Source organism: Streptomyces sp. NRRL S-37 (assembly GCF_000721605.1).
Lineage (GTDB): Bacteria > Actinomycetota > Actinomycetes > Streptomycetales > Streptomycetaceae > Streptomyces.
This window is the reverse complement of the sequence record NZ_JOIZ01000008.1, coordinates 113,740-169,140: the sequence shown is the minus strand read 5'-3', so window position 1 is coordinate 169,140 and position 55,401 is coordinate 113,740. Positions and strand designations below refer to the sequence as shown.

Genomic DNA, 55,401 nt, shown 5'->3' with positions numbered 1-55,401 from the left:
GCCGGCCACAGGGTCCTCCTGCTCGACCGGGCGACCTTCCCCAGCGACACCATGTCCACCCACTACGTGCACCAGCCCGCCATCGCCCGGCTCGCCCGGTGGGGCCTGCTCGACCGGCTCGCCGCTACCGGCTGCCCGCCGCTCGACGTGGCCCGCTGGACGCTCCAGGACGTCAGCATCACCGGTTGCGCACCGGCCGTCGACGGGATCAGGACCGCCTACGGTCCCCGCCGCTACGTACTCGACCACCTCCTGGTGAACGCCGCCACGGAGGCGGGCGCCGAGCTGCGCGAACGCGCCAACGTCACCGGTCTTGTGCGGGACGGCGACCGGGTCACCGGTGTGCGCGTCAAGGGCGCGGACGGCCGGGAGACCACCGAGCGGGCCCGTGTGGTGATCGGCGCCGACGGCATCGACTCGCTGGTCGCCCGGGAGGCGGGCGCCCGCAGGTACGAGGAGGCCCCCACCCTCAACTGCCTCTACTACACGTACTGGAACGGCCTCAAGGCCGACTACGAGGTCTACGTCCGTGACCGGCGCGCCATCGGGGTGGTGCCCACGCACGACGACAACGTCATGATCGGCATCCAGTGGCCGCGCGCCATGTTCGACAGCGTGCGCGGCGACATCGAGAGCTCCTACATGCAGGCCCTGGAGGACACCGCTCCCGAACTCGCCCAGCGCGTACGGGAGTCGGAGCGGGCGGCCCGGTTCACCGGCACCGGCCGGCTGCCGAACTTCTTCCGCCGGGCTTCCGGGACGGGCTGGGCGCTGGTCGGGGACTCCGGCTTCCACAAGGACCCCGTGGGCGCCTTCGGCATCAGCGACGCGCTCCGGCACGCCGACCTCCTGGCCGGGCTGCTCAACCCCGCGCTCGGCGGCGAACGCCCAGTCGACGAGGCGCTCGCGGACTTCGCCGAGCAGCGCGACGAGGACGCCATGCCCGAGTACTTCTTCAACCTCCAGGCGGCCCAGCTCGAGCCGATGCCGGAGCTGCTGAACGTCCTGCGGGTGATCCAGGACGACCAGGACCAGATCGACCGCTTCTTCGGCCTCATCGCCGGCAGCTACACCTGGGACGTCTTCTTCACCCCCGACCTCATCGAGCGCGCCGCGGCCCTCACCGCCCAGGACACCTGACCACCGCGTCCGTCGTACCGCACCCACGATCAGCAGAGAGGCAGACACCACGATGACCCAGACGCCAGGACGGCGGATCCGGCAGCTCTTCGAGGAAATCTACAACAAGCACGACTTCGACCGTGCGCCGGAGTTCTTCGCCCCCGGCTACGTCAACCACCAGCCGGGCGCGGCCCCCGGTGTGGAGGGCCTGCAGACCTGGGCCACCACCATGCTCACCCTGGTGCCCGACCTCAGCTGCACCATCGAACAGCTGGTGGAGCAGAACGACCGGGTCCTGGTGTACGTCCGGTGGCGCGGGACCATCGGCGGGACCGAGCAGGAGCTGTCCCAGCAGACCGCCAACCTCTACCGGCTGAGCGACGGCCGGATCACCGAGCACTGGAGCGTGTTCGACTACTCCTCCCTCACCCGGCTCGGCATGACACCGCCCGACCAGACCACTCAGGCCACCGGCGAGCCCGACTGGAACGCCGGCCCCGCCGAGCAGGCCAACATGCGGCTGGTGCAGCGGGTGTGGGACGAGCTGATGCACCGGCACCTGCTGGAGAAGGCCGACGACTACTATCGGCAGGACTACGTCCAGCACAACCCGTTCGCGGCGCGGTCGGGAAGCGGTCTGCGGGGCATGAAGGAATTCTTCGCCGGGCTGTTCCGGCTCGCGCCCGACCTGGTCGGCGACATCACCCAGATGATCGTCCAGGACGACCTGGTGGGCATCTTCTGCGTCTGGCACGGACACGAGGCCGCCTCGGGCGAGGAGGTGCGCCTGCACACCTCCGACCTGCTGCGCATCGAGGACGGACTGATCGCCGAGCACTGGGACGTCATGGACTACGCCGCCGTCGCCCGGTTCGGCGTCTCCGCCGAGGGCTGAGCCGGGGAACCGGACACCACGTGCCGGAGGGGAAGACCGGGACCGGTCTTCCCCTCCGGCACGTGCGGACCGCGGCGGACGGCGCCCGCCCGGTCCCCGCAGCACACCACGGCCGGTGCCGGATCCCGTCCCCTGCCGGACCGCCCACCCCCTCCCGGGCGGGCGGTGCGGCGCGGGGCCGCCGACCGCGGGCACCCGTGCCGCGGGCCGCGTCGGGGATCCGGTGGGGGCCTACCCGGCGGGGAACACGGTCACCGGCAGCCGGGCCAGCCGGCGCTGCATGAACAGGGGGAGCCACTCGGGCGCGTCGATGGTCTCCGAGACCAGCCGGACGGGCCAGTGGGCCAGCGCCTCCAGCAGCAGGGTGCCCTGCTGCTTGGCGAGCGCGGCGCCCAGGCAGTAGTGCAGGCCGTGGCCGAGCGCGAGGTGCCGTGCGCCGGGCCGGGTGATGTCGAAACGGTCCGGGTCCTCGTAGACCGCCGGGTCCCGGTTGGCGGCGCCGATGAAGGTGAGGACGCGTACGTCCGCCGGCAGGGTCCGGCCGCCGATCTCCACCTCCTCGGCGGTCCAGCGCCCGCCCCCCGCGGTGGCCAGCTGCAGCGGACTCTCGTGACGCAGGACCTCCTCGGTGGCCGCGGCCGCCAGCTCCGGGTGTTCGCGCAGCAGGGCCAACTGGCCGGGGTGGCGCAGGAAGGACAGGAACGCGCTCGCGGTGAACGCGACCAGCGTCTCGTGGCCCGAGATGAACACCAGCGCGGCGTTGGCGTGCAGCTCGCTGCGGCTCATCGAGCCCTGCCGGTGCGCCCCCACCAGGGACGAGAAGAGGTCCTCGCCCGGGTTCTCGCCACGCACCCGGGCCAGATGGGCGAAGTAGTCGTCGAACGCCGCGTAGGCCTCCACGGCGCTGTCGATCGAGGCCGGGGCAGCCGGTATGTCGGCGGCCGGCGACATGGCCTGCCCCCAGTCGCGGAGCTTGGGCAGGTCCGCCCGGGGGATGCCCAGCAGATCGCCGATGGCCTGGAGCGACACCGGGAAGGCCAGTTCGTCCACGACCTCCAGGTGGCCGCGGCGCAGGGCGTCCGCGAGGATCCCGTCGGCCAGCCGGCGCGCGTCGGCGAGGACCCCGCCCAGCCGAGGCGAGGCGAAGGGGCGCCGGGTCAGGTTGCGCAGCCGGGTGTGGTCGGGCGGGTCGGTGAACAGCAGGGTCCGGCTCATGGACCGCAGCGACTCGGGCACCACGGTGGCCATCAGCTCGGCCACCGGGTCGGGCGGCTGCAGACGCATCCGGGGGTCGGCGAGCACCGCGGTGGCGTCCGCGTGACTGCTCACCACGTACGAGTCCAGGTAGTCCCAGTGCACGGGGCCGCCCAGGGCCCTGATCCGCTCGTACTCCGGGTACGGGTCGGCCCGGAAGGCGTCGTTGTACGGGTCGAAGTCCTCCAGCGTGGGCACCTCGCCGGACACGGTGTCCTCCGTGGGCTGATGGGTCATCGGATTCCCTTCGTGCCGTTCAGCTCCGCCAGGGCGTCGGCGGGCAGCCGCCCGAGCATCGCCAGCAGGTTGTCGGGGGCGAAGAACTCCTCCCCGGGCACCGAACCCGCGATCATCCCGAAGAACCGGTCGGCGTCCTCCTGGTGCGCGGCGACGACCCGGACCAGCTGCCGGGTCATCGGGTCCAGGTCGAAGCCGGCCGCCTCGCAGGTGAACTCGTAGATCAGCTCGGAGGCGGCGTTGCGGGTCCGCTCGTAGCCCGCGAGCGCGGACTCCCACTCCTCGGTGCCCGACCACACCCGGTCGACGGCGTCGGCGAGCAGTTCCGCGTCCCGCCAGGCGTCCGAGATGCCCTGCCCGGTGAGCGGGTCCTTGTGGTAGCCGGCGTCGCCCACGAGGGCCCAGCCGGGGCCGTACGGCTTTCGGTAGAAGTTGCCCAGGTCGGCGGTGCCGCGGAACCGGCCGACGCGCTCCGCGCCGTCGGCCAGCTCGCGCGCGAGCGCGGGCGCCGCCTCGGCGATGGCCTTGTGGTAGTGGCCCTCGATGTCGGTGCGGTAGGTGGAGAAGAACGAGTGCGGGCGCGCCACCTGGATGAGACAGACGTCGTCGTGGGTCGGGATCACCCCGATCTGCTTGTCCCCCATGAGGTACACCTCGTTGAGGTGACGGCGCCGCGGCGGCAGACCGCGCCAGTAGGCGTAGTAGACGACCGTCAGCGGCGGCCGCTCGTGGTACTTCTCGGGGCCCGTCTCCCGGGCCACCAGCGAATTGCGGCCGTCGGCGCCCACCACCAGCGCGGCGCGCGCGGTGTGTTCCTGGCCGCGGCAGTGGTAGCGCACCCCCTCCACGCGCCCGGCTTCGTCCCGGAGCAGGGAGCGCACGGTGCACCGCTCGCGCACCTCGGCCCCCGCCTCCCGGGCCGCGTCCACGAGCAGCGCGTCGAGCACGGTACGGCGCGGGGCGAGTGCCATCGCGACACCCTCGTACGGGGGAGCGAACCCCCGGACCGACAGGTCGTCGCCGAACCACCAGACCGCCTCGGTGATCGGCGGGCAGCCGGTCGCGGTCAGCCGGTCGAGGAGACCCCAGCGCCGCAGCCGGGCGAGGCCGCTCGGCTGGACGTAGTGCGTCGAGACGGTGTCCTTGGGGAACGCCGCACGGTCCAGGACCAGCACGCGGTACCCCTTGCGGGCCAGCAGCATCGCCAGTGGCGATCCCGCGCAGCGGGCACCGACGACTATCACGTCGTACATATGACCTCCGCGTGCGTGCGGGGCGGCCGGCGGACGCCGGTGCCCCGCACAGCAAAGCCACGCGGCCGGAAGTCCGGAAGGCCTGGGGGAGGTGCCCACTCGGGCAGCGCCTTCGGCCCGGTGTCCCGGACGCTCCCCGGCGGCGCCCGATCCACCGCCCTGACGGCCCTGTCACCGCCCGCGGCCGCCCGGCAGCCTGAGGGCCGTCCGAGACACCGGTCCCACCGACACAGGAGCGTGGCGATGCCCCTGGACACCCGCAGGTTCGAAGAGATCAAGGAAGCGGCCGGACGCCGCAAGGAGGAGGAGGTCCTCGACTTCGCCCGGCAGCAGACCGGCGGCATCGCCGGACTGCTCGACGACGTCTTCGGGAACATGCCCGAGGCGTTCCGGGCCGACCGGGCCAAGGGGCAGGAAGCGGCCTTCCAGTACCTGATCAACACACCCGACGGGGTCTTCGAGTACTTCGTCGAGATCGAGGGCGGCAGCTGCCGCACCGGCCGGGGGCGCACGGAGTCCCCCAAGCTGACCACCACCGTGGGGCTGCCGACCTTCCTCAAGCTGCTCACCGGCCGCCTCAACGGAATGCAGGCGTTCCTCGGAGGCAAGGTCAAACTCGCCGGCAACACCCTCTACGCCGCCAAGTTCGAGCACTGGTTCGAGCGTCCCGCCTGAGCAGACAGCTCCGCCACCGCCCTGGAGATGCCCCGTGAAGTTCGGTATCGCACTGCCCACCGTCGGTCCGCCGGGCCGCCGCCGCTACCTCCTCGACGTGGCGACGGCCGCCGACCGGATGGGGTTCGACTCCGTCTGGGTCAGTAGTCACGTCGCCCTGCCGCGGACCCGTCGGAGCACCTGCCTCTACCCGCGCGCCAAGACCGCCAACGCCTACAACTGGGGTGTGGCCTGGCTCGAGCCCGTCGCCGTGATGGGCGTGGTCGCCGGCGTCACCGAACGCGTGCGCATCGGCACTCACGTCATGGCGCTGCCCTACCGCAACCCCGTCATCCTCGCCTCCGAACTGGCCTCGCTCGACCAGCTCTCCCTGGGCCGCACCGTGCTCGGCGCCGGGATCGGCTGGATGGACGAGGAGTTCAGGACCGTCGGGGTCCCGCGCAGCCAGCGGGGCGCCCGCACCGACGAGGCCATCGAGGTGATGCGTACCCTGTGGTCGGCCCGTCACCCCACCTCCTTCCACGGCCGGTTCACCAACTTCGAGGACATGTGGCTCGCCTCCCGGCCGCACAGCAGGACCGGGCCGCCCGTGTACGTGGGTGGCAACACCGAGGCGGCCCTGCGCCGCGTGGCCAGGCTCGGCGACGGCTGGCTCGCGCACGAGCTGTACCCGGACGAGATCACGGCCGCCCGCGCCACGCTCGACCGGCTCGCCACCGAAGCGGGACGCGATCCCGCAGACGTCGAGACAACCGTGCGCCGCGCCCTGGTGCCGCCCTTCGAGGTCATGGACTTCATGTCCGACCGGGTCAGCATCACCGGCACCGCGGAACAGGTCGTGGAGGAGATCGACGCCTACCGCCGCGCCGGGGTGCAGCTGATGGTCCTGGACCTGTCCATGCGGCCCGCAGAGATCGTCGAAACCATGGAGTGGCTGGTCAAGGACGTCCTCGTCCGGCTGTGACCGGATCACGCCGCTTCGCGTCCACCCCACCGACCCTGGAGAGCAGATGACCATGCCGGACAACACCGTCGCCAGCCGCGAGGCGCGCAAGGAGAAGATCAAGGAGATCGTCTGCAGGATCCTGGAGATCGATCCCGCGGAACTCACCGGCACCAGCCTGTTCAAGGAGGAGCACGACGCCGACTCGCTGCGGGCGATCGAGATCCTGGCCGCCCTGGAACGCGAGTTCGGTATCACCATCGAGCAGGACGAACTCAGCCGCATGGTCAACCTCGACGGCGTGGAGTCGGTGGTGGACCAGGCACTGCCGGCGCGGTGACCCCCGTGACGACGAACAGGCTGCCCGAGGGCGGGCTGGGGTCGCGGCGGGTGGTGGTCACCGGGCTGGGCACGGTGACCAGCATCGGCATCGGCGTCGGGGAGTTCCTGGCCGGGCTGCGCGAGGGGCGCAACGGCGCGCGGCCCATCACCGCCTTCGACACCGAGGGGTTCGCCCACGCCAACGGCTGCGAGGTCGTGGGCTTCGACCCCGATGAGTGGATCACCCACACGTCCGCCGAGAACCTGGGCCGCGCCGCCCAGTTCTCCACGGCGGCGGCGGTCATGGCGGCCCGTGACTCGGGGATGGACCTTGCCGAACTGCGCTCCCGCCGGTCCCTGGTGTGCATCGGCACCACCGACGGCGAGTCGGCCGACCTGGACCGGCTGGTGGCCGCCGAGCTCGCCGACGGGCCCGAGCACCTCGACGCGACCGTCGCCCGCCGCACCTCCGCCGGCCGGCTCTCCTCCGCGGTGGTCGCCGAACTGGGCCTGACCGACGTCGAGGCCACCACCCTCGCCACCGCCTGCGCGGCCGGCAACTACGCCATCGGCTACGGGCTCGACGCGCTGCGCGGCGGCGACGTCGACGTCGCCCTGGTCGGCGGAGCGGACGCGATGTGCCGCAAGACCTTCACCGGCTTCTACCGGCTCGGCACCATCGCCCCCGAGGCCTGCCAGCCGTTCGACCGGGGCCGCAAGGGCATCCTGACCGGCGAGGGAGCGGGCGTCCTCCTGCTGGAGACGCTGGAGTCCGCGCTCGCCCGCGGCGCCCGGATCTACTGCGAGGTGCTCGGCTACGGCCTCAACTGCGACGCCCACCACCCGGTCGCCCCCGACCGCGACAGCATCGCCCGGTGCATCGAACTCGCCCACGCCAACGCCCGCGTCAAGCCCGGGGAGATCGACTTCATCTCGGCGCACGGCACCGGCACCAGGGCCAACGACGTCACCGAGGCCGCCGCGATCCGTCGGGTGTTCGGCGAGCGGCCGCCGAGCACCATCTCCATCAAGGCGATGATCGGGCACACCATGGGCGCGGCCAGTTCCCTGGCCTCCGCCGCCTGCGCCCTGGCCATCGCCGAAGGCTTCATCCCACCCACCATCAACCACGTCGAAACCGACCCCGAGTGCGGGCTCGACTGCGTCCCCAACGTGCCGCGCGAGGCGGACCTGCGCGTCGTGCAGAACAACGCCCTCGCGTTCGGCGGCAACAACGCCGTGCTGATCCTCGGCAAGTACACCGAGGCGGAGCCGACGCTCGCGGGGGAGGCCCGATGAGCGCGCTGATCACCGGCATGGGCGCGAACAGCAGCGTCGGCGCGGACCGGGAGGCCACCTTCGACGCACTGTGCGCCGGCCGCACCGGGCTGGCGCCGCTGCGCGGCTTCGACCCGGCCGGGTTCCGGGCCCGTAACGCCTACGAGATCGACGACCGGCCCGCACCCGGCGCGGACCGCCCGCTGCGGCCCACCGGATGGCTCCTGGACGCCGTGGCCGAGGCGCTGGCCGACGCCGGGATGAGCGAGGACCTGACGGGCGTGCCGGTGGTGATCGGCACCACCCTGCGGGAGCTGCGCTCCGTCGAGCTGAACTGGTGCGACGGCACCCCCTTCGACCCGGCCGACCTCCATTTCGGCACCGCCCTGCGGCGCCGCTTCCACGCCGACCGCACCTACACCGTCGCCAACGCCTGTGCCGCCTCCCTGTACGCGCTCGGCATGGCCGTCGACCTGATGGACCTCGGCGAGGCGGACACGGTGGTGGTGGCCGGCGCGGACACCATCACCGAGAGCACCTACGGCATGCTCGACCGTGTCTACCACCGGGCGCCCGACGCGGTGCGCCCCTTCGACCGCGGCCGGCTGGGCATGCTCCAGGGGGACGGCGCCGCCGCGGTGGTGCTGCGCCGCACCGCGCCGCCCGGAGCCCGGATCCACGCCCGGGTCAGGGGGGTCGGCGTCAACTGCGACGCCCACCACCCCTCCGCCCCCGACGCGCAGAGCATCGGCCGGGTCATGCGCGACGCCCACGCCAGGGCCGGGGTGAAGCCCGCCGACATCGACCTCGTCATGCTGCACGGAACGGGAACCCCGCACAACGACGTCGCCGAGGCACAGGCGCTCGTCGAGGTCTACGCCGGCGTGGAGACCACTCCGCGGATGACCGCGATCAAGTCGATGATCGGGCACACCGCCGGTGCCTCGGGGCTGCACAGCCTGATCACCGCGGTGCAGTCCCTCGCATCCGGCAGGGTGCCGCCCACCCTCGGCCTCACCGATCCGATCGAGGAGATGGCCGGCTTCCGGCTGGGGTCTGAACCGGTGGCCGACCCCGAACTCGCCCTGGCCCAGATCGACTCCTTCGGCTTCGGCGGCCTCAACGCCGTGGCCGTCGTGGAGAAGGTGGCGTAGATGCGGGCAGCGGAATCGACGGTGCGCACCGACGTGCTGATCAGCGGGCTGGGAACCGCGCTCGCGGGAGTGCCGGGACCGGACGCCCTGCTGGACCCGCCGGGCGACGGGCCCGCCACCGATCCGGTGGACGCGCTGCGGGGGCCCGGCCTGCGGTACAAGGACAGGGCCACCAAACTGGCCCTGTGTGCCGCGCGGGACGCCCTCGCCGACGCCGGGCTGCTCGGCCCCGACGGGGACCTCACCGTGGACGGGGACGACTTCGGCGTGGTGGTCAGCAGCAACTGGGGCAACGTCGACACCGTCTGCGACGCCTCGGCCACCATCAGGCGCGGCACGTACAAGGCGACCAGTCCCATGCTGCTGCCCAACACAGCCAGCAACGTGACCGCCTCCTGGGTCGCCATCACCCACGGCCTGCGCGGCGCCAACGTCACCCTGTGCAACGGCCCCACCTCCGGGCTCGACGCCGTGCACTGGGCCCACACCCTCGTCGCGGTCCGGCGGCTGCGGCGGGTCCTGGTCATCGGCGTCGAGCCGGCCAACGAGCCGGTGCGGCACCTGGTCGGCGACGCCGGGCCGGTGTTCGACGGCGCGGTCGCCTTCGTCGCCGAGGCCGCCGACGCGGTCCGGACCCGCGGTGGCACCCCGCTCGCCCGCATCGGCCGCTACGCACGCGCGGGCGACCTGCCCCGCGCCCTCGCCGGCGCACGTGACGGCGAGAGCGCACCGCCCGACGCGTGGTGGCTGCCCGAGCGCCCCCTGTCCCCCGCGGTCCCGGACACGACGCGCCCGGCCGGTGTTCCCGCCCACGACCTGAGCGCACGGTACGGCCGCTGCTCGGGCGCGCTCGGGGTCCTGCAGTGCGTAGCTGCCACCGCCGCACTCGCGCGTGCCTCGGGCAGTTCGATGCTCGCCGCCGCGGGACAGGGGCTCCGCGACGGCGGCCCCGGCGAGGACGACGCCGCTGCCGCGCTCGTCCTGCACCGGGTGCCGGGGCCGTCCGGGGGAGCCGCGTCATGAGCGCACTGCGGGTGACCCTGCTGCACGGCCTCGCGGGCAGCACACGTCTGTGGGACCGCTGCCGCGCCGAGGCGCCCGAGGGCGTCCGGATGACCGCGGCCGACGTCGACTGGCCGTTCGACGGCACGGCATGCCCCGGCCTCCCCGGCGACCCCGCCCGGCTCGTCGGTCACGTGGTGCGCGACACCCGTGCCCAGGTCGTGGTGGCGCACTCGTTCGCCGCCAATGCCTTGCTCGAACACCTCGCCTCCCCGGACGCGTCGCCGCTGCGCGCCGCGGTGCTCGTCTCCCCCTTCTACCGGCCGCACCCGCGGGACTTCGACTGGGAGACGATCTCCTACTACTTCAACCGGTTCCACCTGATCCTCGAAGAGGGACTGCGCGTGTCCGCGGGCGGTCGGCTCGACCCCGGGGTCCGGCACGCCATGGCGCTGCGCGTGCGGGAGACCATCGGCCCGTACGGCTGGATGGACTTCTTCGGGGCCTACCTGCGCACCCCCGCGCTGCCGCTGCACCGCGTACGGCTGCCCGTCCTGGTCGTCACCGGCCGGGACGACCGCGCCGCCCCCGAGTCCGACGCGCGGAACCTGGCCCGCGTCCTGCCCGCGGCCCGGCTCGAGGTGCTCCCGTCGTGCGGGCACTTCCCGATGGCCGAGCGGACCCGGTCCTTCACCCGGCTGCTCGGTGACTTCCTCACCGCACTGCCCGCCCCGCCCGACCGCTCCGCCGGCGCCCCGCCGGCCGACGCCCCGCTGGAGATGACGTGACCAAGGCACCCGTGTCCACCGCCCGTCCGCTGCCGGCGTCCGTGGACGCCCTGGAGCGCCCCACGACCGTGCGCCTGCGGCCACGCTACGAGGGCTCCAACATCTGTACCTGGATCGGTTTCAAGCACGTCAACTACCTCGTCGAGGAGGCCGTCCTCGAGCACCTGCGGCGCAGCGGCTGGGCCGCCGGGATGCTGTACGAGGACTTCGGGCTGTGCGTCGACATCGTGAGCATCGAGGCCGCGATCCTCTCCGCCACGCACATCGACGACGTCGTCGGCGCGCGGGTCGTCGCCGAGGGCCGGCCCGTCGACGGGGAGATCGCCCTGACGGTCGGACTCGACGTCGAGGGACCCTCGACGCCGCTCAAGACGGTGTCCGCCAAGGTCCGGGTGGCGCTGCGGCACGACCCGCGGGGAGGCGGTGCCGCACCGGTGCCCCAGGTGCTGGAGCCGTTCACCGTCAAGGAGATCGACCGTGCCTCACTCGCCCGTGTACCGGTCGCCTCCGCCCCGCCGGCCACCGTCGAGGACGGTGACGCGCTGCTCGCCGCGCTGACCCGGGACGCCAACGCCTACGGCTGGAAGTGGCGCGTCCCGTACTTCTACTGCCACTTCACCGAGCGTCTGCAGATGTCCGGCTACCTGCGCCTGATGGAGGAGGCCGTCGACCTCTTCCTGGCCGATCGCGGCATCTCCATCAAGAGGCTGCTGGACGAGCGGAACTGGATCCCGGTGGTGCCGAAGAATTCGGTCGCCATGCTTGCCGAGGCCCGCATGGAGGAGGACATCTACACCGTCCTCACCGTCGAGGACGTGTTCAAACGGCTCATCTACACCGCCCGGATGGACTGCTACGTCCTGCGTGACGGCATCCCCGTGCACACCGCGACCGGACGCATCACCCACGGCTACGCGGTCATCGAGAACCGGAGGGACTGGAGTCTGGTGGAGTTCGACGACCACATGATCCAGCGGCTCAACGGGCAGCACGGCTGATGGACCCCGTTCTGGTCACCGGAGTCGGTGCCGTGACGTGCCACGGCACCGGAGTGCCCGCGCTGCGGGACGCCATGACCCGGGCCGGGGCCAGGCAGCCCGACAAGGTGCCCGACCCGTGGGCGCGCATGGAGCTGCCCCTGATGTACCTGGTGCCGGAGCCCGCCCTCGGCGAGGACGCGGGCGACGGCCCCGGACGCGCCGCCTCCTTCGCCGTCCGCGCGGCACGCGAGGCCCTCGCCGGCGCGGGCCTGGACCCCGGGGAACTGCGTCCGGGGCGGACCGCGGTGGTGCTCGGGACCTGCATGGGCGCCCTCGGTGACCGGGAACGGGACCACGAACCGGCCGCGGCGGGCCCCTCGGACGCCCCGGTCGCGGCGCACGGCTGGCGGCCCGACTTCGACGTGTCCTCGCGGCTCGCCGCCGAACTCGGCGTCACCGGACCCGCGAGCAGCGCCAGCAACGCCTGCGCCGCCAGTGGCTTCGCGCTCGCCACCGCCGCGGACATGATTCGCTGTGGCGAGGCCGACGTCGTCGTCGCCGGAGGCGCCGACGCCTACTCCCGCATCGCGCTCGCCAACTTCAACCGTCTCGGCGCTGTCGATGCCGAGGGCTGCCGGCCGTTCGCCGCCGACCGGGCGGGCACCGTCTTCGGCGAGGGCGCGGGCATCGTGGTGCTCGAGTCGGCGGCGCACGCACGGGCCCGCGGCGCCCGGCCGCTCGCCGAGGTCGGCGAGTCCGGCTGGAGCTGCGACGCCGGCCACCCCACCGCGCCGGAGGAGAGCGGCGAGCAGATCGTCCGCGCGCTGGGCGACGCCCTGGACCGCACCGCCGTCGCGCCCGGCGAGGTCGGCTGCGTGATCCCGCACGGCACCGGCACCCGGCTGAACGACCGGGTGGAGAGCGCCGCCCTGCGCGAGGTGTTCACGCGAGCGCCGGCCCTGCCCCCGCTGTACAGCCTCAAGGCGCTCGTCGGACACACCGGCGGGGCCGCCGCCGGTCTCGCCACCGTCGCCGCCACCCTGATCGTCGGACGCGGCAGCGTCCCGCCCAACGTGCCCGTCGGCGCGCCGGACCCCCACTGCGACGTGCCGCTGCCCGCCGTCGAGACCCCGCTCACCGGCACGGCCGTGCTGGTCAACGCATACGCCTTCGGCGGCAACAACATCTCCCTGGTGGTAAGGGAGGCGGCGACGTGCTGACACCGCACCGTCACGGCCGCGACGTCGTGGTCACCGGCGTGGCCGCCGTCGTCCCGGACCGCGACGCGCCGCCCGGCGCCTGGTTCGACGCCGACGCCGAACTCGGCCCGCGCGGCCACAAGTACCTCCCGCAGGGGGCCCGGTACCTGCTCGCCGCGGGCCGGCGCGCCCTGCGCTCCGCCACGACGCCCGAGGGGGTGCCCCCGGAGCGCCGCGGACTCGTCGTCGGCACCAACCACGGACTGGCGCCGCTGTTCCGGGACATGGACCGCACGGTCGTCGACACCGGGGCCGAGCGGCTGCGTCCCGCGCTCGCCCCCTACTTCGCCGTCAACGTGCTCGCCGGACGGCTCGCCGCCGAACAGTCCTTCAAGGGTTTCAGCTGCACCCTCACCACCTCCGGTGTCGCCGGCGTCGAGGCGCTGCAGACGGCCGTCCGGGCACTGCGCCTCGGCCGTGCCGACCTGGTGGTCGTCGCCGCCGTCGAGGACCGGGCCGTTCCGGCGGCGGGACCACCCCCCGAGGAGGGCGCCGTGGCGCTGATCCTGGAGCCGCGGGACGCGGCGGAGCGCCGGGGCGCTCCGGTGCGCGGCACGCTGCGTGCCGCCAGCACCTTCGTGCCGCCGGGCGCCGACGCCCCCGGCGGAGCGCTCGGTCCCGCCGTCGACGGCCTGCTGAGCGCGGTGCGGTCCGGGCCGTCCGCGCCGGTCCACGCGGTGCTCGACGCCTCACCCCGGGGCCGGGCCGTCGCCGCGCTGCTGGGCGCTCCCGCCCGGCGGTCCGCCGCGCGGGCCGGGTGCCTCGCACCGCTGTTGGGCGCGGTGGAGCCGTTCACCGCCGGCGGCGGGCGGCGGGTCGTCGTCACCGCGTCGGCCCCCGGACACCTCGCCGCCGTACACGTCCTCGCCGCCGGACTCCGGCCCATCCCGTCAGGAGGCTCAGATGCGGAACCGATTGCGTGACCGCTGGTGCCTGGTGCTCGGAGCGTCGAGCGGCATGGGCCGGGCAACCGCCCTCGCCCTCGCCGAGCAGGGCGCCCACATCGCCGGAGTGCACTTCGACCGTGCCGAAGGCGCCCAGGCTGCCAGGGAACTGGAGTGCACCCTGCGTGCCCGGGGCGTGCGGGCACACCTGTTCAACGTCAACGCGGCGTCCGACCGCGGCCGGGCCCGCCTGGTGCCCGCCCTCGCCGAACTCACCGGCGGCGAGGCGCTGCGCACCGTCATGCACTCCCTGGCCTTCGGCAGCCTGGTGCCGTTCCTGCCCACCGACGACACCAAGCAGGCACTCACCCGCGCCCAGCTGGAGATGACGCTCGACGTGATGGCCCACAGCCTCGTCTACTGGACGCAGGACCTGCTGGCCGCGGGGCTCGTCGCCGAGGGCACCCGGATCCTCGCGATGACCAGCGCCGGCACCAGCCAGGTCCTGCCGAGCTACGGCGCGGTCTCCGCGGCCAAGGCCGCCCTGGAGTCCCACGTCCGCCAGCTCGCCTGCGAACTCGCCCCGCACGGCGTCGCGGTCAACGCCCTGCGCGCGGGTGTGACCATCACCCCCTCGCTGCTGCGCATCCCCGGGCACGAGGAGTTCGTCGGCGAGTCGGCGGCGGGCAACCCGCACGGCCGGCTCACCACACCCGAGGACGTCGCGGAGGCGGTCGTCCTGCTGTCGAACGCCCCGTCGTCATGGCTGACGGGCAACACCATCGGCGTGGACGGCGCGGAACTCGCCGCCGCCGGCGCCACCTGGAGCCGACGGGAGACGACCCGATGACCACCACCGCGCCGGAAACCGGCACCCGGGCCACCGCGCCCGGCGCCACCACCGTGATCTCCGAATGGTCGGTCCTCTCCCCGTACGGGATCGGCGCCGAACCGTTCGCCGAGGGCGTCTCGGCCCGCCGCCCCGTCGTGCCGCGGCTCAACCGGGACGTGTGGCAGGGGCCGGACGACGCCTGCCTGGTGCCCGGCTTCGACATCGTCGGGCTGCTCGGCAGCCGGGGCACCCGCACCATGGACCGGCTCACCGGCCTCACCGTCGCCACCCTCGGCACCCTCCTGGAACCCGACGGCAGCCGCCGCCGGCTCGACGAGCCGGAACACGTCGGCCTCGTCCTCGGCACCGGATCCGGCAGCGTGCAGAGCACGATGGACTTCACCCGCGACGCGCTGACCGGCGCCAAGCCCTTCTACGTCGATCCGGCCCTGTTCCCCAACACCGTGATGAACCGCGCCGCCGGGCAGAGCGCCATCTGGTACGGCCTGAAGGGCCCCAACGCCACCCTGGCGGGCGGCCCGCTCACCGGCCTCCAGGCCCTGCGCTACGCCACCCGGCTGCGCGAACGCGGCTACAGCAGGACGGTGCTGTGCGGCGCCGTCGAGGAGTACTCCGAGCAGCGCGCCTGGCTGGCCTGGCACACGCGCGGTGAGGAGCGCCGCCGGACGCCGCTCGCCGAGGCGTGCGCCATGTTCCTGCTGGAGGACGCCGACACCGCCCGGGACGCCGGCCGCACCCCGCGCGCCGACATCCTCGCCGTCCGCTTCGCCGCCGGCCCGCAGGGGACCCGGCCGGCCCTGGAGCGGTGCGTGCGCGGCGCCCTCGAAGCGGCCGGCACGGCACCCCACGAGGTCGCCTTCGCCGCGCCCTCGGGCCGCACCACGCCGCCCCCGGGCGCCTGCCCCATGGGCTTCGGACAGCAGGCCCGGGCCGACGACGTCGAGACGGTGGAGACCACCGTGCTCGGCGACGTGCTCGACGGCACGGACGCCGAGTTCGTCGGGGTGCGCGAATTGCTCGGCGACGCGTCCGCGGCCTCGGCGGGGGTCCAGCTCGCCGCGGTGCTCGCCGCCGCGGCCCACCGCCCCCGGCCCGGCGCCGCCGCCGTGGTGACCTCCGTCGATGACGACGGACTCGTCGCCTGCCTCGTCCTGCGGCTGCGGTGACCGGCAGCCCCCGTCCTGTACGCCACCCGAACCGGTAGGGAAAGGAACGCCATGGCAGAAGAGACCCGTACCGCCCTGGACAAGGAGCGGCTGCGCGGCCTGCTCGCCGAGATCCTGGACGTGGACGTCTCGCAGATCTCCGACCGGGCGCGCTTCGTCGACGACCTCGGGGTGGACTCGCTGATGGCCCTGGAGATCACCGTACGGCTGGAAGCGGAGTTCCCCGTCAAACTGGCCGAGGAGGAGCTGACGCGGCTCGCCACCCTCGACGACACCTACGCGCTGCTCGACGCCAAGCTGCGGGCCGCCTCATGACCGCGCCGCCCGTCTCCGTGCCCGGCTCACTGCTGGGCATGGACCCCCGGTCGGTCACCCGCGACGGGGCCACGGTGACCGCACACGCCACCGTCGACCCCGGACACGAGGTGTTCCCCGGACACTATCCGGGCTTCCCCGTACTGCCCGGCGTCTGCCTCATCGAGTACGCGGACCGCAGCATCCTCCTGGACCAGCGCCGGTTCGGCCGCGACCTGGAGCTGACCGGCGTGGAGCGCTGCCGCTTCCGGGACCCGGTGTTCCCCGGTGACGAGCTGACCCTGCGCGTCGAGTACTCCGGCGAGGGCGACGGGGAGCTGCGCAGCGACGTGGTGGTCAGCACCGGCCGCGGGCGCGCCGCCGAACTGCGGCTCGTGCACCGTGCGGCGGGAACCGGAGCGGCCGGATGAGCGACTGGGCCGCCGACGCCGACGCCGTCACCCGGATCATCCCGCACCGCCATCCCGTCCTGCTGGTCGACCGCGTCACGGAGATCGACCCGGGGCGCACCCTGACCGCGCTCAAGGCGGTCACCGTGGGCGAACCCTGCTACCGCAGGGTCCCCGCCCACGGCGGCCCCGCCCGCTTCCGCTACCCGCGTCCGCTGCTCGTGGAGTCCTGGGCCCAGGCGGCGGTGCTCCTCGCCGTCTGGGACACCCCCAACCCCGACGTGACCACCGGAAAGGTCGAACTCGCCGGCGCCATCGACCGGATCGCCTTCCGGCGCCAGGTGTTCCCCGGCGACCTGCTGGAGCACCGGGTGCGGGTGGTCCGGGCGGTCGGGGACACCACGATCCTCGCCGGTGAGACCCGGTGCGACGGAGACCTCGTGGCCGAGATCGGCCACTTCATCGTCGCGCTGCGCCCCCTGGCCTCCGTCTTACCACCGCTCGCCTCCGGCCGCACCGGCCACTGAGACCCGTCGACCCCGTGATTTTCCGAGGAGATCCCGCCATGTCAGCACCGGACCGTCTCGTCGCCCTGGTCAGCGGCGGATCACGGGGCATAGGCCGCGCCGTCGTGCAGCGGCTCGCCGAGACAGGCCACGACGTGGCGTTCTGCTACCGCGGCCGGAACGACGCCGCGGAGGAGACCGCGGAGGCGGCCGGCAAGACCGGGGCCCGCGTGCTGCCCGTCCGGGCGGACGTCACCGACCCCGAAGCCGTCCGTGCCCTCGTCGCCGCCACCGAGAAGGAACTCGGCCCGATCACCACCGTCGTCGGCTGTGCCGGCATCATCCGCGACAAGCCCCTGCTGACGATGGGCGAGGACGACTGGCGGGAGGTCGTCGACACCAACCTCAACGGAACCTACAACGTCTGCCGCGCCGTCGCCTTCCCGCTGATGAAGCGCCGGGCGGGCAGCATCGTCACCCTGTCGTCCGTCAGCGGTCTGCACGGCAACGTGGGGCAGGCCAACTACGCCGCCACCAAGGCGGGGATCATCGGCTTCACCAAGTCCCTCGCCAAGGAACTCGGGCGGCACGGCATCCGCGCCAACGTGGTGGCCCCCGGCTTCATCTCCACCGACATGACCGCCGCGCTGTCCGAGAGCACCGCCGAGAGCATGCGCGCACGCATCGCGCTCGGCCGCTTCGGCGGCCCCGAGGAGGTGGCCGACCTGGTGGCCTTCCTGGTGTCCGAGCGGGCCGCTTACATCACCGGTCAGGTGTTCGCCGTCGACGGCGGCATCTCCCTGTGAACCGGGCGGCCCAGGCCGCCCCTCCCGGCGCCGCGTCCCGGCCCCGGTACCCGACCCCCGATCCCGCACAGCCCCGGAAGGCGAGGGCGATGACCACGAGGAAGATCTTCTACTTTTCCCTGCGCAGCCCCTATTCCTGGCTGGCCCACCGGGAGCTGACGCGGCGTCACCCCGAGATCGCGGCCGCTCTGGAGTGGGTGCCCTACTGGGAACCCGACGCGCGCAGCGAACGGCTCCTGGCCGAGACCGGCGACGTCTTCGTGTACACGGCCATGTCACGCCCCAAGCACTTCTACATCCTCGCCGACGTGCGCAGGCTCGCCACCGCCCGCGGGCTGGAGATCACCTGGCCGGTGGACCGCGACCCGGTGTGGGAGGTCCCCCACCTCGCCTACCTCGCCGCCCGGGCGCACGGTCGCGGCGCCGAGTTCGCGGACCGCGTCTACCGCGCCCGCTGGCTGGAGGGCAGGGACATCTGCGACCCCGACACCATGGCCGCCGTCGGCAAGGAGATGGGCCTCGACCCCGGCGAACTCGCGGGTGCCGCCGACGACCCCGCACTGCGCGAGGAGGGCGCCGGGGCCCTGCGCCGCGCCGTCCACGACGGCGTGTTCGGGGTGCCGTACTTCATCAACGGCCACGACAAGTACTGGGGCCTGGACCGCCTCGACGCCTTCCTCGGCACCCTCGGCGGCCACGGGACGGACGACGGCACGCCGGCGGCCGGGGAGGCGCTTCCCGAACCGGCGCCCGGCGCGCGCGGAGGAGGTGACCTCGATCATGGCGGGGGGTGCGGCTGACACGACGGCGCGTATGCGCACCGCCGGTTCCACGGCCGAGGCCGGAGGATGGGTCTTCGGCTGGCACCGGCGCGGCACTGGCGACGGCGACCCGGTCGTCCTGCTGCACGGGCTGCTCACCGACAGCCGGGTGTGGGAGCCCGTCACGGCGGGGCTGGCCGCCACCCGGACGACCCTCGCCGTCGACGCGCCCGGCCATGGCCTGGCGCCGCCACGCACGTCTCCGTACACCCTGGAGGAGGAGGTCGACAGGCTCGCGGACGCCTACCGCGGCGCCATGGGGGAGCGTCCCGCCGTGTGGGTGGGCCACTCCATGGGCGGGATGAAGTGCTGGCGCATGGCCCTGCGGCACCCCGCGCTCGTTTCCGCCCTCGTCCTGGTGGACACCCGCCCCGACGAGGAACCGGAGAACACCAGACGTCCCTTCGAGGCGATGGTGGAGGCCGTGCTGGCGGACGGCATGAGCCCCGACCTCGCGTCCATGGTCGCCCGCCTCAACTTCCGCCGCGACTTCCTCACCAGCGACACCGCGCGGTTCTGGACCGAGCACTTCACCACCCTCACCGGCGACCGCATCGAGCACGCCTGCCACTCCGTCTACCAGCGCGGCGACATCACCGGCCGGCTGTCCGAGGTGAACGTCCCGGTGCTCGTGGTCCACGGCGCCGACGATGTTCCCATCCGGCTGCCCGTCGTGCGTGAGTACACCGCGCGCATGCCCGGCGCGAGGCTGGTGGTGCTGCCCGCCACCGGTCACACCCCGCCGCTCGAACGTCCCGCCGAATTTCTCGGCGTCATCCGCGAGTTCCTCGGAGATCCGCTCGTTTCCCCCCGTCCCCCGGCCGCCCAGGAGACCCCGTGACCACCCAGCGACCCGAGGTCCGTGAGACCGTCACCACCCCCAGGCCGCGCGACGTCCGGCTGCCGGACGGCGCGGGCACCCTCCTCCTGATCACCCTCGACAACGGACTCCCGCCGCTCGGTCCCGCCATGCGGCCCACCACCTTCGGTCCCGAGGGCCTCGACCTGCTGGACGCCGTGCTCGACGAGGCGGCGGTCCGGGCCCGGAGGGGGGAGATCGCCGGGGTCGCGGTCACCGGCACCGCGTTCATGTTCAGCACCGGCGCGGACCTCGCCCTCGCGGCCGGCGTCACCGACCGCGAGGAGGCGGTGCGTACTCTGCGCCGCGGCCACCAGGTCTTCCGCCGCCTCGGCGACCTGCCGGTGCCGAGCTTCGCGTTCCTCAACGGCGTCACGATCGGGGGCGGCCTCGAACTCGCCCTGCACTGCGGCTACCGCACGCTCTCGCGCGGGGCCCCCGCCGTCGCCCTGCCCGAGTGCTCGCTCGGCCTCGTCCCGGCGTGGGGCGGTGTCTGGCTGGCCCCGCGGCTGCTCGGTCCCGACAGGGCCGTCACCCTGATGCTCGAACACCCGCTCTCCGCCCGCCGCATGCTCTCCGCCACCGAGGCCCACGCCCTCGGCCTGGCCGACGTCCTGCTGGAGCCCTCCAGGTTCCTCGACCGCTCGCTCGCCTGGGCCGCCGACGTCCTGCGCGGGCGGCACACGGTGACCCGGCCCGCGCCCGAAGGCTTCGCCGACCAGTGGGACGACGCGCTGACCCGCGCCGCCGACCTGGTCGAGACCCGCACGCACGGCGTCGTCCCCGCCCCTCGCCGCACCCTGGAACTGCTGGAACTCAGCAGGACGGCCACCCGCGACGAGGTGCTCACCGCCGCCGAACAGACCGCCGCCGACCTGTTCGGCACCACCGAGTTCCGCTCCAGCCTCTACGCCTTCCAGCTCACCCAGAAACACGCCGAGACGCACCCCGGGCGCCCCGACCCCCGCCGGGCCCGGCCGGTGCGGAGCGTGGGAGTGGTCGGTGACGGCGAGCACGGCCTGCGGCTCGCGGCCCTGCTACTGGAGAAGCTGCGCGTACCGGTCGCCGTGTGCGTCCCCGACCCGGCCGCCCGCGATGCCGCGACCGGCGAACTGCGCCGCCTCCTCGACGAAGCCGCGGCCTCCGGCCGCATCCCGGCGGCGGACGCCGAACGGTGCGCCGGGCTCATCGGCGGCGGCACCGCGGTGGACGTCGTCGCGGACGCCGACGCCGTCGTCGCGGCCCTGCCCGGGGGACGGCCCGATGAGGACGACGCCGTGCTGCGGCAGGCCGAGGGCATCGTGTCCGAGGACTGCGTCCTCCTCGTCACCGGAGGCCGCACGGTCGCCGACGTGGCGGCCGGGCTCAAGAACCCCGGCCGGGTGGTGGGTCTCGCCCTGCCCACCGCCGGCTCCGGCGCCGTGGAACTGACCCGCGCGGGGGCCACCGACACCGCGTACGCCACGGCGGGCACACTCGCCGCCCGGCTGGGCCTGCCCTGCCTGCCCGTCGGCGACCACCCGGGGTCCGTGGCGGACCGGCTCCGGACCGCCTTCGCCGACGCGCTGCTCGAGCGCGCCCGGGAGGAGGACCTCGACGCGGTCTGCGCGCCGCTCGCCCTGCCGACACCGCCCAGCGTGCTGTGCCGGCGGCTGCGCCGGGCCGACGTCCTGGCAGGCCCGGCGCAGCCGCCCGCGGACACCGCCCACGACGCGCTCGACCACGCGCTGGCGGCCCTCGCCCGCGACATCGGCGCACTCGTCGCCGACGGCACGCTGGCCGGCCCCGCCGACGCCGACCTGATGCTCCTGGCGAGCGGCGAGTGGCCCTTTCACCTGGGGGGCGTCACCCCGTACCTCGACCGGTCCGGCATCGCCGCACGCGTCACGGGGGGCCTCCTGGGGGAGCGGAGGTGAGCGGCCACCCGGGGCCGGGGCGCGCCCCGTGCGGATGAGGGGTGTGCTGCGGTGGCGCCATCGGGCGCTTGTCCTGTTCGACGCTCTCCGGCGGGCGCTGATCGCATACGGCGGCTTCTGGGTCGCCCCGGGCCATCCCGAGTACGCCACGCTCGTCCTGCGGTCCGGCGATCCGCCGCCGGGCCACCCGGAGCGCCGGGGCGCGGGGATCCCGCTGACCGCTGAGGAGCGCGCGCTCGAACGCCGCGTGTACGCCGCCGGGGGCCGCCGGGCCGGCCCCGGCCCGGCACGTGAGGGCACCGGCGGCAAACGGAGACGGCTCCCGCCCGGCGATGAGTACCGACCGAGAGGAACTCCGTGACCACCACAGACCGGCTGACCCGCGACACACACGCGACCCGGCTGGCACTCGCGGCCCGCGACGGCGACGTGGACGCGGCGGAGCGCTTCGTCCGTTCACTCCACCGCGACGTCTGGCGCTTTGTGGCCCACCTCAGCCGTGACCCGCAGGCCGCCGACGACCTGACCCAGGAGACGTTCCTGCGCGCCCTCGGAGCCCTCCGCCGCTTCCAGGGCCGCTCGTCCGCGCGGACCTGGCTGCTGACCATCGCGCGGCGCGCCGTCGTCGACAGCAGCAGGTACGCGGCGGCCCGGCCGCGTCTGTACGCCGTTCCCGACTGGATATCGATGGCCGAGCGCTCCCAGCCGCGCGGCCTGCCCGGCTTCGACGACGGCGTCGCCTTGGGCCAGCTGCTCGACACCCTGCCCGAGGAACGCCGCGAGGCCTTCGTCCTCACCCAGTTGCTGGGCCTGCGCTACGCGGAGGCCGCACAGGTCAGCGGATGCCCGGTGGGAACCGTGCGGTCCCGGGTGGCGCGGGCCCGGGCAGCCCTCATCGAGAACCTGGGGGGCTGACCGCATGCACCATGCGGCACTGTCCGGTGTCCCCGGCTGGCTGCTCGGGGCCCTGTGCGCGGCCGTCGGCGCCTACTGCCTGCTCCGCGCCCGCACCGGGCCCCGCGCCGAGCGGGCCGAGATGACGGGTGACGCCCTGATGGGTTTCGGCATGGCCGCGATGGCGCCGCCGTCCCTGATGACCGCCCTGCCCGGCTGGAGCGGTACCGTGTTCGGAGCGCACTTCGCCGCCGTCGGCCTGGCCGCGCTGGCGTTCCCGGGTCCGTTGCGCCGGCGTCTGCACCACGTCGTCGGGGCGCTCGCGATGGTCCACATGTCACTCGCCATGTCCACGGGCGGACACCACACGGCCGGTGCCGGAGTGCCCGTGCTCACGGGAGCCCTGCTCGCCTACTTCACGGTCTACGTCCTGCGCACCGGAGCCGCCCTCGTGCCCGCGGGCCCCGCGGACGCCTCCGGGCGGCCCCCGCACCTCGCCCTGCTCCTGGGCCGTGCCTGCCGTGTCGCGATGGCGGTGGCCATGCTCACGATGCTCGCGGCGCTCTGACCGTCCGCAGTGCCGCTGAACACCGCCGTCCGGCCGTGCGTATGACTCGTCAACCGCCCGCGGCGCGGGGAAGGTGCCGCGGGGCCGACGTGGAGGAACAGGCCATGAACGACCGAGTGCCCACCGTGATGCACGCGCTGCCCGATGGCGAGGCCGAGCTCACGCTCGTGGTGCGCCTCCCGTGGGAGGACGTCGCGCGGCTCGGCCAGGAGGCGGGGCGGCTCGCGTCCCAGATGCGGCGGCCGGTCACGCTGGACGAGGCGGTGAGCCACCGGTTGCGTTCCTCGAAGGCCGCCGCGCACGCGAGGCCGGCGGGGGAGACGACGGCCGCGCCGACCGCCGGCGCCGCGGGCGCGTCAGTGGCCTCGCTGCCGTCGCGGCCGCCGGCGGAGCAGGCGCGGCAGGCGATCGAGAGGATCAACGGGACGGCCTGAGGGATGCTCGGTGTGCGCCGCGGGGGCGGGGCCGGGTGCGGAGTGCCGGTCCGCCGCGGCTGATCGCGCCCGCGCGGCGGAGCCGCACACGGACTCGGCCCCGCGCCCCTCTCAGGGGCGCGGGGCCGGCCCTCCTCACAAGGCGGAGCTAATTTTCGTCGCCGCCTTGCGGGCCGCCACCAGGACCGGGTCCCAGACCGGGGAGAACGGGGGCGCGTAGCCCAGGTCCAGGGCCGTCATCCGGTCGACCGTCATGCCGGCGGTCAGGGCCACCGCCGCGATGTCGACGCGTTTGCCCGCGCCCTCGCGGCCGACGATCTGGACACCGAGGAGCCGGCCCGTGCGGAGTTCGGCGAGCATCTTCACCGTCATGGGGGAGGCGTTCGGGTAGTAGCCCGCGCGGCTGGTCGACTCGATGGTGACCGCCTCGAAGCGCAGGCCCACGCGGTGGGCGTCCTTCTCCCGCAGCCCGGTGCGCGCGATCTCCAGGTCGCACACCTTGCTGACCGCCGTGCCGACCACGCCGGGGAAGGTGGCGTAGCCGCCACCCACGTTCGCGCCGATGACCTGGCCGTGCTTGTTGGCGTGCGTGCCCAGCGGGATGTACCGCTGCTGTCCGGAGACCAGGTCGAGGACCTCCACGCAGTCACCGCCGGCCCAGACGTTCTCGTGTCCGCGCACCCGCATCGACCGGTCGGTGAGCAGCCCGCCGTGTTCCCCCAGGGGGAGTCCGGCCGCCCGCGCGAGGGCCGTCTCGGGGCGTACCCCGATGCCGAGCACGACGACGTCCGCCGGGTACTCGGCGTCCTCGGTGGCGACCGCGCGCACCCGGCCGTCGTCCCCGGTGAGCAGCTTGGTGACCTCGACGTCGTTCACCATGGTGATGCCCATGCCCTCCATGGCCTCGCGCACCAGGCGCCCCATGTCGGGGTCGAGGGTCGCCATGGGCTCCTCGCCGCGGTTGACGACCGTCACCTCGTAGCCGCGTCTGATCATCGCCTCGGCCATCTCCACGCCGATGTACCCCGCCCCGACGACCACCGCGCGGCGCCCGTGTGTGCGGGACAGGGTGTCCAGGAGGGCCTGTCCGTCGTCCAGGGTCTGCACGCCGTGCACCCCGGGGGCGTCCATGCCGGGCAGCTCCGGGCGGACCGGCCGCGCACCGGTCGCGATCACCAGTTTGTCGTACGACGTCCAGGACTCGGCGCCGGAATCGAGGTCCCGCGCGCGGACCCGCCCCCGGTCGAGGTCGATCTCCGTGACCTCGGTGCGCAGCCGCAGATCGATGTCCCGCGCGCGGTGCTCCTCGGCGGTGCGCGCGATCAGCCGGTCCCGGTCGGGGACGTCACCGCTCACCCAGTAGGGGATGCCGCACGCCGAGAAGGAGGTGAAGTGGCCGCGTTCGAACGCCACGATCTCCAGCTCGTCCGGACCCCTCAGCCGGCGGGCCTGTGACGCCGCGGACATCCCCGCGGCGTCACCGCCGATCACCACCAGGCGTTCCCTCGTACCGCGCGCATCGCTCATGGTCATGGGAACACGCTACGGGGGCAGGGGATTTCAGGACCGCCGGGGGTTTCTCAGCCCTGCCCGTTCCCGTCCGTTCCCTGAGCCGTCGGCCGGTGCGCCGGCAGCGGGCCCGGGGCGCTCGGCACGGGCGCCGGCTCCGGCCGCCGCGGCAGCCGGGGGCGTACGGCCTTCCGCCACAGCAGGACCAGCAGCGCCGCCACCGCCGCGAACGGCAGCACCGCGCCGACCGCCACCGCCAGCCAGCGCAGCATCGTCACGAACGCGCCCCAGCCGCCCGCGAGGGCGTCCAGGAAACCGGGGTCCTCCTCGTCCTCGGCGGCCTCCTTCACCGGTGTCTCCGACAGGGTGAGGGTGATGGTGGCCAGGCTCGTGCGGTCCTTCAGGGACGCCTGCTGGGCGAGCAGGGACTCCAGATCGGCCTGGCGGCTGCTGAGCTCGCCCTCCAGGGTGACCACGTCACTGAGCCTGGTGGCCCGGTCCATCAGCTCGCGGATGCGGGCCACGCTGGCGCGCTGGGAGGTGATGCGGCTCTCCACGTCGACGACCTGGTCGGTGACGTCCTGCGCCTTGGCGTTGCGTTCGAGGAGCTTGCCCGTGCCCTCCAGGCCGGCGAGGACCTCGTCGTACTTCCCGACGGGCACGCGCAGCACCACGCGCGTGTGCTCGTGGCCCGCCGCGTCCCTGTCGGTGGTCTCGTCGCCGATGTAGCCGCCGGCGGTCTCGGTCGTCGTGCGGGCCTCGTCCAGCGCCTTCGGTACGTCCTCGACCCGTACGGTCAGGGAGGCGGTGCGGATGATGTGGTCCGCGGTGACCTTCGGCGCCGCGGTCGCCTTCGTGCCGCTCGCCGTGCCGCCGCCGGCCCCCTGCTTCGCGTCCTCCTGTGCGGCCTGCCCCTCCGCCGGCGCGGCGGCGGCCTTGTCGGCGGCCCCGGACCCGCCGGAGTCGTCCGCGCCGCCGCTGCACCCGCTGACGGCGAGGGCCGCCGCCAGCAGGATCCCGGCCAGGGCGTGGGCGGGACGTACGGATCGTCGTATACGCATGTGGGGCTCCCCCGGGTGTCGTGAGGACTGACGCTCCTGCGACGCGGCAGGGGTGCGGAACGTTGGCGCCGGACGGTCCCGATGCGGTCACGGTAGGGACTCGGCAGGGCCACATGGCCCTGGCGGGGGCGCCGGCGGTGTCTGAGAGGGTGGAGCCATGAGCGGATCACATACGGGCTCCGGGCGGCACATCGTCGTCGTCGGAGCCGGAATCGCCGGGCTGGCCGCCGCCCACCGGCTGCGGGAGCACGGGGCGCGGGTCACCGTGCTGGAGGCCTCGGACCGGGTCGGCGGCAAACTGCTGCCGGGAGAGATCGCGGGCGTGCGCGTCGACCTCGGCGCCGAGTCGCTGCTGGCCCGCCGCCCCGAGGCGGTGGGTCTCGCCCGCGCGGTGGGCCTCGCCGGCCGGCTCCAGCCGCCGGCCACCGCCACCGCCTCGCTGTGGACCCGGGGCGCCCTGCGCCCCATGCCCAAGGGCCACGTCATGGGCGTGCCCGGCACCGCCGAGGCCCTCGCCGGCGTCCTCTCCGACGAGGGGCTGGCCCGGATCGGGCGCGACGCCGACCTGCCCCGCACCGAGGTCGGCGACGACGTGGCCGTCGGCGAATACGTGGCGGCGCGCGTCGGCCGCGAGGTCGTCGACCGCCTGGTGGAGCCCCTGCTCGGCGGGGTGTACGCGGGCGACGCGTACCGCATCTCGATGCGCTCGGCGGTCCCGCAGCTCTTCGAGGCCGCCCGCACCCACACCTCCCTCACCGAAGCGGTCCGCGGGATCCAGGCGAAGTCCGCCGCCTCGGCGCCGGCCGGCCCCGTCTTCATGGGCATCGCGGGCGGCGTGGGCACCCTCCCGCTCGCGGTCGCCGGCGCACTGCGGGCGGACGGCGTCGAGATCCTCACCGGCACACCGGTCACCGAGCTGCGCCGCGAACCGGAGGACGGCTGGCGGGTCGTCGCCGGCGACCGGACCCTGCGCGCCGACGGGGTCGTCGTCGCCGTCCCCGCCCCGGCCGCCGCCGCCCTGCTGCGCGCCGAGGCGCCCGGCGCCGCCGCCGAGCTCGCCGGCGTCGAGTACGCCTCCATGGCGCTGATCACCCTCGCCTACCGCCGCGCGGAGACCGCCCTGCCCGAGGGCAGCGGATTCCTGGTCCCGCCCGTCGACGGCCGCACCGTCAAGGCGTCCACCTTCGCCTCCGCCAAATGGGGCTGGATCGCCGAGGAGAACCCGGACCTGGTCGTCCTGCGCGCCTCCGTGGGCCGCCACGGCGAGACGGAGATCCTCGACCGCGACGACGCCGGCCTCGTGGAGGTCTCCCGGCACGACCTGAAGGCCGCCGTCGGCCTGGACGCCGCCCCGGTCGCCACCCGCGTCACCCGCTGGCAGGACGGCCTGCCCCAGTACCCCGTCGGCCACCACGCGCGCGTGGCCCGCGTCCGCGAACACCTCGCCGGCCTCGCCGGGCTCGCCGTGTGCGGCGCGGCCTACGACGGCGTCGGCGTCCCCGCGTGCATCGCGAGCGCGTACGCCGCCGCCGACCAGATCCACGGTGACCTGCACGCTGTGCAGGAACTCACCGCCCACCCGGTGCAGAGCCTCCACGGCGGAGCGGGAGAATGAGGGACATGAGTGACGACGCCACCATCCCCGCCCCCGACCGGATCCCGAACAAGGGCAAGCTGGCCAAGGACCTCAACGAGGTCATCCGCTACACCCTCTGGTCCGTCTTCAAGCTGAAGGACGTCCTGCCGGAGGACCGCGCCGGGTACGCCGACGAGGTCCAGGAACTGTTCGACCAGCTCGCCGCCAAGGACGTCACGGTCCGCGGCACCTACGACGTGTCGGGCCTGCGCGCGGACGCCGACCTCATGATCTGGTGGCACGCCGAGACCGCCGACCAGCTCCAGGAGGCGTACAACCTCTTCCGCCGCACGAAGCTGGGCCGCGCGCTGGAGCCGGTCTGGTCGAACATGGCGCTGCACCGCCCCGCCGAGTTCAACCGGTCGCACATCCCGGCGTTCCTCGCCGACGAGACGCCCCGCGACTACGTGAGCGTCTACCCCTTCGTGCGCTCCTACGACTGGTACCTGCTGGACGACGAGGACCGCCGCCGCATGCTCGCCGACCACGGCAAGATGGCCCGCGGCTACCCCGACGTGCGCGCCAACACGGTCGCCTCGTTCTCCCTCGGCGACTACGAGTGGATCCTCGCCTTCGAGGCCGACGAACTGCACCGCATCGTCGACCTCATGCGCCACCTGCGCGGCTCGGAGGCCCGCAGGCACGTCCGCGAGGAGGTCCCGTTCTTCACGGGCCGCCGCAAGGACGTCGCGGAACTGGTCGCGGGCCTGGCCTGATCAGACGGCGGGCCGGTCCTTCCCGGCCCGCTCGCTCACCGGCGCCGGCGCCGGCCCGGGTTCGGGGTGCGGTGCGCAGGAGGCGCGCCGCCCCGGGACCCGGCCGTCCAGCAGATACGCCTCCAGGTGGCCGTGCACGCAGGCGTTGGCCCCGCCCGCGAGGCCGTGGCTGCCGGCGTCCCGCTCGGTCACCAGCGCCGACCCCGCCAGCCGCCGGTGCAGTTCCAGGGCCCCGTCGTACGGGGTGGCCGCGTCCCGCTCCGCCGCCAGCACCAGCGTCGGCGGCAGCGCACCGCTGCCCGCGCGCACGTCCAGCGGCCGCTGCCGGGGCGCCCGCCAGTAGGCGCACGGCAGGTTGGTCCACACATTGCCCCAGGTCTCGAAGGGCGCCCGGCGGGCGAGCCGGGTGTTGTCCCGGTCCCACACCGCCCAGTCCGTGGGCCAGGGCGCGTCGTTGCACTCCACGGCGAGGTACACCGCCCGCGCGTTCTCCGCCTCCGCCGCCGCCTCCGGATACTCCTGGGCCTGCTCCACCAGCGGCGCCGGATCGCCCCTCAGGTACGCCGACAGCGCGTGCGCGCGGTGCGGCCAGTGGTCGTCGTAGTAGCCGGCCTGCAGGAACGCCGCCTGCAACTGCCCGGGCCCGACCTTCCCGCCCGCCGGCTCCTCCGCCAGCCGCGCGCGGGCCCTGTCGTAACCGTCCTGCACCTCGCGCGCCGTGTCCCCCAGCCCGTACACGGCGTCGTGCCGGGCGGCCCAGGCCTTGAAGTCCGCCCAGCGGTCCTCGAACGCCGCCGACTGGTCGAGGTTGTTGCGGTACCAGATCCGCTCCGGGTCCGGGTTCACCGCCGAGTCGAACACCATCCGCCGTACGTGCGAGGGGAACAGGGTGGCGTACAGCGCCCCGAGGTACGTGCCGTACGACGATCCCAGGAACGTCAGCCGGTTCTCGCCGAGCGCGGCGCGCAGGACGTCCAGGTCACGGGCGTTGTTGAGCGAGTTGTAGTACCGCAGGGAGTCGCCGTTCCGCTCGGCGCACCCCCGCGCGTACGCCTTGGCCCGCGCGACGCGCTTGCGCTTGTACGCCGCCGTGGGGTGGACGGGCGCCTTCGAGGGGCCCTCGAAGAACGTCCCCGGGTCCGTGCAGGACAGCGGGGCCGAACGGCCCACCCCGCGCGGGGCGTAGCCGACGAGGTCGTACGCCGCCGCGAGGCGCTTCCACTCGGGCAGCGCGCCCATCATCGGGAAGTACATGCCGGTGGCGCCCGGCCCGCCCGGGTTGTGGACCAGGGAGCCCTGCCGGCGCACCTTCCGCTTGCTGTTGCCGGGGTCCTTCCCGGTGGCCCGGGCGCGGCTGACGGTGAGTTCGATCTGCTTCCCGTCGGGGCGGGCGTAGTCGAGCGGGACGCGGACCGTGCCGCACCGGACGGTGCCGGGGAGCTCCTGCCCGGCGGGGCACGGGCCGAAGTCGATGCCCTCGGCCGCGGCCCGCGCGGCGGCCGTCGCGGTGCCGCGCGACTCGGCGCTGAGGGGTTCCGCGCCGGCCGGGGCGGCGGCCAGGGTGGTGAGCAGCAAGGACCCGGCGGCCACATGGACGGCGACGGCGGTTCTCATCGACGAACGATCCCTTCGAGGCACGACAACGACAAAAGGGATGTTTCGCCTGGAGTTGGCGTGAGGCAAGCACCGCCCGCCGGGGTGTCGGCGTCAATGCCCTGGATACGGCCCCCGGTGCGCGAAGGCCGCGCGCAGTTCCGGCTCGCCCACCGCGCGGATGCCGTGCACCGCGACGGAGGTGAGATACGCGCGGTCGTCGCCGGCGCCGCGGGGCAGCGCGCCCAGCAGTCGCTGACCGGCCGGGGAGGCCCAGGGCGAGTACGGGTGGACCTCGAACCGCGCGACGGCCAGACAGCCCAGCGTGAAGACCAGCGGCAGCGCGAACCACAGCGCGACCAGATGGCGCGGCATGTCCGACGGGACGGGCATGAGCAGGGCGGCCGCCCCCAGTCCCGCCACGACGGGCACGGCGAGCCGCACCTGCCGTACCGCGTCCGCGACGGTCGTCCCGGCAGCGTCGGGCACCGCCAGCCCTGCGCCGACCAGCCGTTCGGCGATCCCGCGCACGGCGTCCGCGGTCGCCGCGGCGGCCCGCACCGGCGCGATCGGCGACTGCCCCTGGGGTCCTATCGCCCCTATCACCGACCGTTCCATCTCGTCCCGCCCGCGCGGATCGACCACCGTCGCCCAGCCGGTGTGCGCGAGCAGCAGCCGCCGCTGACGGGCCATCGCGACGAGCGTGACGTCGGCGACCCGTCCGGGGCCACCGGACAGGAACGCGGCCTCGTACAACGTCAGATCGCGTCCCGCCCCCGCGTCGGAGTCGGCCACGGCGGCGCCGCGCACGGCGGCCAGGCACAGCCGCAGGCACGTCACACCGGCGACGGCCCAGGCCAGGAGCAGAAGAGGGACCCAGAACATGAGTTGTTTGTAAGCGCGCGGTCGCGACAACACCATGCCTTGTTCACGATCCGGGACGCGGTGTTGCCGGTATGTGATGTTCCGCTCGGATTGCCGGGCGCCGGCGGTCAGCGCCGCAGCAGCGCCCGTCGGGTGGCCCGCGCCAGCCGCACCGCCGGCCTGCGCGAACGCGGCCTCGACCCGGAGCGCTCCAGCCACCACTCCCGCAACTCGCGCCGCACGGCCGTGTTCTCCGGCCGCCCGGCCAGCACGTGCTCGGCGAAGTCCAGCGCGTCCCGCCGGTAGCCGCCGGTCATCGGCCGCGTCTGCGCGTACGCGAGGAACGCGGGCCGGTATCCCTTCCCGAGGATCACCGGAAGCTCGGGCGCGACCTTGGCGACGACATCGGCCCGCTTGGCGGCGAGCGCCCGCGCCTGCACGCCCATCCGCACCCGGTCGAACCCCTCCGGTACGGGCGTCCCGGCGACCAGCGCGGACAGCACCGCGGTCTGCGCGAGCGCGAGCCGCTCCCGCGCGGCCCCGGAGGCACCCCGCCCGGAACCGGGACGGCCGCCCACGACGGGTGCCGCGCCCGCCTTCCGGCGTCCCGCCCCCTCCTCGACCGCCCGCCGGATCGCATCCAACTCCCGCTCCATCTCCTCCGCTTCCGGGAAGTTCTCGTCCCGCTCCAGCAGCACACCGGGCGGGGCGACCCGGGAGGCGAGATCGGTGAGCACGTCCAGCACGGGCCGCGGCACGGGGTGGGCGTGGCTGTCGTGCCACACGCCGTCCCGCTCGAACCCGCCCGCGACATGGACGTACGCGATGGCCTCCAGGGGCAGTTCGGCGAGCGCCTCGGCCGGGTCCTCGCCCCGGTTGACGTGGTTGGTGTGCAGATTGGCGACGTCGATGAGGAGCCGTACGCCGGTCCGGTCGGCCAGCTCGTACAGGAACTGTCCCTCGGTCATCTCCTCGCCGGGCCAGGAGAACAGCGCGGCGATGTTCTCCACGGCGAGCGGCACGGGCAGCGCGTCCTGCGCGATACGGACGTTCTCGCACAGCACGTCGAGGGCGTCACGGGTGCGCGGCACGGGCAGCAGGTGCCCGGCCTCGAGCGGACCGGAGGCGGTCAGGGGCCCGCCCGCCCGGACGAACGCGATGTGCTCGGTGACGAGCGGCGACCCGAGCGCCCCGGCCCGCTCGGCGAGGGCGGCGAGCCGCCCCTGGTCGGGCCGTTCGGCCCCGCCGAGACCCAGCGAGACCCCGTGCGGCACGACGGTCACCCCGCGCTCCCGCAGCCGCGTCAGCGACTCGGGCAGATGCCCGGGACACACGTTCTCGGCCACGACCTCGACCCAGTCGATCCCCGGCATGCGCTCGACGGCCTCCGCGATCTCCGGCCGCCACCCGATCCCCGTCCCCAGTCGCACCATCGTCCCCGTCCCTCCTCCACCGGCGTGTCCGGCCCCCCGTAGGTGAGAGGGATATGGCCCTCCGGCACATCCCCGAACCGCGCCCGGCCCACCTTCAGAGGAACATTTGAGGTTGGGGGCGCGCCGGCCGGGCGAAGCCGGCGAGCGTACGGAAATCGTCCTCCCGAAGCCCGATCCGTGGATCGACGTGATGCAGCAGCCCGGCTGCGGGGTGGTGGGACGGAACGGGGGCAGAACGTCGTACCTGTATGGGCCGACACCGTGGTCCGTGGGGCACTTGGTCCGGCCGGGTACATGTGGGGCGTACGGGCGAGGTCCGGTGCTCAGTCGGTCCGGCCGAGCGGGATGGTGCGGGAGCCGGGGGCGAAGTCGTCGAAGGACTGTTCCCAGGTCTCGCTCGGCCAGTGGTAGGTCACGCGGCCCTCGGCGGGCCGGTAGTGGGCGGTGTAGAGCGTTCCCAGGCCCTCGTCGTACGCGTACTGGTACAGCGGCGGCTCCAGCATCGCCGCCACGTCCGTTCCCCTCGCCCGGACGGTGTTCAGCCGCTCCTGGGTCCGGGAGAACCGCTCCTGGCCGTCCGGCACCGGCAGGTGCTGGTGGTTGGCGGCGCAGGCGTCGGGTGCCTCGGTCAGCGGGATGTCCGGTCCCACGAACACCGTCACCGACTTCTCGGAGTCGACGAGGGTGACGTTCTGCGGGACGGCGATCGGGAGGGACCGCAGCTTGCCGACCGCCTCGTCGACGGTGTCGCACGTCTCCAGCAGGTAGCGCAGCACGATGAGGACGGAGAAGCCGGGGCCGTGGACGAACCGGCCGCCGAAGGTGAGCGAGACCGCGAGCCCGGCGTCGTTCATGCCGTCCAGCAGGCCCCAGGCGGCGTCCTGCATGCCGATGACCGGGCGGAGGAAGTGCGAGAAGACGATGGTGCCTTCGCACTCGTCGGGGGCGAAGTCGTAGTTGCGCAGCAGGGTGCCGCCCGCGCCGATCTGGGTGCAGCCGGAGAAGAACGGCCGCAGGGCGGCGAGGGTGAGGAAGGTCTCCCCGCCCGGCCGGTCGAGTCGACGGGCGAGCCGCTCCAGGACCGGGACCAGCTCCGGCAGGTGCGTCTCGAACAGCTTCCGGGCACGTTCCGCGCCCTCCGCGGTCCGGCCCTCCTCGGTCACCCACTCCTCCGCGCGCGGCCACATGGCCTGTACGTGACCGGCCCAGCGGCCGTCGCCGCCGTCGCCGATGTCGAGGGCGCGGAAGGTCTTCCTCAGCGGGCTCATTCCGGTCGCTCCCTTACGGGCCTCGGGTGAAGTAGGGGCAACCTACTTGATTTCACGGGAAATTCCTTGCTCCGTACCGTCGACGCCGCCAACACCCCGCCCGTCTGTCCGACTCCGTCCCCCGGCCGAACCGCCGGGTGACCCGGCATGTGCCGAGGTGCGGTGAACCGGCGTTCGGGAAGGACGCGTTCAACGGGGGTGGCAGGGGACAAGGGGAGCGGGCGGTGCCCGCACCGGTGGTCGCCTCCGGGGTCGTCGGGAGGCAGGCCGTCGCCGCCCCCGTGCCGCGGCCCGCCGAAGGACTGCCGCGCTCCGGCAAGGGTCCGCTCGGCCACTGGGGCTTCGCCGCGATCGGTCCGTGCCGACGCGGGCGCGCTCGCCGCAGCCTCCGCATCAAGGGTGCCGCGCCGTCGTACGGGCATCGGTGACCCCCGCCGCACCCTGGGGCAACTCCCGTGCACGCGCGACTCGTTGACGCTTCACCGACCCGGTACTACGTTGCAGAGAGCGCTCTCACACCCCCCACACAGGGAGCAGCCCATGACTCCGTCACGAAGATCCCGCCGGTGGCACCCTGCCGCGATGCTCGCCCTGGGCCTCGCCCTCTGCGCCCTGCCACCGCACACCGCGTCCGCCGGCGACACGGCGGCCCCCGCCCCGGCGGCCGCCGTCTGCAACAAGTACTGCGACGCCCGCGACCCCGCCCTCTCCCCGGGCGACCGCACACCCGTCACCGCCGGCGTCCACGGACGCTCGATCGTCCTCCACTTCGACGACGCCGACGCCATGGGCTGGGCCTCCGTCGGCAACGGGAACCCCGGCGACGAGGTCTGGCTCGACCGCTCCTTCGACGGCGGCCGGACCTGGAGTTCGGGAAGCAGGCTCGGCGCCACCGCCGTACCGTCCGGGCAGCGCGGATGGCGCACCTTGATGTACAACGTCGACGACTGGGGCGCGCACGGCGTCGGCGCGCTGCGGGCCTGCGGCAAGGCCGGTGACCGGCCCGAGATCGCCTGCACCGCCTGGGCGCGCACCACCTGGAACGCCGGCGACCGGCGCACCGCCGCGGCCACCGGACTGATGACGCTCTACGACTACTCCACGGGCCTGTTCGCCACCACCGGCTGGTGGAACTCGGCGAACGCCCTCACCTCCGTCATCGACAACATCCGCGTGTCGGGCATGGGCAGTTACCGGTACGCCGTCGCCCGCACCTACGACCTCAACGTGAACGCGCGCGACGGGCAGTTCCGCAACGAGTACATCGACGACACCGGCTGGTGGGGCCTGGCCTGGGTGGCCGCCTACGACCTGACCGGCGACAGCCGCTACCTCGCCACCGCCCGCGCGGACGCCGACCACATGGCCGCGTACTGGGACTCCACCTGCGGCGGCGGGGTGTGGTGGAGCACCGCGCGGACGTACAAGAACGCCATCGCGAACTCCCTCTACATCGAGCTCAACGCCGCGCTGCACAACCGGATCCCCGGGGACCGGACCTACCTCGACCGGGCGCGGGCCGGCTGGTCGTGGTTCCGGGGCACGGGCATGGTGAACGGCTCGAACCTGGTCAACGACGGCATCGACCTGGGCACCTGCCGCAACAACGGCGACACGGTGTGGTCGTACAACCAGGGCGTGCTCCTCGGCGCCCTCACCGAGCTGTACCGGGCGACCGGCGACGGCGCCCTGCTCACCGGCGCGCGCCGGATCGCCGACGCCGCCACCACCTCGTCCGCGCTCAACACGGCGGACGGCATCCTGCGCGACCCCTGCGAGAGCGGCGACTGCGGTGCGGACGGGCCGTCGTTCAAGGGGGCGCACGTGCGCGGGCTCGGGGAGCTGAACACCGTCCTCGCCGACCACCCGTACACCCCCTACCTCCGACGCCAGGCCGGCCGCGCCCACGCGAGCGACCGCAACGCCCTCGACCAGTACGGGCTGCGCTGGTACGGGCCGCTCGACAGGGTGGACGCGGCGCGTCAGCACAGCGCCGTCGACCTGTTCAACGCCGCGCCCTGACCGACGGAAAGGACGAGACGATGTCCGACCGCACTCACCGCTTCCTCGGCGCACTCGTGGCCCTCGGCCTCGCCCTGGCCGGGCTGGTCGCCCTGCCCGCCCCCGCACGGGCGGCGACGCCGGTGTGCGCGCTGGCCTGCGACACCCTCGACCCGTCCAGGGCCGCGCGGGACACCTTCCCCGTACCGGCCCGGACCATCAACGGACGGACCCTGCGGCTGCACGTGTCCGATCCGGACAGCATGGCCTGGGCGAGCATCGACAACGCTGTCACCGGTGACGCCGTCTGGCTGGACCGCTCCTGGGACCGCGGCGCCACCTGGGAACCCCTGCTGGGCAAGGCGTCCGTCCCCGGCACCTGGACCGGCACGCGGACGCTGATGTACAACATCACCGACCCGGCCGGGCACCGGCGCGGCTGGATCCGCGCCTGCGGCGACGCGGCCGGGGTCGCCTGCACCGACTGGGTGTACCCGAAGGTCTGCGACGGCTCCTCGTGCGACGGCGCCGACCCGGCCGGCGCGGCCGGCGACGACCGCCCGGTACCGGCGACGACCCTGTTCGGGCGCACCATCAGCCTCCACATGGACCACGCGAACGGTATGGCCTGGGGGGTCATCGAGAACGGCGGCGCGGGCGACGAGATCTGGCTCGACCGTTCCTGGGACGGCGGAGCGACCTGGCCCGAGGGCTCCTCCCTGGGCCGTACGGCCGTCCCGTCCGGTGCGCGCGGCACCCGGACGGACATGTTCGCCACCCGGGACCCGCGCGGTCTCCTCTTCGGCGGCGCGGTCCGCGCGTGCGGCCGGGAGGCCGCCCACCAGGAGGGCAGCTGCACGGCGTGGGCCCGGCCGGTGCCGACGCGGGCGCGTGCGGCGGCCGACACGCTGATGGCGTCGTACCGGACCGACGAGGGCTGGTGGCGCAGCAGTTGGTGGAACTCGGCGGTCGCGATCACCACGGTGATGGACTTCGCCCGGAAGACCGGACGGCACGACTACGACTGGGCCGTCTCCCGCACCTTCGAGCGGAACAAGGGCGTCTTCCCCGCGGGCGTCCGCAGCTCGGACCCGGTCGAAGGCCACTTCATCAGCCGCGCCGTCGACGACGCGGGCTGGTGGGGCATCGCCTGGGTGACCGCCTACGACCGGACGCGCGAACGGCGCTACCTGGACGAGGCGGTCACCATCGCGGACTACCTGCACCGGCACTGGGACCCGTCCACCTGCGGCGGCGGCATGTGGTGGGACCGGGAGCACACCTACAAGAACGCCGTCACCAGCGGCCTGTACCTGTGGCTGACCACCGCGCTGCACCAGCGCCTCGCCGGTGACACGGTGTGGGGCGAGCGGGCCACCACGGCGGCGAACTGGTACCTGGACAGCGGCCTGATCGATTCCTCGGGCCTGGTCAACGACGGCCTGACCCGCGACTGCGCCAACAACGGCCAGACGGTGTGGAGTTACAACCAGGGTCTGGCCATCGGCGGCTTCACCCAGCTGTGGCGCTCCACCGGCGAGACCCGCTACCTCGACACCGCTCGGCGGCTGGCGGACGCGGCGATGACCTCACCCCGGCTGACCCGCGACGGCATCCTCACCGAGTCCTGCGACGTCGGCGCCGCCACCTGCGACGACAACCAGAAGCAGTTCAAGGGCATCTTCATACGCCATTTCGCCGACCTCGCCGAGGCCACCGGCTCCACGGCCTACCGCGCCTACCTCGCCCGCCAGGCCGACTCCGTCTGGACCACCGACCGCGACCCCCTCAACCGCCTCGGCCAACGCTGGGCGGGCACCACCCCCAACCCGGCGGACTGGCGCACCCAGGCGAGCGCCCTGGCGGCGCTCACCGCGCACTGACACCCGGTCACCTACGTGTCAGCGCAGGGCCGGGTGGTCCGCCACCACCGTGCAGGAGCCCGGGGCGATCTCCGTGAAGCCCGCGTCGCGGACCGTGGGGAGGCCGCCGGCCGTCAGGGCGGGCCAGGCGGCCGGGGCGGCGGTGCGGACGGCGAGGGGGAAGCCGGTGGCCCGCCAGGTCGCGCGGGCCTCGTCGGAGAGTCCCCACCAGGCCAGTTGGGCGCCGTGACCGGCCTGCGCCATGGCCTTGCCGGCGGACATGTCGAGGGCGGGGTTGAGCCAGAGGGTGGGGACTCCCGGCTCCGCGGGCGGTACGGGGTCGGGGTCGTCGAGGTCGGTGCCGGAGACCTGGAGGCGGGCCAGGTCCTTGGGCCAGCCGTCCAGCGGGACCGGCGGGAAGACGCGGACCTCCGCCGACTTGCCGGTGACCGTGATGCCGGGCAGTGCCTCCGCGCGGCGCCACTCCGCGCCGCGTGCCCGGCGCACCACCTTGCGGATGCGGGCGTCCTGCCAGTCGCGCATCGCCCGCGCCCACTCGCCCTCGTCCACCGAGCGCTCGTCGGCCAGCATCACCAGCACCGCGCGGGCCGCCGTCTCCAGCGCGTCCGTACGGGCCGGGGGCGCGGCCCGCTCGATGCGGACCACCAGGGGCAGGACGAACTGGGGCGCCGCGTCGCGGGCACCGGGGTCGGGGCGGAAGGGGCTGTCTGCGGCAGGGGTTCGGTTATCGCTCACGGGGCCAGTGTGCCAACCCGCGCGGCGGTCCCGTCAGCCCGAGCAGGCCGTGCGCTCGGCCTCCCGCCACTCGCAGACCGGGCACAGCGTGACGCCCTTGTACGACTCCGGGTACTCCGTCGGCTCCTGGCACAGCACGCAGGCCGCGTACGGCGGGCCGTCGGCCTTGGGCGGCCGGGTGGCGTCGATCAGGCAGTAGTCCTCGTCGGTGTCGCTCATGTCTTCAGCGTAGGACGGTTCAGCCCCGGCCGTTCGCCGCCGCGATCAGTTCGGAGACCTTCACGAAGCGGTAGCCCCGGCGGTGCAGCTCCGGGACGATCCTCCGTACGGCCCGTTCCGTCGTCGGGGCCGCGCTGCGGGTGCAGTGCAGTACGACCACCGAGCCGGGGCGCACGCCCTCCAGCACCTGTTCGGCCACCGCCTCCGCGTCCGTGGCGAACGCGTCACCGCCGACCACGTCCCACTGCACGGCCGTCACCCCGGCCGGGGTCAGTGCCTTGAGCGCCGTACGGTCGTAGCAGCCGCCGGGGAAGCGGAAGTACGGCTTCGGATCGGGCACGCCGACCTTCCGGAACACCGCGTACGCCCGTTCCACGTCCGTCCGCATCCGGTCGGCGGAGACGGCCGGCAGGCCGTAGCAGTCACCGGTGAACGCGTAGTGGCTGTAGGAGTGGTTGGCGACCTCGAAGAGCGGGTCCCGGCCGATGGAGCGGGCCTGGTCCGGGTACTCCTCGGCCCAGCGGCCCGTCATGAACACCGTGGCCGGCACCCGCAGCGCGCGCAGGGCGGCGATGAGCCGGGGGTGGTCGAAGTGCTCGCCGGCCGCCGCCCTCGGGCCCTGGTCGGCGGTCATGTCGGCGTCGAAGGTGAGGGCGACCGTCCGGTCGCCGGTGCGCGGGCCGTTGCGGAAGACCGGGGTCAGACCGGACGGGCCCGGGGCGAGCGTGGGCGGCACCGAGGGCGCCGCGGGGGCGGAGGGTGCCGGCCGGGGGGCCTGCTGGGGGGCGGGGGAGGGGCGGGAGGCGGCGCAGGCGGTGAGCGTGGTGGCCAGGACGCATACGGCGGCTGCTCGACGTACGAGAGTGATCACCGTATGACGATATGAGTGATTTCTTGATGTTTTTGCGCTGATAAGGCCGGTTCGAGGTCGGCCTCACCCGGGTGGGTGCTCGGGGGCGCCCACCCGGGGCGCGTCAGATGTCGCGCCGCTGCAGCGGCCGCGTCGCCGGGCCCTGGACGACCTTGCCGTCGATGTCGAAGCGGGAGCCGTGGCAGGGGCACTCCCAGGCGCGTTCGGCGGCGTTGAAGTCCACCAGACAGCCCAGGTGGGTGCAGCGGGCGGAGACGGCGTGCAGGGTGCCGTCGTCGTCGCGGTACACCGCCACCCGGCCGCCCTCCGCGCGGACCACGGCGCCCTCGCCCGGCGGCAGCGCCTCCGCCGGCGGGGCGGGGCGCAGCCGGTCGCCGACGAAGTGCCTGGCCACCTGCGCCTGGTGCTTGAGGAAGGACGGCGCCTCGCGCACGGCGGAGGCCAGCCGGCGCGGGTCGTACAGCCCGCTCCACGCGCACTCACGGCCGGTGATCCACGCGGTGAGCAGCAGGCCCGCCATCATGCCGCCGCTCATGCCCCAGCCGCCGAAACCGGTGGCGACGTAGGTGTGCCGGGCGCCCGCGTGCAGCGGGCCGACCAGCGGCACGGTGTCGGTGGGATCGTTGTCCTGAGTGGCCCAGGAGTGGGTGAGCTCCACGTCGGGGAAGTGGGTGCGGGCCCACGCGGAGAGGCGGTCGAAGAGGGCGCGGGTGTCACCCGTGCCCGGCGTGAAGTGCTCACCGGTGATCACCAGGAGGCGACGGGAGCCGTCCTCGCCGTAGGGGGCCGTACGCACCGAGCGGGTGTTCTCCTCCGGGGTGATGTACATCCCGCCCGGGTCCTGGCCGGCCGGGACCGGTCCCGCGACGACCAGTTCGCGGCGCGGGGAGAGGCGGGTGAACAGCAGCGCCCGGTCGAAGACCGGGTAGTGGGTGGCGACCACGACGTCCCGGGCCGTCACCGTCGCCCCGGCCGCCGTCGACAGACGGCACGGCGTGCCCTCCTCCAGGCCGACGACGGTGGTGTCTTCGTGCACGCGCCCGCCGTGCGCGACGATGTCGTCCGCGAGGGCCAGCAGGTACTTGCGCGGATGGAACTGCGCCTGGTCCGTCACCTCGACGGCGCCCGCCACCGGGAACGGCAGGCCGGTCTCCGTCACGAAGGAGGCCGGCAGGCCCGCCTCCCGTGCCGCCTCGGCCTCCGCGCGCAGCTCCTCCACCCGGTCCGGGTCCCGGACGTAGGTGTACGCACTGCGGCGCTCCCACTCGCAGTCGACGCCGAGCTCCTCCACGACCCGGGCGGTGTGCTCGATCGCCTCGGACTGCGAACGGGCGTACAGCCGCGCGCCCTCGACGCCCCGGGTGCGGCGCAGCTTGTCGTAGACCAGCGTGTGCAGGGCGGTGACCTTGGCCGTGGTGTGCCCGGTGACGCCGGCCGCGACCCGTCCGGCCTCCAGCACCGCGACGCTCTTCCCGGCCCGCGCCAGCTCCCGGGCGGTGCACAGGCCGGCGATGCCCGCGCCGATCACGGCCACGTCGACATCGAGGTCCCCGGCCGGTGCGGGGTGCCGGCCGCCCGGCGCGGTCTCGAGCCAGTACGAGCCACCTGCTTGCCGCTTCTCCGTCATGCCGGACCGGGTACCCGCGTGCGCCCGGTTCAGTGGCACGGCTGTGCCCTCATGGGCAGGGTGGAGGGGATGAGCCAGGCCGTCGGCCGGACGGACGTGCTCGTCGCGGGCTGAACCCCGCACCGGGACGGACGGCGGTCCCGCCGTCCGTCCCGGTCGTCACGCGGCTACCCGCGCCAGGGCCCCGTCACGGCGAACGTCGTGCCGGGCGTGTAGCAGTTGACGTACATCGTGCGGCCGTCCGGGGAGAAGGTGACCCCGGCGAACTCGCCCCACTCCGGGTCCTCGGCCGTCCCGATGTTCTGCCTCCCGCGTGCCATCGCGTAGACCTCGCCGTGCCGGGTGACGCCGAAGACGTGCTGGGCGCCGTTGCCGTCCTCGCACACCATCAGGCCGCCGCTGGGCGCCAGGCAGATGTTGTCCGGCGACTCGCCGGGGAGCCGGACGTCGGTGTCCGGACCGAAGACGATCACCAGGGTGAGGCGGCGCCGGTCCGGGTCGTAGCGCCAGATCTGGCCGTAGTGATCGGCCGCCGACCCCTCGGCGCTGCGGGCGAAGGACGACACGAAGTAGACCGAGCGGCCGCCCCAGTAACAGCCCTCCAGCTTCTGCGCGTGGGTGATGCCCCGCGGGCCGAAGTCCTGGTGGCGGATGGGGGTCCGAACGGCCTGCGGGTCCGGTACGTCCACCCACTCGATGTGGTCGAAGTGGGCACCGGTCTCCTGGATCGAGGACAGGTCGGGCACCCCGGGCACCCGCATCGCCTGGAGCCGGCCGCCCGCGCGCAGCGAACCGGTGCCGCCCAGCGGCTTCCGGGGCAGGAAGCGGTAGAAGAGGCCGAAGGGCCGCTCGAAGGCGTCCTCGGTCTCGTAGACCACGCCCCGCCTCGGGTCCACGGCGACCGCCTCGTGCTGGAAGCGGCCCATCGCGGTCAGCGGTACGGCGCCGGTGCGGCGCGGGTCGGCGCCGTCGACCTCGAAGATGTAGCCGTGGTCCTTGGCGTAACCGTTGGTGCCGGCCTTGTCCTCGGTCTCCTCGCAGGTCAGCCAGGTGTCCCAGGGGGTCGGTCCGCCGGCGCAGTTCACCGCCGTACCGGCGATCGCGACCCGTTCCGACAGCACCCGGCCGTGGTGGTCCAGGGTGAGTGCCGTACAGCCGCCCTTGCCCTCCGGGTCGTAGGTCAGGCCGTCGACCACCGGGACGGGGACTCTGCCGTCGGCACGGTTCTCGTGGTTGCGGACCAGGTGGGTACGGCCGTGGCGGCCGGCGAAGGCGGCCATGCCGTCGTGGTTGGAGGGGACCGGGCCCTCGCCGGAGCGCAGCGGGTCGCCCTCGCGGGAGAGGACCGTGTAGCGGAAGCCCTTCGGCAGGTCGAGCAGCCCGTCGGGGTCGGGGACCAGGGGGCCGTAGCCGCTGTGGCCGAGGCTTTGGGCGGCGGCGGTGCCGGTGAAGAGCTCGGAGAGGGCGCCGGTGAAGGCGATGCCGATGCCGAGGGCGCCGGAACGGGCGAGCATCTGACGTCGTGTCGCGGGGGAGCCGGTCGTGGACCCGGTGGTGGACCCGGTTTCTGACATGGGGAAACCTTCCTGCTGGCGGACAGGAACTGTGACCCGCCGTGTCTATCACCTGGTGCGGGTCACGGGAACCACGCGCGTAGCTCGTGTCACGTCCCGGGGCGCGGGCCGTCGGGCTCGGGACGCGGGCCGCCGGGCTCCGGGCGGGCTGCCGCCGGGTGGTCCGGTGCGGGCTGGGGTTGCTGGGCGCGTTCGAGGAAGCGGAGGAGTTCGACCGGGAAGGGCAGGACGAGGGTGGAGTTCTTCTCGGCGGCGACGGCGACGATGGTCTGCAGCAGGCGGAGCTGGAGGGCGGAGGGGGTCTCCGACATCTCCTGGGCCGCCTCGGCGAGCTTCTTGGAGGCCTGGAGCTCGGCGTCGGCGTTGATGACACGGGCCCGGCGTTCGCGGTCGGCCTCGGCCTGGCGGGCCATGGAGCGCTTCATCGTGTCGGGCAGGGAGACGTCCTTGATCTCGACGCGGTCGATCTGCACGCCCCAGCCGATCGCGGGGCTGTCGATCATCAGCTCCAGGCCCTGGTTCAGCTTCTCGCGGTTGGACAGCAGGTCGTCGAGGTCGCTCTTGCCGATGATCGACCGCAGTGAGGTCTGGGCCATCTGGGAGACGGCGAAGCGGTAGTCCTCGACGTTGATGACGGCCGCCGGCGCGTCGACGACCTTGAAGTAGACGACCGCGTCGACCCGGACGGTGACGTTGTCGCGGGTGATGCCCTCCTGGGCGGGAATGGGCATCGTGACGATCTGGAGGTTGACCTTGCGCATGCGGTCCACGCCGGGGACGACGAGGGTGAAGCCGGGCGGGCGCGCGGTGCCGTGCAGGCGGCCGAGGCGGAGGACGACTCCGCGTTCGTACTGTTTGACGACCCGGGCCGCCGCGAAGAGGTAGGCGGTGGCGGCCACGGCGGTGCCGGCGGCCGCGGTGAGCAGTTCCTCGACCATGGTGACCTCCCGTTCAGAGGTCTGTGTGCTTCGGGGTGCATTCGCAACGATATGCCCGGTGGTCGGTGTGGGGCCATGCCGGGGGCCCGGGGGCTGGGCGGCGGGGTTTTTCGCCCCCGCCGCCCCTTCCCTTCCCGTCCCCGGGGGCTCCGCCCCCGGACCCCCGTTCGCGCAGTTCCCCGCGCCCCTGATCCGCGCCCCTGATCCGTGCCCCTGAAGCCCGTGCCCCTAGGGGAGCGGGGCCGGTGTCTCCGTGAGTTTCACCGGGGGCGTGCCCGGGGTGCTGTGGCGTTCGGACCAGTTCCTCAGGGCCGTGCGGCAGGCGTGGTCCAGGTGGTGGAGGCCGGTGAGGTCCAGTTCGACGGGACGGTCCTGGGGGAGGGACTCCAGGGTGTCCAGGATCTTCGGGAGGCGCAGGAAGGTCGCGTTGCCCGACAGGTACACCTGGAGGGGGCCCGCGCCCTTGTCTATGACCTCCAGCTTTGCCTGCGAGGCCTCCCAGGCCGTCTTGACGACCGACAGGGCCAGACCGATCAGCACGCCCTCGAACATGTTGACCACGACGATCGACACGGCGGTGACCACCAGGATCAGCGCCTCGCCCCGGTGGCCCCGCCAGAGCGCGGCCACGGCCCGGAACGGGATCAGCTTCCAGCCGGCGTGGACCAGGATGCCGGCCAGCGCGGGCAGCGGGATCAGTGCCAGCGCGGACGGCAACAGCGCCGCGAACAGCAGCAGCCACACGCCGTGCAGCACCCGGGACGCCTTGGTCCTGGCGCCCGCCTGGACATTGGCCGAGCTGCGCACGATGACCGCGGTCATCGGCAGCGCGCCGAGGACCCCGCAGACCGTGTTGCCCGCGCCCTGCGCCATCAGCTCCTTGTCGTACCGGGTGCGCGGACCGTCGTGCAGCCGGTCCACCGCGGCGGCGCTGAACAGGCTCTCGGCGGAGGCGATCAGGGTGAACGCGACGATCGTGCCGAGGACGCCGGCGCCCAGCGAGCCGAAGGCGTCCGCGCCGGGCGGCTGGACGGCGTCGAGCAGACCTTGTACCTCGACCGTCGCGACGGGCACGCCGAACGCGAGGGTGACCGCCGTCGCCAGCAGCACCGCCGCCAGCGCGCCCGGTACGACCCCGGCCGGGCCCGGTATCCGGCGCCACAGGAGCATCACGGCGACGGTGCCCGCGCCGACCGCGAGCGAGGCGAGCGCCTCGGTACTGCCGAGCGCGTCCGCGGCCGCCCCCGGCAGACCGAGGATCTTGTCGACGCCGGAGGCGGGCGCCGTCAGCCCGGCCGCCGCGTAGAGCTGGCCCGCGATGAGCACGAGACCGATGCCGGCCAGCATGCCCTCGACCACCGAGATCGATATCGCGCGGAACCAGCGTCCGAGCCGCAGCGCGCCCATGGCGAGCTGGAGCAGTCCGGCGGCCAGCACGATCACGCCGAGCGCGGGCAGCCCGTAGGTGTCGACGGCCTCGAAGACCAGCACGGTCAGTCCGGCGGCCGGACCGGACACCTGCAGGCTGCTGCCCGGCAGCAGACCGGTGACCAGCCCGCCCACGATGCCGGTGACCAGGCCGAGTTCGGCCGGGACACCGGAGGCGACGGCGACGCCCACGCACAGCGGGAGCGCGACGAGGAACACGACGAGCGAGGCGGCGAAGTCCTGCCGCAGATGGGGGAACCTGGACACGGCCGTGCTCACAGCGCCTCGAAGGAGTCGGTGTCCGCGCGGTGTTCGCGTACGGCTCCGGTGTGCACCTCGTAGTACCAGCCGCGCAGCCGGAGCCGGCCCGAGGCCAGTCGCCGCTCGACGCACGGGTACGAGCGCAGCCGCAGCAGCTGGGCCAGGACGTGGTGCTGGACCGCCTGAGCGCAGGCCGGGTCCGCCGCGTCGGCCGGCGTCGGCTCGTCGGCGGCGTGCGCCAGCCAGTCGCGCACGGCGGGCACGGCGTCCAGGTCGTCGCCGCGCACCAGCGCGCCGATGGCCCCGCAGTGGGAGTGGCCGCAGACCACGATGTCCGTGACGCCGAGGACCCCCACGGCGTACTCGACGGTGGCCGCCTCGGAGGTGGGGCGCCCGGGGGCGTACGGCGGGACGATGTTGCCCGCGGTGCGCAGCTCGAAGAGCTCGCCGGGCCGGGCGCCCGTGATCAGGGCCGGTACGACCCTGGAGTCGGAGCAGGTGATGAACAGGACGTCGGGGGATTGACCCTCGGCGAGGCGGGCGAACTCCTCAGGGCGCTGTCCGAACGTGCGGGCGTTGTCGATGAGGGGCTGCATCTGGTGATTCCTCCTGGCGCGCGTGGGGGCGCGTCGGACGGGCATGACAAAGGTCGGACTCCGCTGACCCGTGGCCCCTGCCTCACGGAATGTGTACGCGGGTGTGAAGGGCGAGGGAAATGCGGAGAAGTGAAGCGCGGGTAAAGCGACAGCGAGAGGCCGGGATGGGGCCGCGGTCGCCGGACCTCGGAACATGTGTGTTTCGCAAGGTGGTTCGCACCTCTTTCGCACACCAAGGCTTGGTCAACGGTTGGTCAAGACACACGTTAACCCTGCAAAGTCCTTTGCAGGGTTAATTCAATGTTTCGTGGCGGGGAGAGCCTGAAAAGAAAGGGTGAATTGGCGTGAATGCGCCCCTGATCGGCGGCGCTTCGATCAGGTGTCCGACGTACGGTTCAGCGGTTCAGCGGGGCCCGGCTTCGGCGAGCCGCCCCGCGTCGCGGGCCAGCGCGGTGAGCCGCGAGATCGCCCGGAAGTACTTCTTGCGGTAGCCGCCCTTCAGCATCTCCTCGCTGAACAGCCGGTCGAACGGCAGCCCCGAGGCGAGGACGGGCACCTCACGGTCGTAGAGCCGGTCCGCGAGGACGACGAGCCGGAGCGCGGTCGACTGGTCCGGCACCGGACGCACACCGGTGAGGCACACCGCGCGGAGCCCGTCGGTCAGGGCGCCGTAGCGGCTGGGGTGGACCCGCGCGAGATGCTCCAGCAGGTCGGGGAAGGCGTCGAGCGAGGCACCCTCGGTGGCGTGCGCCGTCCGCGTCACCCGCTCGTCGGAGTACGGCTCCGGCGCCTCGGGCAGCCCCCGGTGGCGGTAGTCCTCGCCGTCGATGCGCAGGGCGCGGAAGTGGGCCGACAGGCCCTGGATCTCGCGCAGGAAGTCGGCGGCGGCGAACCGGCCCTCGCCGAGCTTGCCCGGCAGCGTGTTCGAGGTGGCGGCGAGCGCGACACCGGCCTCGACCAGTTTGCCGAGCAGGGTGGAGACGAGGACGGTGTCGCCCGGGTCGTCCAGCTCGAACTCGTCGATGCACAGCAGGCGGTGCCCGGAGAGGGTCTTCACGGTCTGCTGGAAGCCGAGGGCGCCGACCAGGTTGGTCAGCTCCACGAAGGTGCCGAACGCCTTGAGCGCGGGCTCGGCCGGGGTGGCGTGCCACAGGGAGGCCAGCAGGTGGGTCTTGCCGACGCCGTAACCGCCGTCGAGGTAGACGCCGCGCGGACCGGCCGGCGCCTTCTTCGGAGCCCTGCCGAAGCCGAACAGCCTGCGCCGGCCCGGGTCACCGGCCGCCGCCCCGTCGAGACCGGCCGCGAAACCCTCGAGGACGCGCACGGCCTCGGTCTGGCTCGGCTGGTTCGGGTCCGGGAGGTAGGTGCCGAAGCGGACCGAGTCGAACCGCGGCGGCGGCACCATCTCGGCGACGAGCCGGTCCGCGGGCACGTGCGGCTCACGGGCGCACAGCGACAGCGGGGCCACGTCGGCTATCGGACCGGGACGGGAGGCGGGGGAGGAGGACGACACGGTTCCCCATGCTACGGGGCGTGGAACACTGCCTGACATGCGACGCCTGTTCCCCGTGACCGACGTGACCGACGAAACAGCAGCTCCCGGCGGGGAGGACGGCCGTGAGTGGAGCCTCGCCGAGCTGGCCGCCGCGTACGCCTATCCCGAGCCGGCGGCCGGCGGGCGGGAGCCGTGGCTGCGGGCCAACATGGTGTCCACCCTCGACGGGGCCGCCCAGCACGACGGCCGCTCCCAGCCCATCTCCTGCCCGGCCGACATGCGGATCTTCGGCACGCTGCGGGCGCTCGCCGACGTGGTGGTCGTCGGCGCGCAGACGGTACGGCAGGAGGGCTACCGTCCGGCACGCGCCCGCGCGGAGTTCGCGGCCGCGCGGGAGGCCGCCGGACAGGGGCCCGCGCCCGTGATCGCGGTGGTGACGGCGAGCCTGGACCTGGACTTCTCGCTGCCGCTGTTCACCTCCCCCCTGGTGCCCACGCTGCTGCTGACCGGAGCCGGGGCCGCCCCCGACCGCGTGGCCGCCGCCGAGAGGGCGGGCGCCCGGGTGATCACCGCCGGGGAGGGGGGAGCGGTGGACCCCGCGCGGGCCGTGCGGGCCCTCGCGGACCTCGGACACACCCGGCTGCTGACCGAGGGCGGACCGAGGCTGCTGGGCCAGCTGGTGGCGGCCGGGGTACTGGACGAGCTCTGTCTGACCGTCTCGCCGATGCTCACCGCCGGTGACGCACAGCGCATCGCCGGAGGACCGTCCGTAACACTTCCGCGGCGCTTCACGCTGAAATCGATGCTGGAGGAGGACGGTTTCCTGTTCACGCGCTACCAGCGGTCCTGACGTCCGTGGCCGTCTCCGTGGCCGCGTCCGCGGGAGCGCCCGGTGGTGGCCGCTTGTCCGGTGATCGGCGGAACGCATCCGTCCGGCCGGTGCGGGAAGGGGCGACACTGAATCCGGCAGTACCCGTGCGCACACGGGGCAGAAGGGTTTCCGCAGGACCTGACCGGGTCCACGGAGCACGGAGGGGACCCCAGGGTCCTCCGAGGAGAAGGGGCGCCTGGTGTTCACCAGCGTACTGATGATCGAGAAGGCCCTGACGTCCGCCGACGTGGAGTTCGTCACCACCTTGCACGGCGACGAGCCGGTCTCCTTCCACGTGCTGCTCCAGCCGCGCGGCGAACAGGCCGACCGGCTGCTGAGAGCCATCGACGACGTCGCGCTCGGCGAGCTCGACGAGGCCGCCCGCGAGGGCGAGACCCCCGAGGGCGAGGAGGCCCAGGACATGGGGGAACAGGCCCTGGAGGTGTCCCTGCGGGCCTTGCGCGCCACCGGCGACACGGCGGACGGCCGCCTCATCACGGACCACCCCCTGGACGCGCTGAGGGCCATGGTGGAGGAGGTCGGGGCGGACGAGGTGATCGTCCTGACCGACCCGCACTACGTGGAGGAGTTCTTCCACCGCGACTGGGCCTCCCGCGCCCGCCACAAGGTCGGGGTGCCGGTGCTGAAACTCTTCTCCCACAGCAAGGCATAGGCTGGGGCGGCGCTCTCCCGGCTCTCCCGCGAGAGCGCGAAGACCGCCGTCCCGCTCGTCGCACCACTGGGAGAACACGCATGGCACCCGGCCTTCCTACCGCCATGGACCGACCGCACTTCATCGGCATCGGCGGCGCCGGGATGTCGGGCATCGCCAAGATCCTCGCCCAGCGCGGCGCGAAGGTGGCCGGCAGCGACGCCAAGGACTCCGCGACCGCCGACGCCCTGCGCGCCCTCGGCGCCACCGTGCACATCGGGCACGCCGCCGGACACCTCGCCGACGACGCGAGCTGCGTGGTCGTCTCCTCCGCGATCCGCGAGGACAACCCCGAGCTGGTCCGCGCGGCCGAGCTGGGCATTCCGGTGGTGCACCGCTCCGACGCCCTCGCCGCCCTGATGGACGGCCTGCGCCCGATCGCGGTGGCCGGCACCCACGGCAAGACCACCACCACCTCCATGCTGGCCGTCTCCCTCACCGCGCTCGGCCGCGAGCCGTCGTACGCGATCGGCGGCGACCTGGACGCCCCCGGCTCCAACGCGCTGCACGGCGCGGGCGAGATCTTCGTCGCCGAGGCGGACGAATCGGACCGCAGCTTCCACACGTACGCCCCCGAGGTCGCGATCATCCTCAACGTGGAGCTGGATCACCATGCCAACTACGCGTCCATGGAGGAGATCCACGAGTCCTTCGAGACGTTCGTCGGCCGGATCGTGCCCGGCGGCACCCTGGTGATCTCCGCCGACCACGAGGGCGCCCGCGAGCTGACCCGCCGGCTGGACGGCTCGGTGCGGACCGTGACGTACGGCGAGTCCGCGGACGCCGACGTCCGGGTGCTGTCGGTCGTCCCGCAGGGACTGAGGAGCGAGGTGACCGTCGAACTCGACGGCGCCCCGCTCACCTTCACCGTGTCGGTGCCCGGCCGGCACTACGCGCACAACGCGGTCGCCGCGCTCGCCGCCGGCGTGGCGCTCGGCGTCCCGGCCGCCGAACTGGCCCCGGCGCTGGCCGCGTACACGGGCGTCAAGCGCCGCCTCCAGCTCAAGGGCGAGGCGGCCGGCGTCCAGGTCGTCGACTCCTACGCGCACCACCCGACCGAGATGACCGCCGACCTGGAGGCGATGCGCGCCGCCGCCGGGGACGCCCGCATCCTCGTCGTCTTCCAGCCCCACCTCTTCTCCCGCACCCGCGAGCTCGGCAAGGAGATGGGGCAGTCCCTGTCCCTCGCCGACGCCTCGGTGGTCCTCGACATCTACCCGGCCCGTGAGGACCCGATCCCCGGCGTCACCAGCGAGCTGATCATCGAGGCGGCCCGGACGGCCGGAGCGGACGTCACCGCCGTCCACGACAAGGCGGAGATCCCCGAGGTGATCGCGGGAATGGCGAAGCCCGGTGATCTCGTTCTCACCATGGGAGCGGGCGACGTCACCGACCTCGGCCCGCTGATCCTGGACCGTCTGTCGAAGTAAGGGGCTGGAAGCTCATGCCGTACGACGTGGAGAAGCCGGACGAGCAGTGGCGCGCGGAACTGTCCCCGTCCGAGTACGCCGTCCTGCGCCAGGCGGCCACGGAACCCGCCTTCACCGGCGAGTACACCGACACCAAGACCGAGGGCGTCTACTCCTGTCGCGCCTGCGGCGCCGAGCTGTTCACCTCGACCACCAAGTTCGAGTCGCACTGCGGCTGGCCGTCCTTCTACGACCCGAAGGACACCGACGCCGTGGAGCTGGTCGAGGACCGCTCGCACGGCATGGTCCGCACCGAGGTGCGGTGCGCCCGCTGCGGCTCCCACCTCGGGCACGTGTTCGAGGGTGAGGGCTATGCGACGCCCACGGACCAGCGGTACTGCATCAACAGCATCTCGCTGACGCTGCAGCCCACCGAGGGCTGATCCGTACCGGCCTGCTGCTCACCAGCCGGTGAGCAGCAGGTGGTTGAGGAGCAGCGCGAGCACGGCCTGCGCGGCCAGCCAGGCGCGCGGGCCGGGCAGGAAGGCGGAGGCGGGGAGCAGCCAGAACGCGAAGGGCAGCCAGATCCGTTCCGTCTCCGCCTTGCTCATCCCGGACAGATCCGCGATCAGCAGCGCGAGGAGCGCGGACGCCATGAGGACCGCGAGACGGGCGTCGGCACCCCGGTGCCCGAAGGGCGCACTCCCGGCCCTGCGCAGCCCGGCCACCGTCGCCGGGCCGGTGATCAGCACCGTGCACGCGAGGTTCGCCCACACCCAGTACCCGTACGGCCGTACCCCGCCCGCGCCCTGGTAGTAGCGGGTGACCAGCAGCCGGTACGCCTCCCACCAGTCGAAGCCCAGCACGGCGAAGACCACCGGCACGACCAGGAACCCGGCGATCACGTACGGCAGCACCCGCAGCCGCCGCGTGCCCAGCAGCAGAACCGCCGCGCCGATCACCGCGAACAGGGTCAGCCCGTACGACAGGTACACGGTGAGCCCGAACAGCAGTCCCGCGCCGAGGCCCGTCCAGGCCGGGCGGTGTCCCGTCACGGCGAGCGCGAGCAGCGCGACGGCCCAGGCGGTCACCGCCGTGAAGTAACCGTCGGCGGACGTGCCCACCCACACCGCCGCCGGGGCCAGGACGAGGAAGGGCGCGGCGCGGCGGGCGAGCGACTCGTCGGCGAGCCGGCGTACGGCGATCAGGACCGCGACCGCCGCCGTGGTGCCGGTGACGATGACGAAGGCGCCCGCCCACCCGCCGCCGCCCAGCCCGATCCGGTCCAGCAGGACGAAGGTGAGCGTGGCGCCCGGCGGGTGCCCGGCGACGTGGGCGGGCCAGTTGTCGGGGCTGTCGAGCAGGATGTGCGCGTCGAAGTCCCGCAGCGTGGCGGGGATGTCCCGGAAGCGGTCGACCGCCCGCAGATACTCGTGGGTGCTGGTCAGCTGCCCGGCGACGCCCCGGAACCAGCCTTCGACGAGGGCGAGGGACCAGGTCCACGCCAGGGACGCCGCCCACGTGGCGAGCAGCAGCCGCCGCCAGGACAGCCGTACGGCCAGGGACGGGCCGTACGCCACCACGGCGGCGGCGACGACCAGGGCGGCCGGCGTACCGGGGCCGACGTGCGGAGCCCAGTCCGCCAGCAGCGGCGGCCAGTTCACCCGAAGGGAGTCGTCCCGGTCGATCCACGCGCCGATCAGCGCGGCGGCCAGGACGAGCAGGGCGGCGGCCACGACCGCCGAGAGGTCACGGGCGGTGCAACGGGGAAGATCGCGGTTCACGCCGTCACGCTAGGCCGGGGGAACGGGGCCGAGCGGCTGACGAGGGGCGATGTCAGCGTTTCGTCATCCCTTCCGCACCCTTTCATGGGGTGGTGCGGTCCTACCGTCGGCGCATGACCCGGTCATTCCACCTCACCGTCCCCGCGCGCGGCCCGTTCTCGCCGGACTTCTGGCGCAGCCCGCTGCGCGGCCCCCGGTTCACCGCGGTGCTCGGCGTGGTCCTCCTCGCCGGCATCACGATCCTGTTCGTGACGGGACTGCTGTCGTACGCCGCGTACAACCCGGACCTCGCGCGGGTGAACGACAAGACCCCCGGCAAGGGGATCCTCGGCTTCTACCTCTTCTCCTGGCCCACCGACCCGCACTGGCTGTACCGGCTCACCCAGGGCGTCCACGTCACGCTCGGCCTGGTGCTCGTCCCGGTGCTGCTGGCCAAGCTCTGGTCGGTCGTACCCAGGCTGTTCACCCTGCCCCCGGCCCGCTCGCTCACCCACGCGCTGGAGCGGATCTCCCTGCTGCTCCTGGTCGGCGGGGCGCTGTTCGAGTTCACCACGGGCATCCTCAACATCCAGCTCGACTATGTCTTCCCCGGCTCCTTCTACCCGCTGCACTTCTACGGCGCCTGGGTGTTCTTCGGCGCGTTCGTCGCCCATGCGGTGCTGAAGGCGCCGGTGGCGTTCCGGAACCTGCGGACGATGCGGGACGGCGGCGACGAGGAAGCGGACGAGCTGGTCGCTCCCCGTCCCGGCCCGCCGACCGTCTCGCGGCGCGGGGCGCTCGGACTGGTCGGCGGCGGCTCGCTGCTGCTGTTCGCCACCTCCGCCGGGCGCAGCTTCGACGGGCCGCTGCGCGAGACTGCCGTCCTCACCCCGCACGGCGGCCCCGAACCCGGCGGCGGACCGGGGGGCTTCCAGATCAACAAGACGGCCGCGTACGCCGGGATCCGCGCCGCCGAGACGAACGAGGAGGCGTGGCGGCTGGCGGTCACCGGGCCCACCGGCACCGTACGGCTCGGCAGGGCCGAGCTGCTCGCCATGCCGCTGCACAGCGCGGCCCTGCCCATCGCCTGCGTGGAGGGCTGGTCCACCTCCGACCAGTGGTGGCGGGGGGTACGGCTGCGGGACCTCGCGGCGCTCGTCGGCCACGAGGAGCCGGTGGACGTGTTCGTGGAGTCGCTGCAGCGGCGCGGCGCGTTCCGGCGGGGGGCGCTGCGGGCCAATCAGGTGGCCGACCCGCGTTCGCTGCTCGCCCTGTTCGTCAACGGCGAGGAGCTGACACCCGATCACGGCTATCCGGCCCGGATCATCGTGCCCGCGGCGCCCGGTGTGCTCAACACCAAGTGGGTCGCCCGGCTGACCTTCGGCGAACTGTGAGGCGACCTGTGAAGCCGGTGGTGCTGCTGTGTTCGTTCGTCCTCTGCGCGTACGCGGGGGTGCGGCTGCTCGACGGGGACTGGTTCCCGGTCGCGCTGTGGTTCGTGGGGGCGGCGGTGGTCCATGATCTGGTGCTGCTGCCGTTGTACGCGGGGGCCGACCGTGCGCTGGTGCGAGGGGCGGCGCGGCGGGGGTGGGTTCCCTACGTGCGGGTGCCGGCGGCGCTGTCCGGGTTGCTGCTGCTGGTGTGGTTTCCGCTGATCAGCGGGCGGGTGTCGGAGCGGTACGCCGGCGTCGCGGGGCTGTCCGCGGACGGGTACGCGATGCGGTGGCTGATCGTCACGGCCGTGCTGTTCGGGGGGGCGGCGGTGGTGTTCGCCGTGCGGCGCGGGAGGGGGCGGGGGCCGGCGGACGGGGCCTGACCCGAGTGTTTCTTCGCCCCCGCCGCCCCTTCCCGTCCCGAAACTGGGGCTCCGCCCCAGACCCCGCTCCTCAAACGCCGGAGGGGCTGAAATCAGCCCCTCCGGCGTTTGAGGAGCGGGAGTCCGGGGGCAGCACCCCCGAGGACGGGAATGGGAAGGGGCGGCGGGGGCGAGAAAAAGGTCCCTACTCCGCCCGCAGCGCCACGAACGAGCGCCCGCCCGCCGACCACTGGCCGTCCGCCCGCCACCCCGCCGCCGCCGCACACCGCAGCAGCGCCGGCGTCCCGAGACGGGCCCACGGAAACGGCGTCCCGGGCGCACGACGGGCGTCGGTCACCTGGACCAGGACGCGTTCGTCGACATCCGGCCGCGGCACCGTCTCGACGATCGACAACCCGCCCGCCACCACCAGCCGCGCGACCCGCCGCAACAGAGCGACCGGATCCCCGCCGATCCCGACATTGCCGTCCAGCAGCAGCGCCGTACCCCAGCGCCCGGCCCCCGGCAGCGGGTCGAAGACCGACCGGAGCAGCGCCGGCCCGCCGCGCCCGACCGTGTGCGCGACCGCGGCCTCGCTGACGTCGATGCCCAGCGCGCTACGCCCCTGGGCGCCCAGCGCCGCGACCAGCCGCCCCGGCCCGCAGCCCACGTCCAGCACCGCGCCCTCGCAGCGCCGCAGCGCCTCCAGGTCCGCCGCGTCGGCCTCCGCGCACCAGCGCTCCACGTCCAGCGGCAGCAGCCGGCCGTCGGCACGGCGCAGGAACAGCGGCCCCCGGCCGGCGCGCAGGGCGTCGGCGTACGGGTCCGCCGACCAGGCCCGCTCGGCGTCGGGTGCCGTCCGCTGATGTCCGACCCGCGCCGCCGCCCGCACCCCGCTCACCGGCGGGCCGCCGTCAGCCTGGTCAGCCGCGCGGCGAACCGTCCGCCGGGTGCCTCACCGGCGACCAGCGCCGCGTCGTCCGCCGTGTCCACGTCCCGCAGCGGCGGCAGTTCACGGACCCGCAATCCCGCGAGCCGTCGCCGTTGCACGGCCCCGGTCTCCGGTACCGACATGGGGACCCCGCGCAGGAGCGCCGGATCGGGTGCGGCCAGGCCCAGCGCCCAGAAGCCGCCGTCCTCGGCGGGACCGAAGTACGCGTCGCAGTCACCGAAGTCCACGGTGAGCAGCTCCGGGGTCACCTGGGGCGTGTCCATGCCGATGAGAAGGGCGGGTCCGTCGCACCCGGCGAACGCGGCGGCCAGCCGCTCGTCGAGCCCGCCCGCGCACTGCGGTACGACCTCGATGCCGGTTGGCAGCCAGCGCCCCGGCGCCCCGTCCAGCACCAGCACCCTGCGCCGCGCCGGCGTGCGCGCCACCACGTCCAGGGTGTCCGCGAGCGCGGCCTCGGCGAGTTCCGCCGCCTCCTCGGGGGTGAACGGCGGGGTCAGCCGGGTCTTCACCCGGCCGGGGCGGGGCTCCTTGGCGATCACCAGCAGTGTGACCGGCGACGACGTCATGACGCCGCCCCTTCCCGCACCGGTGTCTCCTGGAGTACGCGGCTCATGTCCCG

General features: G+C 73.8%; 57 protein-coding genes (2 of these 57 cut by a window edge). 36 read left to right on the top strand and 21 right to left on the bottom strand.

Features of this window, described 5'->3' with window-relative positions; genetic code table 11:
* Positions 1-1,140, top strand: partial view of an NAD(P)/FAD-dependent oxidoreductase gene (locus tag IH50_RS0115280; RefSeq protein ID WP_030861525.1) — the 3' portion only. 66 nt of this gene lie to the left of the window's left edge; the window shows 1,140 of its 1,206 coding nt (coding positions 67-1,206); the start codon falls outside the window, past its left edge; it ends in the stop codon at positions 1,138-1,140.
* A gap of 52 nt (positions 1,141-1,192) precedes the next feature.
* On the top strand, positions 1,193-2,017 hold the full coding sequence (locus IH50_RS0115275; RefSeq protein ID WP_030861523.1) for an ester cyclase family protein: 825 nt from the start codon (positions 1,193-1,195) through the stop codon (positions 2,015-2,017).
* A gap of 231 nt (positions 2,018-2,248) precedes the next feature.
* Here IH50_RS0115275 and IH50_RS0115270 read toward each other — a convergent pair whose 3' ends face one another.
* Together IH50_RS0115270 and IH50_RS0115265 are read right to left on the bottom strand one after the other, a co-directional pair.
* Positions 2,249-3,508: a cytochrome P450 gene (locus IH50_RS0115270; protein ID WP_030861521.1), complete on the bottom strand. Its 1,260-nt coding sequence runs from the start codon at positions 3,506-3,508 to the stop codon at positions 2,249-2,251.
* Complete coding sequence (locus IH50_RS0115265) at positions 3,505-4,761, bottom strand: NAD(P)/FAD-dependent oxidoreductase (protein ID WP_030861519.1); 1,257 nt, start codon at positions 4,759-4,761, stop codon at positions 3,505-3,507. Before IH50_RS0115265 ends, IH50_RS0115270 begins: the two co-directional genes overlap by 4 nt.
* A 243-nt stretch (positions 4,762-5,004) precedes the next feature.
* On the opposite strand from IH50_RS0115265, the gene IH50_RS41640 reads away from it, so the two are divergent.
* The 23 genes from IH50_RS41640 to IH50_RS0115150 all read left to right on the top strand — a co-directional run bounded on the left by IH50_RS41640 (position 5,005) and on the right by IH50_RS0115150 (position 23,572).
* Positions 5,005-5,436: an SCP2 sterol-binding domain-containing protein gene (locus IH50_RS41640; RefSeq protein WP_030861517.1), complete on the top strand. Its 432-nt coding sequence runs from the start codon at positions 5,005-5,007 to the stop codon at positions 5,434-5,436.
* 34 nt (positions 5,437-5,470) lie between these two features.
* Positions 5,471-6,400: a TIGR03619 family F420-dependent LLM class oxidoreductase gene (locus tag IH50_RS0115255; protein WP_051767316.1), complete on the top strand. Its 930-nt coding sequence runs from the start codon at positions 5,471-5,473 to the stop codon at positions 6,398-6,400.
* A 46-nt stretch (positions 6,401-6,446) separates the two neighbouring features.
* The gene (locus IH50_RS0115250; protein ID WP_234328163.1) at positions 6,447-6,719 is read left to right on the top strand and encodes an acyl carrier protein; all 273 of its coding nucleotides are present in this window, start codon (positions 6,447-6,449) and stop codon (positions 6,717-6,719) included.
* Between the two features lie 5 nt (positions 6,720-6,724).
* Positions 6,725-7,999, top strand: coding sequence for a beta-ketoacyl-[acyl-carrier-protein] synthase family protein (locus tag IH50_RS0115245; RefSeq protein WP_234328162.1), 1,275 nt, complete (start codon positions 6,725-6,727; stop codon positions 7,997-7,999).
* Complete coding sequence (locus tag IH50_RS0115240) at positions 7,996-9,132, top strand: beta-ketoacyl-[acyl-carrier-protein] synthase family protein (protein WP_030861510.1); 1,137 nt, start codon at positions 7,996-7,998, stop codon at positions 9,130-9,132. The genes IH50_RS0115245 and IH50_RS0115240 overlap by 4 nt, the downstream gene beginning before the upstream one ends.
* Positions 9,133-10,155, top strand: a complete 1,023-nt coding sequence (locus tag IH50_RS0115235) for a beta-ketoacyl synthase N-terminal-like domain-containing protein (protein ID WP_051767315.1) — start codon at positions 9,133-9,135, stop codon at positions 10,153-10,155.
* Positions 10,152-10,922: an alpha/beta fold hydrolase gene (locus tag IH50_RS38745; RefSeq protein WP_051767314.1), complete on the top strand. Its 771-nt coding sequence runs from the start codon at positions 10,152-10,154 to the stop codon at positions 10,920-10,922. Before IH50_RS0115235 ends, IH50_RS38745 begins: the two co-directional genes overlap by 4 nt.
* Complete coding sequence (locus IH50_RS0115225; protein ID WP_234328161.1) at positions 10,919-11,920, top strand: thioesterase family protein; 1,002 nt, start codon at positions 10,919-10,921, stop codon at positions 11,918-11,920. Before IH50_RS38745 ends, IH50_RS0115225 begins: the two co-directional genes overlap by 4 nt.
* Positions 11,920-13,122, top strand: a complete 1,203-nt coding sequence (locus IH50_RS0115220) for a beta-ketoacyl synthase N-terminal-like domain-containing protein (protein ID WP_030861502.1) — start codon at positions 11,920-11,922, stop codon at positions 13,120-13,122. Before IH50_RS0115225 ends, IH50_RS0115220 begins: the two co-directional genes overlap by 1 nt.
* Positions 13,116-14,084 carry a beta-ketoacyl synthase N-terminal-like domain-containing protein gene (locus IH50_RS0115215; protein ID WP_051767313.1) on the top strand — a complete coding sequence of 323 codons (969 nt, stop codon included), beginning with the start codon at positions 13,116-13,118 and terminating at the stop codon, positions 14,082-14,084. The genes IH50_RS0115220 and IH50_RS0115215 overlap by 7 nt, the downstream gene beginning before the upstream one ends.
* Positions 14,065-14,895, top strand: a complete 831-nt coding sequence (locus IH50_RS0115210) for an SDR family oxidoreductase (protein WP_030861498.1) — start codon at positions 14,065-14,067, stop codon at positions 14,893-14,895. The genes IH50_RS0115215 and IH50_RS0115210 overlap by 20 nt, the downstream gene beginning before the upstream one ends.
* Positions 14,892-16,064, top strand: a complete 1,173-nt coding sequence (locus IH50_RS0115205) for a beta-ketoacyl synthase N-terminal-like domain-containing protein (protein WP_030861496.1) — start codon at positions 14,892-14,894, stop codon at positions 16,062-16,064. The genes IH50_RS0115210 and IH50_RS0115205 overlap by 4 nt, the downstream gene beginning before the upstream one ends.
* A gap of 51 nt (positions 16,065-16,115) precedes the next feature.
* Entirely contained in the window at positions 16,116-16,379 is a 264-nt protein-coding gene (locus IH50_RS0115200) for an acyl carrier protein (protein ID WP_030861494.1), read from the top strand.
* Positions 16,376-16,789, top strand: a complete 414-nt coding sequence (locus IH50_RS0115195) for a 3-hydroxyacyl-ACP dehydratase FabZ family protein (protein ID WP_051767312.1) — start codon at positions 16,376-16,378, stop codon at positions 16,787-16,789. Before IH50_RS0115200 ends, IH50_RS0115195 begins: the two co-directional genes overlap by 4 nt.
* Positions 16,786-17,295 (top strand): 3-hydroxyacyl-ACP dehydratase FabZ family protein, encoded by a 510-nt coding sequence (locus IH50_RS0115190; protein ID WP_051767311.1) that lies wholly within the window; start codon positions 16,786-16,788, stop codon positions 17,293-17,295. Before IH50_RS0115195 ends, IH50_RS0115190 begins: the two co-directional genes overlap by 4 nt.
* A 38-nt stretch (positions 17,296-17,333) precedes the next feature.
* A complete protein-coding gene (gene fabG / locus IH50_RS0115185; RefSeq protein WP_030861485.1) occupies positions 17,334-18,080 on the top strand; it encodes a 3-oxoacyl-[acyl-carrier-protein] reductase in 747 nt (248 codons plus the stop codon).
* 89 nt (positions 18,081-18,169) lie between these two features.
* Entirely contained in the window at positions 18,170-18,880 is a 711-nt protein-coding gene (locus IH50_RS0115180; protein ID WP_030861484.1) for a 2-hydroxychromene-2-carboxylate isomerase, read from the top strand.
* Between the two features lie 13 nt (positions 18,881-18,893).
* Entirely contained in the window at positions 18,894-19,742 is an 849-nt protein-coding gene (locus IH50_RS0115175) for an alpha/beta fold hydrolase (protein ID WP_158801228.1), read from the top strand.
* Positions 19,739-21,676 (top strand): enoyl-CoA hydratase/isomerase family protein, encoded by a 1,938-nt coding sequence (locus IH50_RS0115170; protein WP_051767310.1) that lies wholly within the window; start codon positions 19,739-19,741, stop codon positions 21,674-21,676. Before IH50_RS0115175 ends, IH50_RS0115170 begins: the two co-directional genes overlap by 4 nt.
* 34 nt (positions 21,677-21,710) lie before the next feature.
* Positions 21,711-22,037: a DUF6059 family protein gene (locus tag IH50_RS43535; protein ID WP_420709059.1), complete on the top strand. Its 327-nt coding sequence runs from the start codon at positions 21,711-21,713 to the stop codon at positions 22,035-22,037.
* Positions 22,034-22,591 (top strand): sigma-70 family RNA polymerase sigma factor, encoded by a 558-nt coding sequence (locus tag IH50_RS0115160; protein WP_030861475.1) that lies wholly within the window; start codon positions 22,034-22,036, stop codon positions 22,589-22,591. The genes IH50_RS43535 and IH50_RS0115160 overlap by 4 nt, the downstream gene beginning before the upstream one ends.
* Before the next feature lie 4 nt (positions 22,592-22,595).
* Positions 22,596-23,138 carry a DUF5134 domain-containing protein gene (locus IH50_RS0115155; protein ID WP_030861473.1) on the top strand — a complete coding sequence of 181 codons (543 nt, stop codon included), beginning with the start codon at positions 22,596-22,598 and terminating at the stop codon, positions 23,136-23,138.
* A gap of 104 nt (positions 23,139-23,242) precedes the next feature.
* Positions 23,243-23,572 (top strand): hypothetical protein, encoded by a 330-nt coding sequence (locus IH50_RS0115150; protein WP_030861471.1) that lies wholly within the window; start codon positions 23,243-23,245, stop codon positions 23,570-23,572.
* A gap of 135 nt (positions 23,573-23,707) precedes the next feature.
* Here the strand turns inward: IH50_RS0115150 and IH50_RS0115145 are convergent, their stop codons facing one another.
* Together IH50_RS0115145 and IH50_RS0115140 are read right to left on the bottom strand one after the other, a co-directional pair.
* Positions 23,708-25,105 carry an FAD-dependent oxidoreductase gene (locus IH50_RS0115145; protein ID WP_030861469.1) on the bottom strand — a complete coding sequence of 466 codons (1,398 nt, stop codon included), beginning with the start codon at positions 25,103-25,105 and terminating at the stop codon, positions 23,708-23,710.
* Positions 25,106-25,152: 47 nt separating this feature from the next.
* Complete coding sequence (locus IH50_RS0115140; protein ID WP_030861466.1) at positions 25,153-26,142, bottom strand: DUF4349 domain-containing protein; 990 nt, start codon at positions 26,140-26,142, stop codon at positions 25,153-25,155.
* Positions 26,143-26,299: 157 nt separating this feature from the next.
* On the opposite strand from IH50_RS0115140, the gene hemG reads away from it, so the two are divergent.
* Both hemG and hemQ read left to right on the top strand, forming a co-directional pair.
* On the top strand, positions 26,300-27,757 hold the full coding sequence (hemG, locus tag IH50_RS0115135) for a protoporphyrinogen oxidase (protein WP_030861464.1): 1,458 nt from the start codon (positions 26,300-26,302) through the stop codon (positions 27,755-27,757).
* Positions 27,758-27,762: 5 nt separating this feature from the next.
* On the top strand, positions 27,763-28,494 hold the full coding sequence (gene hemQ / locus IH50_RS0115130; RefSeq protein ID WP_030861462.1) for a hydrogen peroxide-dependent heme synthase: 732 nt from the start codon (positions 27,763-27,765) through the stop codon (positions 28,492-28,494).
* On the opposite strand, the gene IH50_RS0115125 is transcribed toward hemQ, so the two are convergent.
* The 4 genes from IH50_RS0115125 to IH50_RS0115110 all read right to left on the bottom strand — a co-directional run bounded on the left by IH50_RS0115125 (position 28,495) and on the right by IH50_RS0115110 (position 33,652).
* Positions 28,495-30,108 carry an alpha/beta hydrolase gene (locus IH50_RS0115125; RefSeq protein WP_030861460.1) on the bottom strand — a complete coding sequence of 538 codons (1,614 nt, stop codon included), beginning with the start codon at positions 30,106-30,108 and terminating at the stop codon, positions 28,495-28,497.
* Between the two features lie 93 nt (positions 30,109-30,201).
* Positions 30,202-30,972, bottom strand: coding sequence for a TIGR04222 domain-containing membrane protein (locus IH50_RS0115120; RefSeq protein WP_030861458.1), 771 nt, complete (start codon positions 30,970-30,972; stop codon positions 30,202-30,204).
* 107 nt (positions 30,973-31,079) lie between these two features.
* Entirely contained in the window at positions 31,080-32,384 is a 1,305-nt protein-coding gene (locus IH50_RS0115115) for a DUF692 domain-containing protein (RefSeq protein ID WP_030861456.1), read from the bottom strand.
* Between the two features lie 323 nt (positions 32,385-32,707).
* Positions 32,708-33,652 carry a C45 family autoproteolytic acyltransferase/hydolase gene (locus IH50_RS0115110; RefSeq protein WP_030861454.1) on the bottom strand — a complete coding sequence of 315 codons (945 nt, stop codon included), beginning with the start codon at positions 33,650-33,652 and terminating at the stop codon, positions 32,708-32,710.
* Positions 33,653-33,876: 224 nt separating this feature from the next.
* Between IH50_RS0115110 and IH50_RS0115105 the strand changes: the two genes are divergently transcribed.
* From IH50_RS0115105 to IH50_RS0115095, 3 genes are all read left to right on the top strand, one after another.
* Positions 33,877-34,080 (top strand): hypothetical protein, encoded by a 204-nt coding sequence (locus tag IH50_RS0115105; protein WP_030861452.1) that lies wholly within the window; start codon positions 33,877-33,879, stop codon positions 34,078-34,080.
* Positions 34,081-34,192: 112 nt separating this feature from the next.
* On the top strand, positions 34,193-35,674 hold the full coding sequence (locus IH50_RS0115100; RefSeq protein ID WP_199822087.1) for a glycoside hydrolase family 76 protein: 1,482 nt from the start codon (positions 34,193-34,195) through the stop codon (positions 35,672-35,674).
* Positions 35,675-35,694: 20 nt separating this feature from the next.
* Complete coding sequence (locus tag IH50_RS0115095; RefSeq protein ID WP_030861448.1) at positions 35,695-37,536, top strand: glycoside hydrolase family 76 protein; 1,842 nt, start codon at positions 35,695-35,697, stop codon at positions 37,534-37,536.
* Positions 37,537-37,554: 18 nt separating this feature from the next.
* Here the strand turns inward: IH50_RS0115095 and IH50_RS0115090 are convergent, their stop codons facing one another.
* From IH50_RS0115090 to zapE, 9 genes are all read right to left on the bottom strand, one after another.
* Complete coding sequence (locus tag IH50_RS0115090; protein ID WP_030861446.1) at positions 37,555-38,271, bottom strand: peptidyl-tRNA hydrolase; 717 nt, start codon at positions 38,269-38,271, stop codon at positions 37,555-37,557.
* 33 nt (positions 38,272-38,304) lie between these two features.
* The gene (locus IH50_RS0115085) at positions 38,305-38,490 is read right to left on the bottom strand and encodes a hypothetical protein (RefSeq protein WP_030861444.1); all 186 of its coding nucleotides are present in this window, start codon (positions 38,488-38,490) and stop codon (positions 38,305-38,307) included.
* A gap of 19 nt (positions 38,491-38,509) precedes the next feature.
* Positions 38,510-39,361, bottom strand: a complete 852-nt coding sequence (locus IH50_RS0115080) for a polysaccharide deacetylase family protein (RefSeq protein WP_030861442.1) — start codon at positions 39,359-39,361, stop codon at positions 38,510-38,512.
* Positions 39,362-39,464: 103 nt separating this feature from the next.
* A complete protein-coding gene (locus tag IH50_RS0115075) occupies positions 39,465-40,988 on the bottom strand; it encodes an FAD-dependent oxidoreductase (RefSeq protein ID WP_030861439.1) in 1,524 nt (507 codons plus the stop codon).
* Between the two features lie 167 nt (positions 40,989-41,155).
* On the bottom strand, positions 41,156-42,562 hold the full coding sequence (locus IH50_RS0115070; RefSeq protein ID WP_030861437.1) for a PhoX family protein: 1,407 nt from the start codon (positions 42,560-42,562) through the stop codon (positions 41,156-41,158).
* 89 nt (positions 42,563-42,651) lie between these two features.
* On the bottom strand, positions 42,652-43,500 hold the full coding sequence (locus IH50_RS0115065) for a slipin family protein (protein WP_051767309.1): 849 nt from the start codon (positions 43,498-43,500) through the stop codon (positions 42,652-42,654).
* Between the two features lie 228 nt (positions 43,501-43,728).
* On the bottom strand, positions 43,729-45,195 hold the full coding sequence (locus IH50_RS0115060; protein ID WP_234328160.1) for a SulP family inorganic anion transporter: 1,467 nt from the start codon (positions 45,193-45,195) through the stop codon (positions 43,729-43,731).
* An 8-nt stretch (positions 45,196-45,203) separates the two neighbouring features.
* Positions 45,204-45,785, bottom strand: coding sequence for a carbonic anhydrase (locus IH50_RS0115055; protein ID WP_030861432.1), 582 nt, complete (start codon positions 45,783-45,785; stop codon positions 45,204-45,206).
* Between the two features lie 403 nt (positions 45,786-46,188).
* On the bottom strand, positions 46,189-47,298 hold the full coding sequence (gene zapE, locus IH50_RS0115050; protein WP_030861430.1) for a cell division protein ZapE: 1,110 nt from the start codon (positions 47,296-47,298) through the stop codon (positions 46,189-46,191).
* Between the two features lie 37 nt (positions 47,299-47,335).
* On the opposite strand from zapE, the gene IH50_RS0115045 reads away from it, so the two are divergent.
* The 4 genes from IH50_RS0115045 to msrB all read left to right on the top strand — a co-directional run bounded on the left by IH50_RS0115045 (position 47,336) and on the right by msrB (position 50,715).
* Positions 47,336-48,130, top strand: coding sequence for a pyrimidine reductase family protein (locus IH50_RS0115045; RefSeq protein WP_030861429.1), 795 nt, complete (start codon positions 47,336-47,338; stop codon positions 48,128-48,130).
* 220 nt (positions 48,131-48,350) lie between these two features.
* Positions 48,351-48,824, top strand: a complete 474-nt coding sequence (locus IH50_RS0115040) for a hypothetical protein (protein ID WP_030861426.1) — start codon at positions 48,351-48,353, stop codon at positions 48,822-48,824.
* Positions 48,825-48,904: 80 nt separating this feature from the next.
* Positions 48,905-50,293 carry a UDP-N-acetylmuramate--L-alanine ligase gene (gene murC, locus IH50_RS0115035; RefSeq protein WP_030861425.1) on the top strand — a complete coding sequence of 463 codons (1,389 nt, stop codon included), beginning with the start codon at positions 48,905-48,907 and terminating at the stop codon, positions 50,291-50,293.
* Positions 50,294-50,307: 14 nt separating this feature from the next.
* Positions 50,308-50,715: a peptide-methionine (R)-S-oxide reductase MsrB gene (gene msrB, locus IH50_RS0115030; RefSeq protein WP_030861423.1), complete on the top strand. Its 408-nt coding sequence runs from the start codon at positions 50,308-50,310 to the stop codon at positions 50,713-50,715.
* 18 nt (positions 50,716-50,733) lie between these two features.
* On the opposite strand, the gene IH50_RS0115025 is transcribed toward msrB, so the two are convergent.
* A complete protein-coding gene (locus tag IH50_RS0115025) occupies positions 50,734-52,056 on the bottom strand; it encodes a hypothetical protein (RefSeq protein ID WP_030861421.1) in 1,323 nt (440 codons plus the stop codon).
* 113 nt (positions 52,057-52,169) lie between these two features.
* Here IH50_RS0115025 and IH50_RS0115020 point away from each other — a divergent pair, with 113 nt between their 5' ends.
* Together IH50_RS0115020 and IH50_RS0115015 are read left to right on the top strand one after the other, a co-directional pair.
* Positions 52,170-53,429 carry a molybdopterin-dependent oxidoreductase gene (locus IH50_RS0115020; RefSeq protein ID WP_030861419.1) on the top strand — a complete coding sequence of 420 codons (1,260 nt, stop codon included), beginning with the start codon at positions 52,170-52,172 and terminating at the stop codon, positions 53,427-53,429.
* Positions 53,426-53,851 (top strand): hypothetical protein, encoded by a 426-nt coding sequence (locus IH50_RS0115015; protein WP_037872423.1) that lies wholly within the window; start codon positions 53,426-53,428, stop codon positions 53,849-53,851. The genes IH50_RS0115020 and IH50_RS0115015 overlap by 4 nt, the downstream gene beginning before the upstream one ends.
* Before the next feature lie 184 nt (positions 53,852-54,035).
* Here IH50_RS0115015 and IH50_RS0115010 read toward each other — a convergent pair whose 3' ends face one another.
* The 3 genes in view from IH50_RS0115010 to IH50_RS0115000 are tightly spaced (each overlapping or abutting the next) and all read right to left on the bottom strand, a layout consistent with a single transcriptional unit that may run on beyond the window.
* Positions 54,036-54,731, bottom strand: a complete 696-nt coding sequence (locus tag IH50_RS0115010; RefSeq protein ID WP_030861415.1) for a methyltransferase domain-containing protein — start codon at positions 54,729-54,731, stop codon at positions 54,036-54,038.
* On the bottom strand, positions 54,728-55,348 hold the full coding sequence (locus IH50_RS0115005; RefSeq protein ID WP_030861412.1) for a TIGR04282 family arsenosugar biosynthesis glycosyltransferase: 621 nt from the start codon (positions 55,346-55,348) through the stop codon (positions 54,728-54,730). The genes IH50_RS0115010 and IH50_RS0115005 overlap by 4 nt, the downstream gene beginning before the upstream one ends.
* Positions 55,345-55,401 carry the end of a glycosyltransferase family 2 protein gene (locus tag IH50_RS0115000; protein WP_030861410.1) on the bottom strand. Its footprint extends 666 nt past the window's final position, so 57 of the gene's 723 nt are visible here — the last part of the coding sequence; the start codon falls outside the window, past its right edge; the stop codon is at positions 55,345-55,347. The genes IH50_RS0115005 and IH50_RS0115000 overlap by 4 nt, the downstream gene beginning before the upstream one ends.

Excerpts from the sequence above, each read along its gene's own strand:
- IH50_RS0115275 (WP_030861523.1), top strand. The coding sequence starts at position 1,193 with ATGACCCAGACGCCAGGACGGCGGATCCGGCAGCTCTTCGAGGAAATC.
- IH50_RS0115270 (WP_030861521.1), bottom strand. The coding sequence starts at position 3,508 with ATGACCCATCAGCCCACGGAGGACACCGTGTCCGGCGAGGTGCCCACG.
- IH50_RS0115265 (WP_030861519.1), bottom strand. The coding sequence starts at position 4,761 with ATGTACGACGTGATAGTCGTCGGTGCCCGCTGCGCGGGATCGCCACTG.
- IH50_RS41640 (WP_030861517.1), top strand. The coding sequence starts at position 5,005 with ATGCCCCTGGACACCCGCAGGTTCGAAGAGATCAAGGAAGCGGCCGGA.
- IH50_RS0115250 (WP_234328163.1), top strand. The coding sequence starts at position 6,447 with ATGACCATGCCGGACAACACCGTCGCCAGCCGCGAGGCGCGCAAGGAG.
- IH50_RS0115240 (WP_030861510.1), top strand. The coding sequence starts at position 7,996 with ATGAGCGCGCTGATCACCGGCATGGGCGCGAACAGCAGCGTCGGCGCG.
- IH50_RS0115235 (WP_051767315.1), top strand. The coding sequence starts at position 9,133 with ATGCGGGCAGCGGAATCGACGGTGCGCACCGACGTGCTGATCAGCGGG.
- IH50_RS38745 (WP_051767314.1), top strand. The coding sequence starts at position 10,152 with ATGAGCGCACTGCGGGTGACCCTGCTGCACGGCCTCGCGGGCAGCACA.
- IH50_RS0115220 (WP_030861502.1), top strand. The coding sequence starts at position 11,920 with ATGGACCCCGTTCTGGTCACCGGAGTCGGTGCCGTGACGTGCCACGGC.
- IH50_RS0115210 (WP_030861498.1), top strand. The coding sequence starts at position 14,065 with ATGCGGAACCGATTGCGTGACCGCTGGTGCCTGGTGCTCGGAGCGTCG.
- IH50_RS0115205 (WP_030861496.1), top strand. The coding sequence starts at position 14,892 with ATGACCACCACCGCGCCGGAAACCGGCACCCGGGCCACCGCGCCCGGC.
- IH50_RS0115200 (WP_030861494.1), top strand. The coding sequence starts at position 16,116 with ATGGCAGAAGAGACCCGTACCGCCCTGGACAAGGAGCGGCTGCGCGGC.
- IH50_RS0115195 (WP_051767312.1), top strand. The coding sequence starts at position 16,376 with ATGACCGCGCCGCCCGTCTCCGTGCCCGGCTCACTGCTGGGCATGGAC.
- IH50_RS0115190 (WP_051767311.1), top strand. The coding sequence starts at position 16,786 with ATGAGCGACTGGGCCGCCGACGCCGACGCCGTCACCCGGATCATCCCG.
- fabG (WP_030861485.1), top strand. The coding sequence starts at position 17,334 with ATGTCAGCACCGGACCGTCTCGTCGCCCTGGTCAGCGGCGGATCACGG.
- IH50_RS0115180 (WP_030861484.1), top strand. The coding sequence starts at position 18,170 with ATGACCACGAGGAAGATCTTCTACTTTTCCCTGCGCAGCCCCTATTCC.
- IH50_RS0115175 (WP_158801228.1), top strand. The coding sequence starts at position 18,894 with ATGCGCACCGCCGGTTCCACGGCCGAGGCCGGAGGATGGGTCTTCGGC.
- IH50_RS43535 (WP_420709059.1), top strand. The coding sequence starts at position 21,711 with ATGAGGGGTGTGCTGCGGTGGCGCCATCGGGCGCTTGTCCTGTTCGAC.
- IH50_RS0115155 (WP_030861473.1), top strand. The coding sequence starts at position 22,596 with ATGCACCATGCGGCACTGTCCGGTGTCCCCGGCTGGCTGCTCGGGGCC.
- IH50_RS0115150 (WP_030861471.1), top strand. The coding sequence starts at position 23,243 with ATGAACGACCGAGTGCCCACCGTGATGCACGCGCTGCCCGATGGCGAG.
- IH50_RS0115145 (WP_030861469.1), bottom strand. The coding sequence starts at position 25,105 with ATGACCATGAGCGATGCGCGCGGTACGAGGGAACGCCTGGTGGTGATC.
- IH50_RS0115140 (WP_030861466.1), bottom strand. The coding sequence starts at position 26,142 with ATGCGTATACGACGATCCGTACGTCCCGCCCACGCCCTGGCCGGGATC.
- hemG (WP_030861464.1), top strand. The coding sequence starts at position 26,300 with ATGAGCGGATCACATACGGGCTCCGGGCGGCACATCGTCGTCGTCGGA.
- hemQ (WP_030861462.1), top strand. The coding sequence starts at position 27,763 with ATGAGTGACGACGCCACCATCCCCGCCCCCGACCGGATCCCGAACAAG.
- IH50_RS0115125 (WP_030861460.1), bottom strand. The coding sequence starts at position 30,108 with ATGAGAACCGCCGTCGCCGTCCATGTGGCCGCCGGGTCCTTGCTGCTC.
- IH50_RS0115120 (WP_030861458.1), bottom strand. The coding sequence starts at position 30,972 with ATGTTCTGGGTCCCTCTTCTGCTCCTGGCCTGGGCCGTCGCCGGTGTG.
- IH50_RS0115115 (WP_030861456.1), bottom strand. The coding sequence starts at position 32,384 with ATGGTGCGACTGGGGACGGGGATCGGGTGGCGGCCGGAGATCGCGGAG.
- IH50_RS0115110 (WP_030861454.1), bottom strand. The coding sequence starts at position 33,652 with ATGAGCCCGCTGAGGAAGACCTTCCGCGCCCTCGACATCGGCGACGGC.
- IH50_RS0115100 (WP_199822087.1), top strand. The coding sequence starts at position 34,193 with ATGACTCCGTCACGAAGATCCCGCCGGTGGCACCCTGCCGCGATGCTC.
- IH50_RS0115095 (WP_030861448.1), top strand. The coding sequence starts at position 35,695 with ATGTCCGACCGCACTCACCGCTTCCTCGGCGCACTCGTGGCCCTCGGC.
- IH50_RS0115085 (WP_030861444.1), bottom strand. The coding sequence starts at position 38,490 with ATGAGCGACACCGACGAGGACTACTGCCTGATCGACGCCACCCGGCCG.
- IH50_RS0115075 (WP_030861439.1), bottom strand. The coding sequence starts at position 40,988 with ATGACGGAGAAGCGGCAAGCAGGTGGCTCGTACTGGCTCGAGACCGCG.
- IH50_RS0115070 (WP_030861437.1), bottom strand. The coding sequence starts at position 42,562 with ATGTCAGAAACCGGGTCCACCACCGGGTCCACGACCGGCTCCCCCGCG.
- IH50_RS0115065 (WP_051767309.1), bottom strand. The coding sequence starts at position 43,500 with ATGGTCGAGGAACTGCTCACCGCGGCCGCCGGCACCGCCGTGGCCGCC.
- IH50_RS0115055 (WP_030861432.1), bottom strand. The coding sequence starts at position 45,785 with ATGCAGCCCCTCATCGACAACGCCCGCACGTTCGGACAGCGCCCTGAG.
- IH50_RS0115045 (WP_030861429.1), top strand. The coding sequence starts at position 47,336 with ATGCGACGCCTGTTCCCCGTGACCGACGTGACCGACGAAACAGCAGCT.
- murC (WP_030861425.1), top strand. The coding sequence starts at position 48,905 with ATGGCACCCGGCCTTCCTACCGCCATGGACCGACCGCACTTCATCGGC.
- msrB (WP_030861423.1), top strand. The coding sequence starts at position 50,308 with ATGCCGTACGACGTGGAGAAGCCGGACGAGCAGTGGCGCGCGGAACTG.
- IH50_RS0115020 (WP_030861419.1), top strand. The coding sequence starts at position 52,170 with ATGACCCGGTCATTCCACCTCACCGTCCCCGCGCGCGGCCCGTTCTCG.
- IH50_RS0115005 (WP_030861412.1), bottom strand. The coding sequence starts at position 55,348 with ATGACGTCGTCGCCGGTCACACTGCTGGTGATCGCCAAGGAGCCCCGC.